Origin of the sequence: Paraburkholderia sp. J63 (assembly GCF_905220245.1) — a bacterium.
GTDB lineage: Bacteria > Pseudomonadota > Gammaproteobacteria > Burkholderiales > Burkholderiaceae > Paraburkholderia.
The window spans coordinates 171392-216323 of the sequence record NZ_CAJMZF010000011.1 but is presented as its reverse complement, the minus strand read 5'-3'; the positions used below and the strand labels follow the sequence as shown (position 1 = coordinate 216323).

Genomic DNA, 44932 nt, shown 5'->3' with positions numbered 1-44932 from the left:
ACCCTGCATGGCCACACTGCGCCCGCTGATCGCGTCGACGACCGTCACGTTGCCCGCCGCGCCAAGTTGCACGTCGCCCGCGCTATCCACCCGCGCGACCTGAAGCGTTTCGTCCGCACCGATATTCACGCCGTTAGTGGCATAGGTCGTGGTGCCCTTCTTCTGCGTGACGTTGGTGCCCGCGAGCTTGACCGAGCCCTTCGACGCCGTCATGTTCGCGTTTTGCGTCAGGTCGCCGGCGCCCGCGCCGTTGGCGTTGACGGACACGTCGCCCGTCGAAGCCGTGATCGCCCCATTGATGCCGACGCCCGTGCCCTGCATCGAGACGCTGCCGCCGGTGATCGCGCCGTTGACCGTCACGGCGCCCGCTCCGCCCGCGCCGAGCTTCACATCGCCGCTGCTGTTGATGCGGCCGTTCGACACGACATCGCCGCCCGCGCTGCCGATCGTGACCGAGCCTTGCGAGGCGTTCAGCGTCGCGCCGTTCTCGACCACCACGTTGTGGCCCGTGCTGCCATATGCGCCGCCCGAGGGCGCCGTTTCGGCGTTGAACGGCGAAAGGGCCGGCGGGTAGCTCACCGGCGTGGACCCGATCGTGATGTCGCGTGCCGCGGTAATGTTGCCGCCCGCGCTCACGCTGCCGTCGAGCTGCGAACCGAGAATCACCGAGCCGCCCTCGCCCGAGCTCGCGCGCGTCGCTTGCAGCGTGCCCGTGTTGCGGACCACCGTGGCAAGCATCGCGCCCGTTGCCGCGGCGTTGAGCTGGACGTCGCCGCCGCTCGCCGTGATCGTGCCGTTATTGGCCGCGAGCGCGTTCTGCGCCTCGCGCCCGAGCAGCACCTTGAAGCCGGAGTTGCTCATCTGCATGGCCGCGCCGTCGGCGGCGCCGAGCGTGACGTTCTTCGCGCGGATCGTGCCCTGGTTGGTTGCCTGCGCACCGAGCAGAACGACGGCTTCGCTCGCCGTCATCTGACCGTCGTTCGACACGACGCCGTTACCGCCACCGGCCGAAAAATTCATGATGCCGGTGACGGGTTCGCCGCCATCCATGAACTTCTGGCTGTCGACGCTGAGCGTCGAGGCCACGAGGCTGCCCACGTTCACCTGCGACGTCTTGCTGAACATCACGCCCGAAGGATTGACCACGAACACGCGGCCGTTCGCCGTCAGCGAGCCGTCGATCTGCGTGGGCGCGGCCGTCGTCACGCGGTTGAGGATCGCCGAGGTGGCGCTGGGCTGCTTGATCGCCACGGCCTGGTTCTTCGCGATATCGAAGTTGTTCCAGTTGACGACCATGCGGTCGGTGGACTGCGTGATCGTCGTGGTGTTGCCCTGGGTCCCGATGGTCCCGCTGCCCGCCGCGACGACCCCGCCTTGCACCGCCCAGGCGCTGTTCATGTAGCCAAAGGCGGCAGTCAGCATGGCCGGCATGACCGCGAGCCGGAAAGCTTGCTGGCGTGTCGATTGGGAGCGTATGTGGCGAGCGGATTGGTTGTGGCTCATTTCCTGACCTTGTAACGAGTTCTTTTCATTACCCGGACGGGGCGCTTTGGTCGTTTCCCACGCCGGGATCTCTTCGGACTACTTGCGCAAGCATTTGCAACAAAATGTAAGTAAACGTAAGTAGTCGAAGGATTTTATGGGGGCAATTGAAACGAAACCGTAAGATCAATCCGAAAACGTGCGCCCCTGTGCCGGGGCAGGTAACGTGGCGACGGCGCTGAGACGAAAAAAAAGGCGGTACGCCGAAAGCGCACCGCCGCTGTCTTTACCGGGAAACGGCCCGGAACACCCACTCAGGGGTTGATGTACTGGAATAGCGAAAGGTTTTGAGTCGCCGCAAAACTCTTCTGCGAAGCCGTCAACGCATTGGAAAGTTGGGTGTACTGCGTAATGGCCGCAGTCATGTCCGTCGACGTGAGGTCGCTGAGATTCGACGTCACCTGCAACGAATTCGTCGACGTCACCGTCTGCAGCGCCTTCACTTCCTGCTCGCGTCCCCCCACCGAAGCCTGGATCGTCACCACGTTCGAGATCGAATTCCCGATCGCCGTGAGCCCGCCCTGAAGCGCGTTCGTGAGATTGGCGGACGCACTCGGGCTGCCGTTCACCGGCGTTTGCAGCGCGGCAATCACGCTGTCGATGGTCGAGAACACGCTGCTGTTTTGCTGCGTCGTGGCCGGCGTGACCGAGAACGTGTCCGTCGACGCCGGCGTGCCCGAGATCGTCACGTTCATGCCGCTGCCGAGGTCGATCGGCGAGCCGGCCGTATAGGGCTGAGGAGTCGTCGTGAGCGCGGTAGCCGGACTGGTCGAGTCGTCCAGCACCGAATAGGTAAGCGCGCCCGAGGTGGGGTCCGCGCCGAACTGGATCGTAAGCGGATGCCCGTTGGTGGCCTGGGTCGGATCGGTCACCGTGACGCCGCTGATCGTGCCGGTGCCGGTGTTGGCCGGGCTGCCCGCGGCCACGGCCTGCGAGCCCACCGACGAAACGCTCAGGAACACCGACGCCCCCGTGTCGCTCACCGCGATCTGGCGCGAGCCGCCCACCTGAATCAGGCGCTGCCCCGCGTCGCCGTTGTACTGCACGCCGCCGCCCGGCGTGTTGGTGAAGACCTGCGAGGTGCTCTGAAAACCCGAGAACAGGTAGTTGCCCTGACCGTCGGTGGTGTTGGCGAGCGTGAACAACTGGCTGCGTTCGCCCTGCAGTTGCTGGGCGAGCGCCTGGCGGTCGGAGTCGTTGAGCGAGCCGTTGATCGCCGACTGGATCTGCTGGCTGATGGCCTGCAGCGTGGTCGTCACGCTCGAGAGCGTCGAGTCTTCGAGCTGCAGCGACGAAAGCGCCGTGTTCTGGTTCGACGCGTACTGCGTGAGCGCCGCGCTCGTGGCCGAGAGCTGCACGGCCTGGGCCGCGCCGAGCGGGTTGTCGGCGGGGTTCGAGAGCGAGATGCCCGTCGAGACCTGCTGCTGCACCTGGAGAAGCTGCGCCTGCTGGTTCTCCATCGTGGAGAGGCTGGACGAATAAATCTGGGAAGTCGCGATACGCATGGGTCAGCGCCTCACTGGAATATGCCGATCAGAGTCTGGAACAGCGACGCCGCCGTCTGGATCACCTTGCTGTTGGCCTGGTAGAGCTGCTGGTACTGGAGCAGGTTGGCCGCTTCTTCGTCGAGGTTCACGCCCTGCACCGACTGCTGCTGCGAGGTGAGCTGCGTGACGAGCGATTGCTGCGAGGTGCTCGACGCCTGCAACTGGTTCGCCGTGTTGCCGATTCCGTTCACGTAGTTCGAGTACGCGTTGGTGAGCGTCTGCGAGTCGGTGAACGCGGTGCCCGAGGTGAGGTTCGCGAGCGCGAGCGCGTTGCGGCCGTCCTGCGCGGCGCCCGTGTTCGGCGCGACGGTGAAGGTGTCGCCGTTCGCGGGCGCGCCCGTCATCGTGAAGCTCACGTTGTTGGCCGTGCCGCTCGCGTCGCTGATGGTGATGGTCGCGCCCGTGGTCGGGTCGTAGGGAACGCCCGTGGTGCTGTCCGTGATGGGGTACGGCGTGGACGTGCTCGAGCCCGGCAGCGTGACGTTGACGGTCGAGCCCGCCGGGAAGCCCGAAAGCGTGCCGGTGCTGCCCGACGCCGTATAGCTCAGTTGCAGGCCGGGCGAGGCCACGGCGTAGCCCGCGCTCACCTGGCCCTGCGTGACGGTGGCCGTGCCCGTGTTCGCCGTGCCCGCCGTAACGAGCACCGGCGAGGCTGCCGCGATCGCCGCGGGGTCGCTCGTCGCCACGGCGAAGCTGTCGAGCGCGCCCGCGGTCGGCTGGATCGCGAACGAGTCGCCGTCGTTCATCGTGCCCGTCGTGGTGATCGAAAGGCCGGAGCCCGTAGGCGCAAACGGCGAGCCGGTGCTCGGCTGCTTGGTGGTCGTGCCTACGACGTTATTGGTCGTCGTGTCGGTCAGCGTCCAGGTGCCGCCCCCGGTGCTCGAATACGAGAGCGTGTAGTTGTCGGTGGGCGGGCTCACGGCGTTGGTGAGCGTGGCCGAGACCGCGCCGGTGCCGGAGTTGTTCAGGTTGGCCGTGACGACCGGCCCGCTCACGGTGAAGAGCGCGCCGCCCGGCTGGCCGCCTTGCGCGAGGCCCAGTGCATTTTGCTGGTTCACCTGCGCGGCGAAGCTCGTGGCGATCGCGCCCAGTTGCGCCTGCGCCGGGTCCAGCGTGTTCTGCACGAACGAGACGAGGCCGCCCACGGTGCCTCCCTGGAGCGCCGCGCCAGAAAGCGGCTGCGGCGTGGCGGTCGAGCCGGGCATGCCCTGCCAGGTTACGGTGAGCTCCGAGGGGTTCGAGCTCGAAGGCTGCGTGCCCAGGTTGTAGTTCTGCCCGCTCACCACGAGCGGCTGGCCGTTGCCGAGGAACACGCTGTAGCCGCTGCTGTTCTGCACGACCTGCACGCCCACGAGCTGCGAGAGGTTCGAGACCGCGAGATCGCGCTGGTCGAGCAACTGGTTCGGCTGCTGGCCCGACGAGCTCGCCATCGAGATCTGCGTATTGAGCTGCGCGATCTGCTGCGTGTAGGTGTTGATCTGCGTGACCGCGTTCGAGAGCTGCGTGTTCACGCTCTGGCGCATCGCGTCGTATTGCTGGCCGGCGGCGTTGACCTGGTCGGCGAGCGATTGCGCGTCGGAGAGCGCGGTCTGACGCGTGGCCGTGCTCGCGGGCGAGTTCGACACGTTCTGCAGGCCCGAGAAGAACGTCGTGATCGACGTGGCGATACCCGAGGTCGGGCTGCCCACGAGGTTCGAGAGCTGCGTGGCGAGCGTGTACGACGCGGTGAGCGCGCTGTTGCTGGATTGCGCATTGTTCAGCGCGGTCGTGAGGTACTGGCTATAGGCGCGCTGCACCGTCGCCGTGGTCACGCCGCCGCCCATGTAGCCCGAGCCCGTGTACTGGCCGCTCGCCTCGTTGAACACGGCGCTTTCCACGTTGTAGCCCGCAGTCGACGAATTGCTGATGTTCTCGCCGGCGGTGGCAATGCCGATCTGGGCCGCCTGCAAGCCGGAGAGCCCGATCGAGAAAATGTTGGACATGCGTAATCCTCATGGACGGCTTTTCCGGCACCCCGGTCGAGGGTCTCGACGGGTCCGACGGGTCGAATGGAACGGATAGGCCGCGTAGGTGAACCCATGCAATAACGGCAGCGGAGCGCGAAAATTGAGCGCTCGCGCCCAGGAAAATGCGCGGGGAAGTCGCGACGAAAACGTTTGGCGCGCGAGGCGTGGCGACACGTGCGGCGCGAGAGACGCGCGTCGCAGCGTGGGAACGTCCAGCGCGCCCCAGCAGGCCTTGCGGCACCGATCCGGCGCAAGGCGTCGGCACGCAGTCCGCCGCGCGCTCTCGCCGCTCGGCGCTCAGGCGCGCTGGAACGCGCGCCGCTTCATTTCGAGCTGCGTGATATAGCGCTGCAGGCTGTTCTCGGCGGCGCCGGGCAGCGCCACGAAACGAAAGCCCAGGTGATAGCGCCGCTCGCCGTTGGGCAGATCGATGAAGCGCAGCACCGCGAGCGCGAGGTCGACGCGCAGCGTGCCGTGCGCGCGCAGGTCGAGCTCGACGTTCGCGAGCTTCAGGCCCATTTCGAACGTCGCCGCGCGATCGTCGGTCGTGCGCAGGCCGATGCCGCCAAGCGAGAGGTCGTGCACCTCGAACTGGAAGCGCTGGCCGTCCGCGGGCATCGCGCCGCGGCACAGGCACGGCTCCAGCACGGGCGTATCGACGCGAAAATACTCGCGGCGCTGCACGTAATAGAGCACGTCGGGAAACGTGGATTCGAACGCGGGACGGCCTTCGAATTCGGTCTCGCGCGGCGCGGCCGTGGCGAACTCCACCCGCACGCCATCGGGCGAGGCATGGAACTGGCACTTCGCGCACGCGAGCACGTCGCGGTTCTGCTCGGGCAATGCGCCCCAGTCGAACACGAAGCTGCGCTCGCGCGTGTTCACTTCGAGAATGCGCGTGACCAGTTGGCCACCGCCGTATTGCAAGGTCAGAAAATCGCCCCGATTGGCCAGATTGCGCAACTGCACCCCGACTTCTAGCGGGTTGCGCCGGCCATAGTCGGGGACGTCGCCCTCGGAGGCTTCCTGTTGATTCGACTGAACGGTATTCATCGGCGTGCCGGAATTTCGTGGACATGCCGGCGCGCCGCGGCTTGAACCGCCGCGCGCCGTCCGGGCGGTGGTCGCCGCCCCTGATTCTTTTGGATCTCGCCTGCATTAGCGGCAAGTGCTGACAGAAATTTAGGGGTTCCGTGCAAATATTCCGTGCTCTCGCGCACGTCCGGGCCGTCAAGCCATCTGCTGCATGATCGACATGAGCTTTTTCGCGTACTGCGGATCGGTTGCGTAGCCGGCGCGCTGCATGCCGTTTGCGAAGCCTTCCGCGCTGCGCGCGTTGTTGATCACCGAGGCGTAGCGCGGGTTGTTCTTGAGGAGGTTCGCGTAGTCGGCCATCGCGTCTTCGTACGAGTCGTAGGCGCGGAACTTCTCGACCACGCGGTGCGGCGCGCCGTTCACGTACTCGGTCGTCATGGTCGAGACGGTCTTGCCGGTCCAGTCCTTCGTGGCCTTGATGCCGAACACGTTGTGGCTCGTCGAGCCGTCCGCCTTCATGATCTCGCGCTTGCCCCAGCCCGACTCCAGCGCCGCCTGGCCGACGATGAAGCGCGCCGGAATGCCCGTGGCCGCGCTCGCCTGCTGCGCGCCGCCGGCGAGCTTGTTGACGAAGGCGTCCACTTTTTCGTCGCCGTTGCCGCGCACGGGCGGCGTGAGCGCGCTGTTCGCGCCCCAGCCTTCGCCCTTGCCGAGCGCGCCGTTCGCGGCGGCGTTGCCGTAGGCGCGGCCGAGCGCGCTCAGCATCGCCATGTTGCCTTCGTTGCCGCCGCCGCCCGAGCCAGCCATGCCGGACATGGCGCCGGCGATGCCGCCCGCGCCGCCCGCCCCCTCGGCGCCGCCTGCGCCATCCGCCGAGCCGCCCATGCTGCGCATGAGCTGCTTGATCATCGCGTTCGCCACGCCGATGCCCTTGTTCGACATCTGCTGCGCGAGCTGCTGATCCATCATCGAGGTGAACTGCGCGCCGTCTTTCGAATCGAGCGGGCCGTCGTCGGGCGTCGCCTCGCGCATGCTCTTGAGCATCATCTGCGTGAACACCGCGTCGAACTGCTTCGCGGCCATCTTCACGCCCTGCTGCGGCGCGGCGTTGGCGGCGGCCCGCATCGAGTCGAAGCCCTGCACGTCCAGCGCGAAGCGGTTCGTGAGGTCGAGGCTGCCGCCGATATTCGCGTTATCCATGTTCGCCTCCTTAGATGATCTGAAGATCGGCGCGCAACGCGCCCGCCGCCTTCATCGCCTGCAGGATCGACATGAGGTCCGCGGGCGTCGCGCCGAGCGCGTTGAGCGCCTTCACGACTTCCGCGAGATTGGCGCCCGCCGTCACGAGCTTGAGCGACCCGTTGTCCTGCTTCAACTGGATCTGCGACTGGCGCGTCGCCACCGTCTGGCCGTTCGAGAACGCGCCGGGCTGGCTCACCGCCGTCTGCGTGTTCACGACCACCGAGAGATTGCCGTGCGCCACCGCGCAGCTATCGAGCGTGACCATCTGGTTCATCACGATCGAGCCGGTGCGCGCGTTGAGGATCACCTTTGCCGCGGGCTGCGCCGGGCGCACGTCGAGATTCTGGATCTGCGCGATGAAGCCCACCTGCTGCGCCGGATCGAGCGGGCCGCGCACCTGGATCGTGCGGCCGTCCACGGCCTGGGCGATGCCCTGGCCGAACAGGTTGTTGATCGCCGCCACGATGCGCTGCGTCGTGTCGTAATCCATGTCGTTGACTTCCATCTGCAGGATGCCGCCCGCCTGCGCGACGGGCGACGGCACCGCGCGCTCGACGGTCGCGCCGGCCGCGATGCGGCCCGCCGCGAGCTGGTTCACCTGCACCTTGCTGCCGTTGGCCGAGGCGCCCGCGCCGCCCACCGCCACGTTGCCCTGCGCGATGGCGTAGACCTGGCCGTCGGCGCCCTTGAGCGGCGTGAGCAGCAGCGTGCCGCCGCGGATGCTCTTGGCGTTGGCGAGCGAGGAAACCGTCACGTCGATCTGCTCGCCGGGCCGCGCGAACGGCGGCAGCGTGGCCGTCACGATCACGGCCGCGACGTTCTTCAACTGCATGTTGTTGAGCGTCTGCGAGGAACCCGTGGCGCTCGACGTGTTGTTGATCGAGATGCCCAGGTTCGCGAGCATGTTCGCGAGCGTCTGCGTCGTGAAAGGCGCCTGGGTGGTCTGGTCGCCGGTGCCGTCGAGGCCCACCACGAGGCCGTAGCCGATCAGCGGGTTGTCGCGCACGCCCGAGATCGAGACGAGGTCCTTCACGCGCTCGGCGTGGGCGGGCGCGGCGTAGGCGAGCAGCGCGCCGCACGCGAACACGAGACCGAACACGAAGCCCAGCGCGGTGAGCAGGTCTTTCACGCGCGAGCGGCGCGTGTAGCGGAAGCGGATCTTTACCATGGCGCGAGATTCAGGAAGAAGCGTTGCAGCCAGCCCATGGTCTCGGCTTCGTCGATCACGCCTTTCGCGGAGTATTCGATTCTCGCGTCGGCCACATCGGTCGAGAGCACGGAGTTGTCGCCGGCCACCGTGGCCGGGTTCACGACGCCGGAAAACCGGACGAATTCGTTGCCCTGATTGATGAGCATCTGCTTCTCGCCCGAGACCATCAGGTTGCCGTTGGGCAGCACGTTCGTCACGGTCACGGTGATCACGCCCGTGAAGGTGTTGGACGCGTTCGCGCCGCCCGTCGCGTCGAACTGGTTCGCGCCCGTCGAGTTCAGGTTCGCGTGGTTGAAGAAGCCCGGCAGGAAGCCCGCGCTACCCGAAAAGTTCGTGGTGCTGCCGCGCTTGGTGTTGGCGCCCGAGGACTTGGTCGCCGACATGTTTTCGGAAATGACGATGGTGAGAATGTCGCCGATATTGCGCGGGCGCTGATCCTCAAACAGCGGCCGCCCCGTGTAGCCGGGGTTGAAGATCGAGCCCGGCGAGGTGTTGGGCGGCGGCGAAGGCGGCACGGCCGACATCGGCTGCGCCGTGATCGGCTGCCGGTTCGGGATGTAGGCGCAGCCCGCCAGCGCGGCGAGCGCGAGCGCCGCCACGGCGGTGCGCAGGCTCGCGCGCGCTTGCACCTCGCGCACTGCGCGCACCGCATGCACTTCGTGCGCCGCGCGCCTGCGAGCGTTGTTTCGAACGGACTGGCTCATGCTCTTCACCACTTCTCTTCCATGCAGCGATTGCTTCAGATTCCCAACGATTCCCGCGCCGATGCTTAAACCTGCATCTGGCTCAAGGTCTGCAGCATCTGGTCGGAGGTCGTGACCGCCTTGCTGTTGATCTCGTAGGCGCGCTGGGTCTCGATCATGTTCACGAGCTCCTGCACCACGTTCACGTTCGAGGCTTCCACGTAGCCCTGGTTGAGCGTGCCCGAGCCGTTCAGGCCCGGCGTCGTCACCGTGGGCGCGCCCGAGGAAGCCGTCTCCGAAAGCAGGTTCTCGCCGTTCGACTGGAGGCCGGCCGGGTTGATGAACATGGCCAGTTGCAGCGAGCCGATGGTGGTGTTGTTCGCCGAACCGGGCGTCGTGACCGTCACCACGCCGTCGGTGCCGATCGTGAGCGAGGTGGCGTTCGCGGGCACCGTGATGGTCGGCAGCACCGGATAGCCGCTCGAGGTCACGAGCTGGCCCTGCGAGTTGGTCTGGAACGAGCCGTCGCGCGTATAGGCCGTGGTGCCGTCGGGCATCTGCACCTGGAAGAAGCCCGCGCCGTTGACGGCCACGTCCTTCGAGTTGCCGGTCTGCTGCAGGTTGCCCTGGGTATAGAGGCGCTCGGTGGCGACCTGCTGCACGCCCGTGCCCACCTGGCTGCCCGAGGGCAACTCGGTGGTCTGCGTGGAGTTCGCGCCCGGCTGGCGCAGCGTCTGGTACATGAGGTCCTCGAACACCGCGCGCGAGCCCTTGAAGCCATTGGTGCTCACGTTCGCGAGGTTGTTGGAGATCACGTCCATTTGCGCCTGCTGGGCTTGCATGCCGGTGGCGGCGATGTAGAGCGATCGGTTCACGGTGTTTTTCTCCCGGCGCGCGGTCTGTTGCAGACGGCGCGGCCCTTAACAATGCTTAGGTGAATTGGAGCAGCTGGTTCGCGCTCTGGTCGTTCTGGTCGGCGGTCTGCAGCAGCTTGCTCTGGATCTGGAACTGGCGCGCGTTGTCGATCATCGAGACCATCGCCGCCACCGGATTCACGTTGCTGCCTTCGAGCGATTCCGTCGCGACCTGCACGGTCTGGTCCGCGTCGGCGGGGTTGCCGTCGGCGGTGCGAAAGAGGCCGTCGTCGCCGCGCGTGAGCGAGCCCGCCGGCGGGTTCACGAACTTGATCTGGTCGATCATCGCGATGGCGTCGGCGGGGCTGCCCGGCGCGATCGCCGAGACGGTGCCGTCCTTGCCGATCGTCACCGCCGAGCCCGGCGGCACCGCGATCGGGCCGCCGCCGCCGATCACCTGGAGGTTGCTCGCCGTCACGAGCTGGCCGTTCTCGTCCACGTGCAGATTGCCCGCGCGCGTGTAGGCCTCGTTGCCGTCGGCGGTCTGCACGGCGATGAAGCCCGAGCCCTGCACCGCGATGTCGAGCGGGTTGCCGGTGTGCGAGATCGCCCCGGGCGTCATGTCGGAGCCCGGCGTCGACGAGAGCACGAAGGTGCGCGTGGTCGTGTCGTTGGCCGTGGAGCCGTCGCCGAACGCCATCGGCACGGCGCGGAAATTCGCGAGCTGCGCGCGAAAGCCCGTGGTCGAGACGTTCGCCAGGTTGTTCGCGACGACGGCCTGCTGGTCGAGCGCCTGGCTCGCGCCCGTCATCGCGGTGTAGATCAGTCGGTCCATGGTGTGCCCGGTGCCTTATGACGTGAACGTGGACGTGCGCGCGCTTACATCTGCAGCAGCGTCTGGTCGACGGTCTGCTGCGTCTTGATGGTCTGCGCGTTGGCCTGATAGTTGCGCTGCGCCGTGATCAGGTCGACGAGCTGGTTCGTGAGGTCGACGTTCGACGACTCCACCGCGCCGCCCGTGAGCGAGCCGTGGTTCGTGCTGCCAGGCGTGGAGACCTGCGGCACGCCCGAGGCCGCGGTTTCCTGGAACTGGTTGCCGCCGAGGTTCATCAGGCCGTTCGGATTGTTGAAGTTCGCGAGCACGACCTGGCCGAGCGTCTTGGTCTGGCCGTTCGAGTAGTTGCCGGTGATGGTGCCGTCCGAGCCGATCGCGAAGTTCGAGAGCGTGCCGCTCGCGTAGCCGTCCTGGCCGAGGTTGTTCACGCCGTTGGCACTGCCGAACTGCGTCGTGCCCGTGAAGTTCATCGTGATCGTCTGGTTCGTCTTCGAGCCGTCGGTCGGGTTGATCGTCACGGGGATCTGGCCGAGCGAGGTCGCCGCGCCCGTTGAGTCGGCCGTGCTCACGAGGTTGCCCGACGCATCGAACTCCATCGTGCCTACCGGGTTGCTTCCGACGTTGCCGGCCGTGCCCGCGTAGACGTTCCACTCCTGGTTGCCCGTGGTGGCGTCGATGCCGCCCTTCACGAAGTACATGTTGACCTGCTGCGCGCCGCCGAGCGAGTCGTATGCCGTGATCGACGTCGAGTAGTTGTAGGTGTTCGAGTTGGTGGCGTCGAACGGCGTCGCGGTGGGCGCCGTGGACTGCGCGTTCAGGTTCAGCTGCGCGGTGATGTTGCTCGTCACGACCGGCGCGATATTGGTGGTCGGCACCTGGAGCGGCACCGTCTGCGCCGTGTTCACGACGCCGTTCGTGCCGGCCGCATAGCCCATCAGGTCGTTGCCCGATGCGTCGGTGATATAGCCGTTCTTGTCGAGCTGGAACACGCCGTTACGCGAATACGTGACGGTGCCGTTGTTCGACATCTGGAAAAAGCCGTTGCCGTTGATGGCGACGTCGAGCGACTGGCCGGTCGTCGTGATCGTGCCCTGCGAGAAGTTCTGCTGCACCTGCGAGAGTGCCGCGCCCAGACCGATCTGCGTGTTGACCGAGCTGGCGACGGTGTTCGCATAGACATCGGCGAACTGCGCCGTGCTTTGCTTGAAGCCCACCGTGTTCGCGTTGGCGATGTTGTTGCCGATGACGTCGAGATCGTTCGACGCTGCGGCGAGGCCGCTCAATCCTTGCTGGTAGCCCATGAGTGTTGACTCCGCGCTGTCGTGTTCAATAGGTGTTAAAGAATGGCGCCCACGCCCGAGAGCGCAACCGTGCCGCCGTTGGAGAGCGAGAGGCTCGCGCTACCGTCCGCTTGCTGGATCACGCCCTGCACCTTGCTCGCCACGAGCGCCGTGGCCGTGCCGGCCTGGCCGTTGACGGTCGCGCTCGCGCTCACGGTGTAGGTGCCGTCGGCCACGGTATTGCCCGCGGCGTCGGTGCCGTTCCAGGTGACGGGCACCGTGCCCGCCGACTGCGCACCCAGGTCGAGCGTGTTGACGACCTGGCCCGCCGAATTGGTGATCGTGAGCTTCACGTCCGAGGCCGCCGCGGGCAGCGTCACGCCCAGTTGCGGCGCGCTGCCGCCCGACACCGCCAGGCTGCTGCCCGGCGCCAGCACGGTCGAGCCGATCAGCAGCGCGGCTTGCGCGTTCTGGCCCGCCGAGAGCTGCGTCGAGAGCGACGAAAGCGACGTGTTGAGCTGCTGGATGCCCGTGACCGTGTTGATCTGCGCGAGCTGCGAGGTCATCTGCGAGCTGTCCATCGGATCGGTGGGATCCTGGTTCTGCAACTGCGTGACGAGCAGTTGCAGGAAGGTCTGCTGGAGGTCGCTGCCGCTCGTCGAGGACGTGCCTGTCGAAGACGTGCCCGAGGCGCTCGACGCCGCCGACGAGGTGCCGTTCATGGTGTCGAGCAGTTGCTGCGACACGGTGGCGGTGCTGCCGCCGATGGTGGTGGTGCTGGAGGTCAACGCGTTCTCCTCAGATACGCTCGATGTTGCGGTGTGGCGTGGGCGGGCTTCGGTGATGCCTGCCCCGGTTGCCAGAATTCAGTTGCCAGATTCAGGTCCCTGTTCGGGGTGCAGCTTCAGGCGCTGCTGCAAGTCCCGCTTCAAGTCCCGATGGTCAGGGTCTTGAGCATCAGCGTCTTGGCGGTGTTCAGGGTCTCGATGTTGGCCTGATACGAGCGCGACGCCGAGATCATGTTCACCATCTCCTGCACCGGGTCCACGTTCGGCATCGTGACGTAGCCGTTGGCGTCGGCGGCGGGGTTGTCGGGGTCGTAGCTCTGCTTCATGGGCGTCGGGTCGTCGATCACGCCGGTCACCTTCACGCCGCCCACTTGCTGGCCCGACGCGGTACGCGCGCCGCCGAGCGGATCGACCGCGAACACGACCTGCTTGGCCTTGTAGGGCTGGCCGTCGGGGCCGGTCGTGCTGTCGGCGTTGGCGAGATTGGACGCCGTCACGTTCAGGCGCTGCGATTCCGCCGACATGGCGGAGCCCGCAACGCTGAAGATGTTCATCAGGGATGGCATGGTTTCGTTGACCTCTCGGATGGCTGGTGCTGCTTCCTGCTGGTTGCCTGCTTGACGTTTGCTTTGCTGCTTGCGCGGGTGCCTGCGTCAATACCCGCGCTTTAGCTCGAACCCGACTGGATCGCCGAGAGCATCGTCTTGATCTGTTGCGAAAGCACGGTCATGCCCGACTCGAAGTGCAGCGCGTTGTCGGCGAACTGCACGCGCTCGGTGTCGAGATCGACCGTGTTGCCGTCGAGCGCGGGCTGCGTCGGGTTGCGGTACATCAGCGCGCTCGTGTAGGCCTGCGTCGGACCGCCGGTCGGGATCAGCTTCACGCTGCCGGCCATGTGGCCCGCCTCGGTCGTGGCCATCGACATGCCGCTCGACACGCCCGCGGGCTGCGCCAGCGCGAGCGGCTGGAAATTGCCGCCTGCCGCGCCTGCCCCGCCGGTTGCGCCGCCAGCACCCGTTGTACTCGCGAGGCTCATCGTTCCCGTTGCGCCTGCCGCGCCACCCATTGCGCCGCCCGGCGTGGCCGCGCCCGCCTGCCTCAGCGCGCCCGCGAGCGAAGCCGAGAAGTCGACGTCGCGCGCCTGGTAGCCCGGCGTGTCGGCGTTCGCGATGTTCGAGGACAGCAACGCCTGGCGCGTCGCGCGCACGTCGAGCGCTTCGCGGCCAAAGGCGAATTCGGCGTCGAGTTTGTCCAGCATCGGGCGTTCTCCGTGACACGAAATGAGGGGCTGCGTGGGCGCATGCATCGCGCATCCGGCAACTGGGCGAGACCTGGACGAAGCGCACAGGCCTTTTCGCATGGAGACGAATGTTAGGCGCGGCTGGCAAGAACCAATCGGACGAATAGCCGGTAAAGCCCCCCTCTATTCGACGTAAGCGCGCGAGGGGCGCCGCCTAGAATGCGAAGCGTGTCAATGCAATGAATGGAGAACGACGATGCCGCAGACTGCCTTCTTTCGCGCGCGCCGCGCGGCGGCGGTGAGGCGCATGCACGGTCGTTCGGCCTTGCGTGGGCTCGCTGTTGCGCTTGCTTGCGCCGCCGCGGCGCTGGGCGTGGGCGGCGCCGCGTACGCACAAAGCGAAGCGCCGGGCCAGCAGATCTATATTGCGGGTCCCGGCGACCGCGCGGGCTCGGACGCCGCCCAGATGAGCGCGATGCTCGCGCAGCCAGGCAAGGCGAACGCGGGCGGCGGCAACGCCAGCCCCTATCCCAACGGCTATGCGCCGAACGCGGCCATGCTCGCGCGCGGTGCGCAAGCCGACGCATCAAGCCAGGGGCAAGACGAGGCGGCAAGCCAGCCCGGCATGATCACGATCCCGGGGCCGGGTGAGCGCGGCCGCGCAAGCGAAGCCGCGACGCCCGAAATCGTCACGATTCCTTCTCCCGGCACGAGCGCGGCAGCTACCGCATCCGCGATCAGGCCCGCCGTCGCGCGCGCCGCGCAGCCGATGCAAGGGCAGCCCATGCGCGTGCCGCCGGTGAATGCATCGGCAAACCCGTCGGCCTATTCACCGGCCAACCGGATGGCGGCGAATGCCGCCGCGGCCGCCGCCATGAACGGCAACGCAGGCGTGGGTCAACTGCAGCGCGTGAACGTCGTCACGCCGTCGAGCGCCGTCGCGCCCGTTGTCGTCGAAACGGCCGCGCCGGCCATCGCCGCCAAGCTCGCCGCCGTGCCGATGCAGCGCATGCCGGCCATGGCCGCGCGTCCGAATTACGCTGTGAATCCCGCTGTGAATCCCGCCGCGAGCGCCAGCGCCGTCGCCTACGGCCAAACCGCGCAAATGCCCACGGGCCAGGAGGACGGCGAGCGCATCCGCGCGACCGCGCTCGCCTTCCTGCAGCAGCAGGCCGCGGGCTTGCCGGGCAAGGTCAGCATCACCGTCGGGCAAGTCTTCCCGCGCGGACTCGCCGCCTGTGCCGCGCTCGAGCCCTTCATGCCGCCCGGCGCGCGCATGTGGGGCCGCACGACGGTGGGCGTGCGCTGCGTCGGCGCGAAGCCGTGGACGCTCTATGTGGTCGGGCGCGTGGCCGTCGACATCACCTATTACGTGGCCGCACGCCAGATCGACGCGGGCCAGACGCTCTCCGCCGCCGACTTCATGCCGCGCGAGGGCGATCTCGCGAGCCTGCCGCAGACCATCATCACCGATCCCACGCAAGCGAACGGCGCCGTCGCGCTCGCGCGCATCACGGCGGGCCTGCCGCTGCGCACCGACATGCTGCGCAGCGCCTCGTCGGTGGTGATCGGCCAGACGGTCAGGGTGATCGCCGTCGGCTCGAACTTCACGATCTCCTCGGAAGGCAGCGTGCTCAACAACGCCGCGCCGGGCCAGATGGTGCGCGTGCGCACGGCGGGCGGCCAGATCATCAGCGGCGTCGTGAAGGACGCCGCAACGGTGCAGGTGCAGATTTAGGGACAGCTCCCCGCGCGGGGAGGAAAACGGTGCGGTGGAAATGTGCGGCAGCATACGTAACAGCATGTAACGGCAGGACTTTCACGCTAAAGTTCGCGCCGGCCCTTGCCGTTATCAAGGCCATACGGATCAGGAAGCCCCATCGTGAAAATCGACACCTCCACCCGCAATGACGCGCGCTCGCTGCAAGACAGCGTCGCGCGAACGCAGCAAGGCGAAACCGCGAGCGCGCTGGGCGCGGGCGGCACGGCCTCGGCCGCCGCATCGAGCGCGGTCGGATCGGGTACCGGCACCCCCGGAGACGCCAACGTGAGCCTTTCGTCGCTGTCCTCCTCGCTGCGCTCGCTCGCGGCGAGCGGCGCCGCCGACATCGACATGGGCCAGGTCCAGTCGATCAAGGACGCCATCAAGAACGGCAGCTTGCAGATCGACGCCGGCAAGATCGCCGACGGCATTATCGAAACGGCGCGCGGCCTGCTCAAGCCGGCCTCGGGCAGCTAAGGCCCAAGGCACGGGCGCGGCGCGCGAATCCCGCACGAACCCGAAAACGCGCGCCGGCCCTCAAAACCGCATTCTCAGGTGGTCCCCGATGAAAGACGCACTGCTCGCCACATTGATCGACGAACACGCCGCCGTGGAGGCATTCGCCTCGCTGCTCGCCTTCGAGGAGAAGGCACTCACGACGGCGGACGGCATCGGCGCGCTGCCGCAGATCGTCGAGGAAAAGACGACGCTCACGCAGCGTCTGGCGGGGCTCGAGAAGGCGCGCGACGCGCAACTGGCCGGACTCGGCCTGCCGGGCGGGCGCAAGGGCATCGAGATGGCCTGCGACGGCGACGCCCGGCTCGCGGGCCAGTGGGCGCTGCTCAAGGGCTCGACCGAGCGCGCGCGGCGCCAGAACCTCACGATCGGCATGATGATCCGCACGCGCATGGAACATAACCGCCGGGCGCTCGCGATCCTGCGCGGCGAAACCGGCAATGGCGCGTCGATGCTGTATGGGCCGGACGGGCGGCTGCCGGCATTCGGGCTGTAGTCCGCTTTTTACGCGCGGCGCACGAGCCGCCAACGAAATTGAAAAGCCGAAGCGCGGGTGCTTCGGCTTTTTTGCTGATTGCGGCCAGCGCCCCTAAAGCGGGCCTGTGCGCGCCAGCAGCATACGCTCGAAGGCTTCGATAATCCGGTCGACATACGGATTCTTGTGGGCAAGCGGACCGGACCGTGCTTCCCGATGGGTGAGCATGGTCGCGTTGGTTTCAAAAACCAGCACCTGCCCGGCAGGCGTCAGCGCGAAATCCATGCCGCCGTAGTCGAGATCGAGCTGCCGCCCGATCGCCGAAATGGCCTCGCTTGCGCGCTGGCCGAGCGTCGCGAACGGGTCGGCGAGAAAGCGGCATTCTTCGTCGAGCTTCCAGGGTTCCCCGCCCATATCCGCGGAAAAATAGTGGACCATCCAGCGACTCGAGATGGCGAGATGGTAGGGATAAGGCTCGCGGTCGACGTAGATGATCCGGTATTTGCGGTAATGGCCGTCGGCACTGCGAAAGTCGTGGAACGCGGTGAGGTAGCACGGTGCGTCGAGATCGGCCATTGCGCGCCACAACGAGGCAAGCGACGCGTGGAGTTCGAGGCTCTCGCCGCCGTGCGTCGCTAGCGGGCGCATCAGGATCGGGAAGGCAACGCCCGATTGCGCAAGCTCGCTCGCGAGCGCATGGGCATTCGCGGGGCGGGCGTCGATGCGCACGCAGCGCGGCACGACGACGTCGTCCACATGGGCAAGCAGGGCCGCCGTTTTGTGGCGGTGCGTGCGCTCGACAGCTTCAGGCCGGTTGAGCATGGGGCGCCGGCACCCGGCGGAAAAGCGGGCCAGCCGTGCAGCAAGCGGCGTGGCGACATCGGGATCGCCGATACCGTTGAACACGAGATCATGAGGCGGCAGGCTCGCGTCTTCGGCTTCGTCGGCGTAATCGATGGCGTAGCGGATGCGCGAGGTTGTTTGCCGGGAAAGCAGCGCGTCGATGGGGACGTTGCCCGCGCCCTTGCCCGTGCCCAGTATCAGAATCCGGCGTTGCTCCTGGCCGAGAGCGCCTTCGATAAAGACGCGCTGAAGCTGATACGCACGCGCGCGATGCAGGCAAGACGCTTCGCGCAGCCCTTCGCGCTCGAGCGCCACGGCCAGGTTCTGATGCGCGATGGCAAGCCCCGGGTCGATCCCGAGCGCGTGCCGGTACCAGCGAATGGCCGCGTCGCGCCGTCCTTTGATCGCATAGACCGTCGCCACGTTGTAGAGAACGAGCGCGAGCTGTTCGCGAGGCGCGGCGCCCAGCATGTCGAAGGCCGCGAGCGCCAGCTCGTGTGCGGCGCTCGCCGCTTCGTCGTTGCTGGCGCGCGCGGCGGCGAGCATCCGCGCGTGCAGGCCGGCATCGAGGGGCGCAACGTCGAGCGAGCGCGCAATGTCTTCGAGGTGTCCGGCCGCGGCAACATCGAGTGGCGATTTCTCCCTGGTCGCCGACTTCGCAAGCGCGCACCGCATACGCGTGCGGGGTTGCGCGACGATTGCGTGATGCGTTTCATCGGGTGCGGCATCCGGCAATACGCCGGAGCCGCCGGAAAAGTTGGGCGCGTCGTGCTTCATAAGCCGTCGGGGGAGGCCGCGCACAGGCACCTAAAAGCCAATCGCGCGACGTGATGGTGGATGCCGACAGATTAACCACCCAACGCGCTTTTCCAGGCCGGGAGGTGACGGTAAAACGGGCACCAGTTCCTCCGACGCGGCTTTCCGGCAGCTTGCATATGTCGGGGCCTCGAGATTTCTGATGTGTCAGGTCCTGAAGCAGGTTGACGCTATGCAGGCACCAGAAGCGCCCGATGCACCGGCAGTCAGTTGCTCTGCATTCCATTCAATCCTGATCGACTTCGGGCCAAAGCCTGGGGGAGAGAAAAGCCGTTGTCGTCACGGCGTGGCGTTCACACCCATGTAGAGTTTAAAGTCGCCACTTTCTTCAAATAACTCGTTGAATTATTGCGACTTATTTCATTTTTCGTAGACCTTCATGTAGGTTTCCATGTCGGCTACCCAGCTCTCTTCCAACCGCTCTCGCACCAACAAAAAAAAAAGCCGGAGCACTCCCGCACCCCGGCTTCCCCCTCCCTGTCGGCACCCCTACCGCGGCGCCGCGCCTGATTAATTCTCCGTGCCCGCCCAGGACATCTCGCGCAGCCGCGCGCGCAAACGCGCGACGGCCTGGCTGTGCAACTGGCACACGCGCGACTCGCTCACCTCCATCACCGCGCCGATCTCGCGCAGGTTCATGCCGCGCTCGTAATAGAGCGACATGAGCAGCTTCTCGCGCTCGGGCAGCCGCTCGATCGCCTCGACGAGCGCGCCGCGCAGGCTGTCGTCGAGCAGCGCCGAGAGCGGGTCCGAGTGATCGACGCAATAGCGGTCGAGGAACGGCTCGTCGTCGGCGGCGCGGTCGAAGTCCTCGTAATAGATGAGCTGGCTGCCGTGCAGGTCCTGCAGCATGCTCTGGTACTCGTCGAGCGGCAGTTGCAGATGCTCGGCGACCTCGGTTTCGCTCGCCGAGCGGCCAAGCCGCTGCTCGACCTGATGCACGGCGCTCTCCACTTCGCGCGACGTGCGCCGCAGGCTGCGCGGCAGCCAGTCGTTGCTGCGCAGCTCGTCGAGCATCGCGCCGCGAATGCGCTGGCTCGCGTAGGTCTCGAACTGCGCGCCCTGATCTTCCTTGTAGCGGTTCGCCGCATCGAGCAGGCCGATCATGCCGGCCTGGATCAAGTCGTCGAGGTCCACGCTCGCGGGCATCTTCGCGACGAGCTGCAGTCCCAGGCGCCGCACGAGCGGCGCGTATTTCGCGAGGACTTCAGCCTGCGAAATTTTTCCTTGAGCGTTATACATCTGGCTCTCCTATGTCCGTCACGCGTGCTGGTGCGCCGTGCGCTGCACGGGCGGTTCCGCCCGCCATCCCGCATGAGCCGGCGCAGGCGCGGATGGAACGCCAGTGACGGTGGAAACGAATGAATCTGCTGAATCTGCTAAACCAGCCGAGTTGGCCGAACTGGCTGGCTCCGCCGGGGCCACGCGCGCGCCGCCCGAGGCCGACAGCGCGGGGCGCATCGGCCAGTGCGGCAACTCGGCCGCCACGCGACGAAAGTCGCGTGCGGCGGCCGTCGACGGGAATGCATCGACGATGCAGCGCGAAAGCTGCAGCGCGCGCGGCATATACGGGTCGGCGGCCACGCTGCCCGCGCTTTCGAGCGACACCGTGAGATAGCGGCTCGCCACGCCCGCGAGGTTCTCGAACACGGCCTGCGCTTCGGGGATGCTCTCCACGTGGTTCGCGAGCACGCGGAACTGGCCGATCGCGTGCGCGAAATGCAGCCGCTTCATGCACGCATAGGCATCGGTGATCGCCTGTGCGGTCACGCGCATCACGATCAGCACGTCGTGCGCATGCATCGCGAGCGGCGAGAGCGCGCCATCGGCGTCGAGCTGCGCGTCGATCAGCACGAAATCGGCGGGACCGGCGAGCAGCTTGCTCAACTGCGTATCGAGCTGCGCGCCCGTGTACTGCGCGCGGTGCTCGCCCGGCGCGGCCAGCACGCCGAAGCCGAGCGCATGCCGGCCCACCGCCGCGTCGAGCGTCATCTCGCCGCGCATCAACGCCGCGAAGTTACCCGCGAGGTTGCCCGCGCGGTTGCCCGACGAGAGACCCAACACATCGCTCGCACCGCGCACGCCGCCGAGCAGCGCGCTCACCGAGCGCGGGCCCAGGCATTCGTCGATGACGAGCACGTCCTTGCCCTGGGCGGTCAGCGCGGCCGCGAGGTTGATCGCAACAGTCGTGCGCCCCGGGGAACCAGGACCGCCCGTCACCGCGATCACGCGCGAGCCTTCGCGCGCGAGCAGCCGCCGCAGGCCTTCTGCCTGATCGATCACGAACTTATCCAAACCGGACCTCGTGAGCTTGCGTGTTCGAACGCGTCGAGAGCGCCGAGAGCAGCGCGGGAATGTCGTCCTCGTGCGGCACGAACGGCGAGCGGTCGCGCGGCACGCAGAACGCGCTGCGAACGAGGAAGCGGCGCGTGGCCACGTAGAGGTTCTCGGGCACCTTCTGGCCCGTCGAGACGTAGTGCACCGGCAGCTTGTAGCGCAGGACCGTGTCGAGCGTGCTGCCGAGGTTGGTCGCCTCGTCGAGTTTGGTGAGAATGCAGCCCGTGAGCGGCGACTCGTCGGGGCCGCTCTGGTAGGCCTGCACGACCTCGTTGAGGGTGTCGCCGTGGCTCGTCGCCGAAAGCAGCAGCAGGCGCTGCACCGGACGGCCCGCGCTGCACAGCATGGCGATCTGGTCGGCCACGGCGCGGTCGCGCTGGCTCATGCCGATCGTGTCGATCAGCACGACGTGCTTGTTCTTGAGCTCGGTGAGCGCGAGCTGCAGATCCGCGCCGTCGCGCACCGCGTGCACCGAGACGCCGAGGATCTTGCCGAAGATGCGCAGTTGCTCGTGGCCGCCGATCCGGTAGCTGTCGGTGGTGAGCAGCGCGACCTTGCTCGCGCCGAAGCGCATCACGCAGCGCGCGGCGAGCTTCGCCGTGGTCGTGGTCTTGCCCACGCCGGTCGGGCCCATCAGCGCGAAAACGCCGCCGTGCTCCATGAGGGTTTCTTCGTCCTCGAGCACGGGCAGATTCGATTCGAGCACCGACTGGACCCATTCCATGCCGGCCTCTTCGGTTTCCACGTCGGGCAGGCGGTCGATCACCATCTTCACGAGCTGCGCCGAGAAACCGGCCGCGAAGAGCTGCTTCGTGAGCGTGCCCTGCACCGGATTGCGGCGCTGGCGCTCGCCCCAGAGGAGACCCGCGAACTGCTCTTCCATCATGCCGCGCATGGAGGCGAGCTCGTGCATCACGGTTTCGTTGACGACCTGCTCGATGCGCGCGCGGATCGCTTCGCTCACCGTTTGCGCGGTGCTGGGCGCGCCGGCTTGCGGCGAGTTTGGTGCGGGCTGTGCGCCATGGGCGGCGGCGCCTGGCGCGGCGCGGGGTGCGACCGGCGCCGGGCCGGCCGCGTCCGGGCTCTGGCCGATGCTGCGGGCGGCGCGGCGCGCCGCGACGTGCGCGGCCTGGCGCGCCCATTCGGGCGTGCTCGCATCGACATCGGCAGCCACGCCGAGGCCCTTGGCCATGGCGGCCGCCGGCGTGATGCCGGTGGGGTCCTGCTGGCCCGCTTGCTGGTTGGCCTGCTGGCTAGCGATGCGGCGCGCGTGGTCAATCAGCCAGGGGTTCGTTTCGGCCATCGTGCGAGGTGCGGCAGATTGTTCTGCGACCGGCAGCATGGCGGCGTGTTCGAGGCGGGCGGCGGCATCGCGGCCTGCGGTGGCGCTCCGCATGGTGCTGAATGGCTGGGCGGACTGCATCGTCGACGGCTGTGCGGTCGGGCCAACGGCGGCACGCGAAGCCACGGCTTCGGGGATTTCGGCGGAGAGCTTCGCCTGCGTGGCTTGCGCGAGCGAGACGGTGGCGTCGTCGCTGCCGTCGGCGGCGTCGTGGGTATCGGCGCTCATCCCGGCGACGTGCTCCGCGCCCACTTCGGGGCTCGCGCCGAACACCGACGAAAACACATCGGGCATCCCGCCGCTTGCGTAGGGGTTACCCACGGGGGTTGCTACGCCAGCCGTCGCTACGCTCGCGGAAGGCTGTGCGCCGAAGGCCGCACGCGGCGACCTGGCCGCGACGCCCGCGCCACCTTGTGCCTGGGCGTTGCCGAACGACCCACCGCCAGAGGGCGCTCCGCCAAAGGGCGCTCCGCCAGAGGGCGCACCGCCAAAGGGCGCATCGCCATCCGCCGGCGTGATCGCCGCGAGGTCGCTGTCCGCGAGCGCAACGATTTCGACACTGCCGTCGTCGAGCGTGCGGCTCGACAGCACGACGGCATCGGCACCCAGCGCTTCGCGCACGAGGCGCAAGGCGTCGCGGCTGGTGCCACCGATGAATTTGCGAATGTTCAAGCTATGCCCCTGATTGAGGTGGACGGCATGCGCCGCCGGTCGTTTCCTGCGGATTGGCGTCTGGATTGCTGCGAGCCTGGCGTTCTCGCGCGGGCCCTTCTCCGATATTGGAATTATTTCGAAGCTGAGCCTTCGACGATCGGTGGATCAGGGCGGGGAAATCTGGGTAATTCGGGGGATGGGGGAGAGGCGGCGTGCTGGCGCGCGGCGAAATGGCGCGAGACCGCCTCTTGACTATATTCACGTATATTTATATGTTTTTGTTAATGAATTCCTTCCAGGATACATAAATGCCGATCCGTGCCCAAGACGTAGTACCGATTAGCGAAGCCCGCTCACGACTCACGGAGCTGGCTGAGGACGTAGTGGCAGGCGCCGAAAAAGTGCTGACGAAAAACGGCTCGGCGTTCGTTGCACTGGTTGACGCCAGGAAGCTCGACTACTACCACGCGCTCGAAGCGGAGCATGGCCGAATGGTCATGCTGGATGATGCCGAGAAAGGGCTCAAGGATGCGCTTGCAGGCAAGGTGCTATCTGAAGAAGAATTTCGCAAATCGCTGCGACGTCGTGGCGGTCGGAAGTGATGCAGGTCGACTTTGCGGAAAGCTTCCAGGAACGGCTTCGCATTCTTGAAGCGTTCATGCTGGCTCAGGACCCGGAGTCCGCGCTTGCCAGAATCGAGGATCTGCACGAAACGATTCTGCGGTTCGTCGAGCTCGTAAAGCTGCACCCGAAGATTGGGCGCCCTGCAAGTATGCTTGCCGCCAGTTCGATTGAAGGCCAAATACGGCTGGAAAAGGTCTTGCGGCTGGCCGTCGATGCCGGGCTGCCAGAACTTCGGGAATATGTCCTGCCTTCCCACCTGGTGCTTTACGCGCAGTCGGATTCGCGCGTGCTGATGCTCTCGGTTCGCCACCAGCGAGAGTTGGGTTACGCGCCCGATGCCGATTAAGGAAAAAATCCCCAGCAGTCGTTTCGATCCTGGTCGGGCGTGAACGCATAAAACCGGGGGCGTGCCGTTCAGCAAGCCAGCTCACACCCTCACCCCGCCCCCACCACATTCACCACCTTCACATTGCGCGTATCCGGCACCTCGGCATACGAGAGCACCTTCAACTGCGGCAAGCTGCGGCGCAGGAAGCGCGAGAGCATCGGCCGCAGCGCATGCTGCACGAGCAGCACGGGCGCAAGTCCGAGCGCCTGCTGACGCCCCATCGCCAGTTCGGTCTGCGTGAGCAGCGTGTGCGCGAGGCCCGGCTCCAGGCCCGGGTTCGGCCCCGAGGTCAGCGTCTGCGAAAGCACGCGTTCGAGATTGGCGTCGAGCCCCATCACCTGCATGTCGCCGTTGCCGGGGAACCACTGCTGCGTGATCGCGCGGCCCAGCGAGATGCGCACCGCCGCCGTGAGATCGTGCGCGTCGGGCATGCGCGGCGCGTGCTCCGCGAGCGATTCCATGATCGTGCGCATGTCGCGGATCGGCACGCCTTCTTCCAGCAGGTTCTGCAGCACTTTCTGCAGCGTCGTGACCGCCAGCACCTTCGGCACGAGATCGTCCACGAGCGAGGGCGTGTCCTTCTGCACGCGCTCGATGAGCGCCTGCACTTCGCGCCGGCCCAGCAGCTCGGCCGCGTGCATCACCACGAGGTGATTGAGGTGCGTCGCCACCACGGTGCTCGAATCGACCACGGTGTAGCCGAACACCTGGGCCTGCTCGCGCATGTTCGAATCGATCCAGATCGCGGGCAGCCCGAACGCGGGATCGGTGGTCGGCGTGCCGGGCACGACCGCGCTCACCTGCCCCGGATTGATCGCGAGCCACTGGCCCGGGAACGCCTCGCCCGCGCCCACTTCCACGCCTTTGAGCGCGATGCGGTACGCGTTCGGGCGCAGTTCCAGGTTGTCGCGAATGTGGATGACGGGCGGCAAGAAGCCGATTTCCTGCGCGAACTTCTTGCGGATGCTCTTGATGCGCTTGAGCAGTTCGCCGTCGGTGTTCTTGTCGACGAGCGGAATGATGCGGTAGCCCACTTCGAGCCCGAGCGTGTCGATGAGCGCGACGTCGTCCCAGCTCGCCTCGGCGTTCTCGACCGGCGCGGCGGCCGCCGGCAGGACATCGGCGAGCACGGCGCTCGCCTTCCTGGCCTCGGCGTTCTTCTTGAGCACGCGGCCGAGCTGGATCGCGCCGCCGCCCAGCAGCAAGAACGCGAAGTGCGGCATGCCCGGAATCAGGCCCATCATGAGGATGATGGTGCCCGTGATCATCATCACGCGCGGGTTCGTGAAGAGCTGCCCCGTGAGCTGGGTGCCGATGTCCTCGTTGGTCGCCACGCGCGAGACGATCACGCCCGCGGCCGTCGAAATCACGAGCGACGGAATCTGCGCGACGAGACCATCGCCGATCGTCAGCAGCGTGTAGGTCTCGCCCGCTGCCGCGAACGGCATGCCGTGCTGCACGACGCCCACGATCAGCCCGCCGATGATGTTGATCGCCATGATGAGCAGGCCCGCGATCGCGTCGCCGCGCACGAACTTGCTCGCGCCGTCCATGGAGCCGTAAAACTCGGCTTCCTGGGCGATCTCGGTGCGGCGCTTGCGCGCGGCTTCCTCGTTGATGAGGCCCGCGTTCAAGTCGGCGTCGATCGCCATCTGCTTGCCGGGCATCGCGTCGAGCGTGAAGCGCGCCGACACTTCCGCGATCCGCCCCGCGCCCTTCGTGATCACCATGAAGTTGATCACCATGAGGATCACGAACACGACGATACCCACGGCGAAATTGCCGCCCACGAGGAAATGGCCGAACGACTCGATCACCTTGCCGGCCGCGTCGGGGCCGGTGTGGCCTTCGAGCAGCACGACGCGCGTGGACGCCACGTTCAGCGAGAGGCGCAAGAGCGTGGAGAACAGCAGCACGCTCGGGAACGCCGCGAAGTCGAGCGGCTTCATGGTGTACATGCTGACGAGCAGCACCATCACCGAAAGCGCGATGTTGAACGTGAACAGCAGATCGAGCAGGAACGGCGGCAACGGCAGGATCATCATGCCGAGGATCATGCAGATCAGGATCGGTCCGGCGAGCGCGCGCAGATTCGTGCCTTGCAGCACGTCCGGGCGCCGCGCGAGGAAACCGGTGCGGGCGTTCATTCTGTGGCTCCTTCATTGCCGCCGCGCGCTTCGTTGCGTGATTCGTTGCGCGTTCCACTACGATTCGCGCTGGAATTCGCGTCGCGGGCGGGGTTCGATGCTGTGCTTGATGCGTTATTCGATGCGGTGTCCCGTGCGTTGCCGCCAGCCGCGCCCGCCTCGGGCGAGAGCGCCTCGTCGGCTTCCTCGGCGGCGTCTTCGTCGCTGACCGCGCCCTTGTCGAGCTCGGGCGGCACGTCGAGGTCGGTGGGCGCCATCGGCACGTCGCCGCCGAGCTCGCGAAAACGCTTGAGCTGATAGACCCACGCGAGCACCTGCGCGACCGCGCCGTAGAGCGGGCCCGGAATCTCGCGGTTGATGTCGACGTTGTAATAGAGCGCGCGCGCGAGCGGCGGCGCTTCGAGCAGCGGCACGTTGTGCTCAGCGGCCAGTTCGCGGATGCGCGCCGCCACGAGGTTCACGCCCTTGGCGACCACCTTGGGCGCGCGCATCTCGCCGTCGGTGTACTGGAGCGCGACGGCGAAGTGCGTCGGATTGGTCACCACGACATCGGCCTTGGGCACCTGCGTCATCATGCGGCGGCGCGCCATCGCGCGCTGCTGCTGGCGAATGCGACCCTTCACGTGCGGATCGCCTTCGTTCTCGCGGTGCTCGCGCTTCACTTCTTCCTTGGTCATGCGCAGCTTGCGGTGATACGACCAGAGCTGGTACGGCACGTCGATGGCGGCCACCACGAACATGCCCGCGACGGTCGTGCCGCAGCACACGGCGATCAGATGGAAGGCGTCGGCGAACGCGCGCGGCGGCGGCTGCATCGCGAGGCCGAGGATCTCGTCGCGCCGCATCCACAGCGCCGAGCCGCCGATCACGCCCACCACGAGCGTCTTCGCGAGCGACATGCCGAGCTGGATCGGCCCGTTCACGGAAAAAATGCGCCCGAGCCCCGACATCGGATTGAGGCGGCTGAACTTCACTTCGAGCGCCTGGGTCGAGAAGAGCCAGCCGCCCAGCGCCATTGGTGCAAGCAGCGCGGCGGCGCCGGTCAGCAGGAGCACGGGCATGAGCGCGAAGAGGCCCTCGCGCGCGGCCACGCCAGCGCCCGTGAGCATGCGCTTCGTCTCGAACGCGCCCGCGTGATTGAACGTGAGCGCGCCGCGCAGCATCGTCTGCAAATGCTCGCCGATGGTGCCCGAGAGCAGCCACGCGCCAAAGCACCCCGCCGAAAGCAGCGCGAACGTGGAAAGCTCCCGCGAACGCGCAACCTGCCCCTCCTCACGCGCCTTTTCGAGGCGCTTGGGAGTGGCTGATTCGGTTTTTTCGAGGTCGCTGTCCTCTGCCACGGATGCTCCGGTCGGCGGCGCGCGCGCACCCGCCACCCCTGCGGTGACGGCGCACACCCTTTTTCAGTGAGAGCGATTATTGCCGCGCGGCGCAAGCGGCGATTGGCGGATCAAGACGGGGAAACGGGGGTAGTTCGCGGGATGGGGAATGCGAGGCATGCGGTCGCGGCGGGCCGTGGCGTGGGCGGCGTCCGCCGCAACTGCGGCGGACGCGCGCCGGCCCGGCGCCTCAGAAAGCAACGTAAGGCGTCTGCGTGCCGCCGTTGATCGCCTGATCCTGCCCGTAATACACGTAGCGCCCGTAGAAGAACGGCAGGCCCAGGTCGAGGCTCGAGCTAGACCCGAACTGCCCCGCGAGGTCGTTCAACGCGAAGTTGCTGCCGCCGTTGAGCAGCGCGGAAGCGCTCACCACGTTGAAGCTCACGTTGCCCGAGTTGCCGTTCACGTCGGTGAGCGTCGCGCCGAGCGCGAGCGGCTTGGCCGGGCAATAGAACGTGCCGAGATTGCCGCCGCACTGCGCGATGCTGCTGTCGTCGAAGAAAATGCCGTTCGAGCCCGAGTCGAGGAACGCATCCAGCGAGCGCCCGTTATACGAGCCGGACAGGTTGCCCCACTGGTTGGTCGCGAAGCGCTGCGACGCATTCATCGCGTTGTTCGACTGCGTGCCGATGCCGAACACCAGCGTGCCCGTGGCGGAGGACTGCCCGTTGTTCGAGATGGGCGGCATCTGCAGGATCACGCCGTTATTGTCGACGGGGAAATGCGCGACGGGATTGGCCACCTGGCTAGCTAGCGCCACGGTCGTGTTGCTGCAGTTGGTGCCGTTCGGGCATGCGTAATAGTTGCTCGCGAGGGCGCTGGTCGTGCAGGCCGCGCCGCAATCCCACGGCGCAACGCCGATGCCGAGAATGCCGTTCGCGCCCAGCGCCTGCGACGAGTTCTGCGCCGGACCGATATTCGAGCAGGCCGTTGGCACCGTGGAAGTCGCGAGGTCGCCGATCACCTGGATCGGAATATTGCTGGCCGTCTCACCGCCGACTTTCACGTCGGCGCTGCGCACGGTGCCCCAGGTGTAGCCGTCGGCGAACGCCGTGCATTCGGCGAGCGTGGCGCCGTTGCTCGTGGTCGTGGGCAGCGTGCCACTGAAGTTGCCGAGCGCCGAGGCGAGCACGCGCAGCCCAAACGAAGCCGTGTCCACCTGGATGTTGTTGACGGTCTGGCAATTGCCGGTGCCGGCCACGCAGATCGTCACGCTCACCGTGGGGATGTTGGGCATGTTGCCGGTGAGGCCGCGGTTCACGGTCACGGCCACGGTGTTCGCGGCCGTGGCGGCGACGGGCTGCTGCTGGGGCCCCGCGGGCAGCGAGGAAGTGTCGCCGCTGCTGCCGCTGTTCGAGCTTCCGCCGGAGCTGTTGTCGCTATTGCCACCGCCGCCGCCGCAGGCGGCAAGGCCCGCCGTGAGCGCGAGCAGCACGGCAAGCAGGAAGGAACGCGGCTCGCGCAGGGCGCGAACGAAGGCGTTGGGGATTCCGTAGATGGACACGCGTCGCCTCCCGTTCGTTATTGGATGTCGGACGCGCCGACGCCGGCCGGCAGCGCCTGCGGCAGCCATGCCTGGCCCGAGAAGGCGCCCATGTGGCCGCCCGAATGCACGACGAGGCCGCTGTTGTCGACCGCGCCGGACCCGCGCACGCCCTTGGCGCGATTGGCCTCCACGCCGGCGACGTACTGCGGGAAATAGCTGCCGAGCAGCGCGGCAAGATCGGGTGGCTGCGGCCCGTTCCAGGCTACGCCGAACACGGTGCCCGCTTGCGAGAGGTACTCGCGCACGACGGTGCCGTTCGCGAGCGTGGTCTGACGGACCGTATAGGCAGCCGCGCTGCCCGAGGCGGACGCACTGGAGGCCGCGCTGGCCTGGGCCGCCTGGCGCATGACCGTGGAGGCGGCGCCCTGGCCCGCCGGGCCTATCGCGGTACTGGCGGTATTCGGCACGGTGAGGCTCGCGCCCGGTGGCGTGGCCATCGGCGCACCGCCCAGCGCGGCGCTGGCCGGCTGCGCGATTCCCCACGTACCTATTGCGCATACGAGCGTGGCGGCAAGACGCCATATCGCGCTACGCAATACCCGCGATGGCGTTGAAAACCGCGTTGAAAGCGAAGCTGAAGAAGCAGAAGACGTACTGCGCGCGCCCGGCGTGCCGGACGCGACAGACGCAACGGTCGATGTGTGCGGATACAAGATAGCCCTCCCCCTCACTCGGTCGCGCGTTCCTCCGCGCGGCGCCCGCGCCATGCGACTGGCGGCTACGGGTGGCGTCGACGGGGAACGGCTGGCAGCGCTGCAATGCAACACCGCGGTGCGCCGCGCGATGGCAGTGAGCGAACGGCCTCTAGTATGCCTGCGCAGGATGACATTCGGCAGCTAGCCGGACGGCCAGGTCTGCCGACCATCAAGCGCGCCGCAAGGCCATGAAATGGGGAGCTGCGCGTAAGGCGGCCGCATCGTGAGAACACGGCCGGAAGGGGTTGCCGGAAGGCAGACCAGAAGCGGTTGCCGGACGACGGCCGCCGGAGCCCGCCGACGCCAGCCCGGCAACCACCACGCTAAAACCCGAGGCTCGCGAGCAGATCGTCCACTTGCGCCTGGTCCTGCATCACATCGGCCTTGCCTTCGGGGTTGATCTGCGGGCCGTTCAGCAGCGCTTCGGGGCTCCCCGTGCCACCGGTCGCTTCCGCGAGCAGCGCGGCCGTCGCCGCGAACTGTTCGCGCCGCTCCGGTGCGATGTTCTCGACCAGCACCGTCAGCAATTGCTGCTCGATCACGTAGACCACGTCCATGATCTTCTTGATCACCTGACCGGTCAGATCCTGGAAATCCTGCGCGAGCATGATTTCGAGCAATTGCTGATTGGTCGCCGCCGTGGACTGCGGCACGCCCTCGAGGAACTGGCGCGTGTCGTCCATCAGCGAGCGCACTTCCTCGCGGCCGATGGGCGCGCCATACCACGTGGCCCAGCGCGCCGAAAGCTCCTTCGCGTCGCTTTCGAGCTGGACCTGCATCGGCTTGGCCACCTCGATCGCGGAGAGCACGCGCTCGGCCGCCTGTTCGGTCATGCTCGCGACATAGCGCAGCCGGTCGCGCGCGTCGGGCACCGCTTCGGCTGCGCGCTCCACGTGCTTGTCGAGGCCGAGCTCGCGCATGGAGTCGCGCAGCGTGCGCGTGAGCTGGCCGATGCGCGCGAGGATGCGGTCCGAGGCATGCTCGCCGGCTTCGGCGCCGTCGAACCCCTCGGCGGCGACATCGGCCGGATGCGCCTCGGGCAGCGCCGCGTCAGCCGCCGCGGCGGCTTCAGACCAGGCGTCGGACCAGCCATCGGAGCCGGTTGCGGCCGGCTGCACGTCGGTGGACTCGTTCACGTCAGCTCCCGGCCTTCGCCATCTTTTCGAGAATCTTGTTGAGCTTCTCGTCGAGCGTCGCCGCCGTGAACGGCTTCACGACGTAGCCGCTCGCGCCCGCCTGCGCCGCGGCAATGATGTTTTCCTTCTTCGACTCCGCCGTCACCATCAGCACCGGCAGGTGCGCAAGCGTCGCATCGGCGCGGATGGCCTTGAGCATCGCGAGGCCGTCGAGGTTCGGCATGTTCCAGTCGGAAATCACGAAGTCGTAGCTGCCGCCGCGCAGGCGCGCGAGGCCCGCGGCGCCGTCTTCGGCTTCGTCGACGTTCGCGTAGCCCAGTTCCTTGAGCAGGTTGCGGACGATCCGTCGCATCGTCGGAAAGTCGTCCACTACCAGAATCTTCATTCCCTTATCCATCTTGGTTCCATTCCTCCAGGCCAAAACCCGGGCAGTGATCCAGACAGGCCCAACGCCCGTCCGGGTCGATTCATCGTCATCGATCGCGCGTGCCTTGCACGGCCGCGCGATCGTCAGATTCGCTACACGCTCGCTACACGTACTACGCGCACTACACGCGCTGTACCCGCTCGCCCATGCTGGCCAGACGCGTCATCACGCGGCGGCTCATGTCGGCGAGCGGCGCGACTTCGTCGGCGGCGCCCATCGCGATCGCCTCGCGCGGCATGCCGAACACGATGCAGCTCGCCTCGTCCTGCGCGAGTGTGAAGGCGCCAGCCTGGCGCATCTCCAGCAGGCCCGCCGCGCCGTCGCGCCCCATGCCCGTCAGGATCACGCCGATCGCGTTCTTGCCCGCGTGCAGCGCCGCCGAGCGGAACAGCACGTCCACCGACGGCCGGTGCCGGTTCACGGGCGGCTCGTCGGACAAATGGGCGATGTAGTTCGCGCCGCTTCTCGCGAGCAGCAAATGCGCGTGGCCCGGCGCGATATAGGCGTGTCCTGGCAGCACGCGCTCGCCGTGCTCGGCTTCCTTCACGGTGATGCGGCACAGGCCGTTCAGGCGCTGCGCGAACGACTTCGTGAAGCCGGGCGGCATGTGCTGCGCGATCAGCACCGCGGGCGCGTCGGGCGGCAGCGGCTGCAGCACTTCGCGGATCGCCTCGGTGCCGCCCGTCGACGCCCCGACGATCACGAGCTTCTCGGTCGAGACGAGTGGATTGTTGAGCATCGGCGCGGCGTGAACCGGCGCGTGCACATGGGCGCCTGGCGCGCCGTGCGCGCCGGCGGAAGGCCCCGCATGAGCGGCCGCACCGACTGCCGCGCCCGCGGCAGCAACCGGCGCATGCGCGCGCGCAGCCGGGCGCACGCGCGCGCGCGCGGCGGCGCGCACCTTGTCGGCGAGCTTTTCGGCGTATTCGAGCATGCCGTCGCGAATGCCCACCTTCGGCTTCGTCACGAAGTCGACCGCGCCCAGTTCCAGCGCGCGCAGCGTGATCTCGTTGCCGCGCTCGGTGAGCGAGGAGACCATCACGACCGGCATCGGCCGCAGGCGCATGAGCTTCTCGAGAAAGTCGAGACCGTCCATGCGCGGCATTTCGACGTCGAGCGTGAGCACGTCGGGGTTGTGCTGCTTGATGAGCTCGCGCGCCACGAGCGGATCGGGCGCGGTGGCGACGACGGTCATGTCCGGCTGCCCGTTGATGATCTCTGTCATCAGGCTGCGGATCAGCGCCGAATCGTCGACGCAGAGAACCTTGATTTTCTGCACAGCGTTCACGCCTCCTCTACTGTCCTGGCGTTGTCTTGACCGGATGGCCGCGCAGCCGCCGCGTTCGAGCCGAACAGCTCGATGCGCGGGCGCGCTGGCTGCGGCGCGGATGATGTAAATGTGGCGGCGCTCGCGGCGGTGCTGCCCGTGCTGCCGGGGTCACCCGGGCCGCTGCGCGCCGCGCTGCCCAAGCCGAACAGCTCCACGCGCGCGCGGGCCCGCGCGAGCCGCTCGGCGCGCGCCTCGGGCGTTTGCCGCGCGAGCTGCTGCTCGCGCTCGGTTACGCTCGCCTCCTGCGAGAGGCGCAGCTTCTTGACCATGACCTGGCCCGTGCGCGGCAGGAACGCTACCTTGCGCGGATGCGAGCCCTGCAGGTCCTCGGCGACTATGCGGATGCTCTCGGTCGCGAGATAGCGGCGCACGAACGCGGCGTTGCGGTCGCCGATGTTCATCGTCGTCATGCCCGCGAGCACGGCCGCGCCGCCGAACACCTTCGCCTCGAAGCGCTCGCGCCGCCCGCCCGCCTTGATCAGCTCGTTGATGAGCACTTCCATCGCGTAGGCGCCGTAGCGCATCGCGTCCGAGGCGGCGGGCAGCATGTTGTTGGCGTCGGCGCCGTCGTCGGGCAGCATGAAGTGATTCATGCCGCCGATGCCGGCCGTACGGTCCTGGATGCAGGCGGCCACGCACGAGCCCAGCACGGTGACGAGCACCATGTCGTCGCTCGTGGTGAAGAATTCGTTGGGCAGCAGCTTCACGCCGGGGCGCTGGAAGTGCGAGTCGAAATAGCGGTTGGTCGCGATAGGCAGGCGCGTGCTCATGCGTTCGCTCCCATCGGCTCGACTTTCGCGCCGTGCTTCGCCGCCGTTGCGCCCGCTCCCGGCGCGCGCTCGTACACGGTCTGCCCGCGCAGGCGGAACGCCTGCGTCACATACGTGAAGTTCTCCGAATGACCCGCGAACAGCAGGCCGTCGGGCTTCATCAGCGGCTCGAAGCGCGCGAGCACCTGCGCCTGGGTCGGCTTGTCGAAATAGATCATCACGTTGCGGCAGAAAATGGCGTCGAACGTCGTGCGCAAGCCGTAGTCCGCGTCGGTGAGATTCAGTTGCTCGAAGCGGATCATCTGGCGCAGCTCCGGGCGCACTTTCACGAGGCCCGCGTGCCCACCCGTGCCCTTGAGGAAGAAGCGCTTGAGGCGCTCCGGCGAGAGATGCTTCACCTGGTCGAAGGCGTACACGCCCGCGTCCGCTTTCGCGAGCACCTGGGTGTCGAGGTCGGTCGCGAGCACACGCGCCTCGCGTGCGGCGCGCTCGCCTAGCGCCTCGATCAGCGTCATCGCGATCGAGTACGGCTCCTCGCCCGTCGACGCCGCCGAGCACCACACCGAAACCTGCGAGCGGCGCTTGACGAAGTCGGCGAGGATCGGGAAGTGATGCGCCTCGCGAAAGAACGCCGTGAGGTTGGTGGTGAGCGCGTTGGTGAACGCCTCCCACTCGCTCGCGTCGTTGCGCTGTTCGAGCTCGTCGAGATACGCGCGGAAGCTCTCGTGCCCGAGCGCGCGCAGGCGCCGCGCGAGGCGGCTGTACGCCATGTCGCGCTTGTGGTCCGAGAGCGAGATGCCGGCGCGGCGATGGATCAGCGCGCGGATGCGCTCGAAGTCCGCCGGCGTGAACTCGAAATCGCGCGCGCTGCCTTCGCCGGGCGCGGTAGACGTCGCGGACGCTAGCGTGCGGGACGCGTCGCCGCGTTCGCCACGCTCGAGCTGGTCCGTGCGCGCGGTGCGGGAAAAACGCAGCGCCTTCATGACGCCGCTCCGCTGCGCTGCGCGCGCCCGCCCGCCTGCAATGCGTGCGGCGCGTGCGCGGCGTGCAGCGCCCGCGTGGCCTCGTGGGCCGCGCTGCGATGCGTATCGTGCCGTCCTTGTGCGCTCATGTGCATTGCCGTGCTCGTTGCTGTGCCTGTTGTCGCGTCTATTTCCGCGTGTGCCGGACGGGTCCTGGTGGGGCCCGCCGCTTCCTGTTGCTCAGTGGCTCAGAACGTTTCCCAGTCGCCATCGTCCTTCGCGGACGACGCCGTGCTGATCACCTGCGGTTCGACGCGCGCCGCGGCGACCGGCCTTTGCTTCGGCTTCGCCGCAGCCGCATCGACAGCTGCCGCAGGCTTCGCACCCGAACCCACCGCGCTGGCCGTCACCGACGGCGCGCGCCTCGCAGCCGTACCCGCAAGCGCCGGCGCCGCCTTGACTTCAGGCTTCACGGCATGCGCGCCAGCCGCCGCGACGGTCGAACCCAGCGAACCCGCCGCACGCCCCGCATTCACCACGCGCGTCTCGGCGCCACGGCCACCGCCATTCGTGCGCCACGTCGCGAGCACGGTTTGCAGATTGCGCGTCTGCTCCTCGAGCGACGCCGCGGCCGCGGCCGCCTCCTCGACGAGCGCCGCGTTCTGCTGCGTGACGGTGTCCATCTGCGTGACGGCGCGATTCACCTGCTCGATGCCGCCCGACTGCTCCACCGAAGCCGCGCTGATCTCGCCCATGATGTCGGTCACGCGGCGCACGGCCTGAAGGATTTCCTCCATCGTCGTGCCGGCGCGGCCCACGAGCTCCGATCCGCTTTGCACCTTCTGCGCCGAATCGTTGATGAGCTCCTTGATTTCCTTGGCCGCGCTCGCGCTGCGCTGCGCGAGGCTGCGCACTTCGCCCGCGACCACGGCGAAACCGCGGCCCTGCTCGCCCGCGCGCGCCGCTTCCACGGCCGCGTTCAGCGCGAGGATATTGGTCTGGAACGCGATGCCTTCGATCACGCTGATGATGTCCACGACCTTCGCCGAGCTCGCGGCGATGTCCTGCATCGTGTCGACGACCTCGCCCACCACCACGCCGCCGCGCGTCGCGATATCCGATGCGTTGACGGCGAGCTGGCTCGCCTGGCGCGCGTTCTCGGCGTTCTGGCGCACGGTGCCCGTAAGCTGCTCCATGCTCGACGCCGTCTCCTGCAGCGACGCGGCCTGCTGCTCGGTGCGTTGTGAGAGATCGGTGTTGCCCATGGCGATCTCGCGCGCACCCACGTCGATCGAGCCCGCGCCCGAGTGCACGGCCGAGACCAGCGTGACGAGGCTTTCCTGCATGCGCTTGATACCGGCAAAGAGACGCCCGATCTCGTTCTTGCTATACACGTCGATGCGCTCGGTGAGGTCGCCGTGCGCGATGCGCTCGAACGACTGCACGGCGTCGGCGAGCGGCTGCACGATCAGGCCGCGCATGGCCACGCTGATCGTCACCACGATCACGAACGCCACCGCGATCGCCACGCCGATCAGCGTGCGCATGAGCGAGATTTCCGCGCGCGCGCTTTCTTCGCGCGCCTGCGCGCCGTCCTGCAAATCCTGCGCGATCGGCGCGGCCGAGTTGTCGTAGTCGACGAACATCGGGCTGATCTTCGTGTCGGCGATCGCGTGGTACGCGGCCTGATCGTTGGCGCGCAGCGCCGCGAATTCGGGCGCTACGCCGTCCTGCATCAGGCTCGCGCGCTTCGCGTTGAGTGCGTCGAGCGCCGCCGCATCGATGCCGTGCTTAGGCGCGGCCTGGAAGGTCTTCCACGCCTCGTTCGACTTGCCGAGCAAAAAGTCGGCGCGGTCGATGACTTTTTTCGCCTCGTCGTTCTGGCCCGCCGCGTACAGCGAATTCACGCGGTCGAGCGAGACGCGCGTGCGCAGCAGATATGACGACGCGTCGCTGAGCGAACGCACGGCGACGAGATCGCCGCGCGCGATCGTGACGAGCGAATCGCTCGCATTGCCGAGCGCGACGAGCCCGAGCGCGCCGACAATCCCCATCAGCGCCAACAGAATGACTCCGACGCCCGTGAGCGTCGTGCGGATCGACCACCTGTGCAACATCTCGTTTGCTCCTGTCCTGTGCAGCGATTGCGGCTCGACGCGTGAAAAGCGCGCAAGGCATGGCGGTGCGCCGCTCTTGTCCGTGCGCCTCACTGCTTGCGCCGGCGGCTTTCCGCTCTTCCTCTATCGCGGACCTCGCGGCCCGTCCCCCGCAGCAACCCTGCTTCCTGCGCTTGATCCTGCCCCTGACCGATCGACTACGATCAACTTCGACCGATCGACCTCAACCGATGAAACCCGCGCTCACGCGCCGAGCGCTTCGATCAGCGCCATCTCGCGGCTCGTCATGAGCTTTTCGATGTCCATCAGGATCAGCATGCGGCCGTCCACGGTGCCGAGCCCGGTGAGGTACTCGGTCGTGAGCGTCGCGCCGAACTCGGGCGCGGGCATGATCTGGTCCGTCTGCAGCGTGAGCACGTCGGAGACGCCGTCCACCACCATGCCCACCACGCGATGCGCGACGTTCAGGATGATCACGACGGTCTGGTGGTCGTACTCGACGCGGCCCAGATGGAACTTGATGCGCATGTCCACGATCGGCACGATGATGCCGCGCAGGTTGATCACGCCCTTGATGAACTCGGGCGCGTTCGCGATGCGCGTCACGCTTTCGTAGCCGCGGATCTCCTGGACCTTGAGAATGTCGATGCCGTACTCTTCCGCGCCGAGCGTGAAGACGAGAAACTCCTGACCGCCTGCATCGACTTGTTGCGCGTCGCGGCGGTGCGCGCCAGCTACGGCGCCCTGCGCGCCGCTGCCATGGATGGATTGGACTTCTGCCACGTTAGCCCCTGAACGGTTGGGAAATGGTTGGTTGATCCGGACTGCTGTTCAATCTTTCAAGCTGCCGCGCGCCGGCGCGCACGGCCTGCTTTTCCTGCGTGCTCATGTGCGTATTCACGTGCGTGCTCAGGCGAATTCGGCGAATGCCCCGGCATTTCTGGCCGCACCGCCCATGCTCACGCCGTGCGAAGCGCGCGTCTCGCGATTGAGCGCGGCCACGTCGACGATCAGCGCGACGCTGCCGTCGCCGAGAATGGTCGCCGCCGAAATGCCGTGCACCTTGCGATAGTTCGTTTCGAGGTTCTTCACCACGACCTGCTGCTGGCCCACGAGCTCGTCGATCAGCATGGCAAAGCGTCGGCCCTCGGTTTCCATGATGGTGACGATGCCCTGCGTCGGGTCCGTGCGCGCGCCGTCCACGTTGAACACCTGGTGCAGCGCCACGAGCGGCAGATATTCGCCGCGCACACGCACCACGCGGTCGCCGTTGGTGACGGTGTAGATGTCTTCGTGGCGCGGCTGCAGCGACTCCATCACGAAGTTCAGCGGCAGGATGAAGATCTCGTTGCCGACCTTCACCGACATGCCGTCGAGAATCGCGAGCGTGAGCGGCAGCACGATGCGCGTGGTGGTGCCCTTGCCCGCGTGCGAGGTGATCTCGACGTGGCCGCCCATCGACTGGATGTTGCGCTTCACGACGTCCATGCCCACGCCGCGGCCCGAGACGTCCGTGACCTGCTCGGCCGTCGAGAAGCCCGGCATGAAGATGAGGTTCCAGACCTCTTCGTCGGTCATCGTTTCGCTGACCTGCATGCCCTGCTTGATCGCCTTCGCGAGGATCTTGTCGCGGCGCAGGCCCGCGCCGTCGTCGCTCACCTCGATCACGATATTGCCGCCGTGGTGCGCGGCGGACAGCACGAGCTGGCCCGTGCCGTCCTTGCCCGCGGCGCGGCGCGCCTGAACGGTTTCGATGCCGTGGTCGAGCGAGTTGCGCACGAGGTGCGTGAGCGGGTCGATGATGCGCTCGATGAGGCTCTTGTCGAGCTCGGTCGCCTGGCCGAACGTGACGAGCTCCACTTCCTTGCCGAGCTTCGCGGCGAGATCGCGCACGAGACGCGGGAAGCGGCTGAACACGTAATCCATCGGCATCATGCGGATCGACATCACCGCTTCCTGCAGGTCGCGCGCGTTGCGCTCGAGCTGCGCCATGCCGTTGAAAAGCCGGTCGTGCAGCGCGGGGTCGAAGCTGCTCGTGGTTTCCGCCAGCATCGCCTGAGTGATGACGAGCTCGCCGACGAGGTTGATGAGCTGGTCGACCTTCTCCACGCCCACGCGAATCGAGCTGCCTTCCGCCGATGCCGCCGCGGCGGCCGGACGTGCCTTGCGCTCGTGCTCGGCGGCGTGCGCTGCTGGTGCGCCTGGGGCCGCTGCTGCGGGCGCGACGGGCGCGTTCGCTTCGGCTTGCGTCTGAGGCGCGAACGTCTGCGCGACGGCGGGCGCTGCCTGCGGCGCGGATTGCACCACGGGCGCAATCGCGGACTCGGGCGCAGCAACGGCGCATGCCTGCGCGGTGGGCGCGGCGCCGGCCTCGCCTTGCGGAGCGGCGCCGCGACCGATCACGATCTGGCTTTCGTCGATCACGAAGCAGCACACGGCGATGATGTCGTCGGCGGGCACGTCGGTTTCGAGCCAGAGCGTGAGGTCCTCGCCGTTCTTCATCTGACCGAGCACGCGGCCCAGATTGCCGAGTTCTTCGGCGAGCAGCTCCTGATCCTTGGCGTCCACGCGGCGCAGCGTGATGCGCAGGTGCGGGCCTTCGGCCCCGCCACCCGCTGCGGCGCCTGCCGGAGCGGCGGCGATCGCCTCGTCCACCACGTGCTCGGGAACGCCGGGCGTCGCTACGTCGGGCGTCGCTACGTCTGCGCGCGCGGCCATCGCGGCGGGCAGGTTCGCTTCGAATGCGGCGTCGAGATCTTCTTCGGAGTCGCCTGCATAGGCAGGAGCAGGTGCGGAAACCGCAGCGGCCGCAGCCACAACCGGCGCCGCGACGACCGCAGCAGCAGCCGGCGCAGCAGCAAGCCCACGGCTTTCCGCATAGAGCTGCTCGAGCCTGGCGCGCACGGCGGCGGCGGCCGACGCGTCGGGCTCGGCGCTCGCGCGGTAGGCCGCGAGCTGGTCGGAGAGCACGTCCTTGGTTTCGAGGAACGTGTCGATCATGTCCTTGCGCAGCACGAGCTCGTTGTTGCGCGCGCGATCGAGCAGCGACTCCAGGATGTGAGTCGTCTCGGTGAGCGCCGTGAAGCCGAAGGTCGCCGCGCCGCCCTTGATCGAGTGGGCCGCGCGAAAGATCGCCGCCAGGTCCTCGGGATCGGGCTGACCGACGTTCAGGTTCAGGAGGAGCTGCTCCATCTGCGCGAGCAGTTCGTCGGCCTCGTCGAAGAACGTCTGATAAAACTGAGTGATGTCGAGAGTCATTGCGCTTTCACCGCGAAAATTGCGTGGCCGGCGCGCCGTGGGGCTTTCGGTTCAGCCCCGCGCAGTCGCATCGGCCCGCGCGCCTCATGTATTCGTTTCGCCGAGCGCGCTCGCCAGATCGACGAGCAGCTCGGGGTCCACCGGTTTTTCGATCCAGCCTGTCGCGCCTGCATCGCGCACCGCCGCCTTGAAGCCTTCGTCCGACTCCGTGGTCAGCACGAGAATCGGCGTCTCCAGGTACGAAGGGTTCGCGCGCAGGCGCTTGATCAGGTCGAGCCCGCTCATGCGCGGCATGTACAGGTCGGTGAGCACGAGATCGAAGCGCTGCGCGAGCGCATGCTCGAGCCCGTCCTCGCCGTCGCCCGCCACGGTCACCTCGTAACCCGCCGATACGAACGCCGCACGCAGGATCTCCCGCATGGACGCCGAATCGTCGATCGCCAGAATATTTCTGATCATCCCTTCCTCGTTCGCGCGCGCCTGGGTTCGCGCTCTGGGTTCGCGCCGCTTCGCCTCTCGCCGCGCCGTTCCTGTCTTTCTGCCTTAACTAATGCTTTGCCGCGCCTCACGGCTCAAGCGGTTTGCCCGGTATGGCGGGCGCCGCAGGCGCCAGGTACGGCGCCACCGACGTTAGCTTCACGCCCGCCGGCGCCGCACCTGGCAACTGCGCTGGCAACTGCCCAGGCACCTGCGCCGGCGCCACCCTTTGCGCCCCGCCCGCCGCCGGTGCGAGCTGCCCAGGCAACAGCGTCTTGCCCGAGCCCGCCGCGTCGTCGGAGAGCGTGGTGGTCGTGGTGTCGTCGTGCGTCAGCGCGTCTTCGGACTTCTTGTTGAGCACGATGATGCTGATGCGGCGGTTCTCCGGATCGAGCGGATCGGCCTTGTTCAGGTTCTGCGTCGAGGCAAGACCGAGCACGCGCAGCACCTTCGATTCGTCCATGCCGCCCGCGATCAGCTCGCGCCGCGAGGCGTTCGCGCGGTCCGCCGAAAGCTCCCAGTTGCTATAGCCCTTCTCGCCGCCCGCATAGGGCACGGCGTCGGTGTGGCCCTGCACGACGATGCGGTTGGGCACGTCGTTGAGCGTCTTGCCGATCTCGCGCAGGATGTCGCGCATATACGGCTCGACCACGTCGCGCGCCGTTGCGAACATCGGCCGCTTCTGCGAGTCGACGATCTCGATGCGCAGCCCCTGCAGCGTCGAGTCGATGCGGATCTGCTGCTTGAACTGGCGCAGCACCGGATTGGCCTCGATCGCGGCCATCAGCTTGACCTGGAGGTCGTGCAGGCGCACCTGCTCCTGGCGTTCGAGCGAGCCTTCCTGCTTGTTCTGCGACTGGTCGTCGGCGTGCGCGACGGTGCGCTCCGACTGCGCCCGCATGCCGTCGCTGCGCCGCGTGACGCCCTGGTCCTGCGAGGAGATGTCACGGCCGCCGCCCTTCACGATGCTCGAATCCTCGGCGCTGCGCTCGCCGCCCCAGAGCGTGATCTTGAGCGGCTGGTTGAAGTAATCGGCGATGCCGCGCAACTGCACCGTCGACGCCGACGAAAGCAGCCACATCAGCAGGAAGAACGCCATCATCGCGGTCATGAAGTCCGCGTAGGCGAGCTTCCATGCGCCGCCGTGATGGCCGCCCTTCTTCGGCGCGGCGCGCTTCACCACGATGGCGCGGTCCTTGTTGCCGCTCATCGGTCACCCCCCGTCTGCATGGCCTGTGCCTCGTGGCTCTCGTGCTTCATGATCGTCGCCGTCCTGGTCGTGTTTCGCGTCGTCGCGCTTACTTCGCCTTCACGCGGCGCACGTGCTCTTCGAGCTCCGTGAACGACGGACGCTCGGTCGAGAACAGCACCTTGCGGCCGAACTCGACGGCAATGGCGGGCGCGTAGCCGTTCAGGCTCGCGAGGATCGTCACCTTGATGCACTGGAACATCTTGGTCGACTCGGTCACGCGCTGCTCCGCGAGGCTCGCGAGCGGGCCGATCAGGCCATACGAAAGCAGAATGCCGAGGAAGGTGCCCACGAGCGCCTGGGCGATCATCTCGCCGAGCACCGCGGGCGGCTTGTCGGCGGACGCCATCGTGTGCACGACGCCCATCACCGCCGCGACGATGCCGAACGCCGGCATCGCGTCGCCCACCTTCGAGAGCGCATGCGCGGGCGCCTCGCCCTCCGAGTGATGCGTCTCGATCTCCTCGTCCATGAGGCTCTCGATCTCGAAGGCGTTCATGTTGCCGCCCACCATGAGCCGCAGGTAGTCGGTGAGGAATTCGACGATGTGGTGGTCGGCCAGGATCTTTGGGTACTGCGTGAAGATCGGGCTCTTCTGCGGATCGTCGATATCGGCTTCGAGCGTGAGCGTGCCTTCCTTGCGCGCCTTCGCGAGCAGGACATAGAGCAGCGCGAGCAGCTCCATGTATACGTCCTTGTTGTACTTCGCGCCTTTGAAGAGCGACGGGAGGACGCGCAGCGTCGCCTTGATCGTCTTCATGCCGTTGCCGAGGATGAACGCGCCGACGCCCGCGCCGCCGATCATCAACAGCTCCATCGGCTGCATGAGCGCAGCCAGATGGCCGCCCTCCAGCGCGTAGCCGCCGAAGACGCAGACGATCGTCACGAGTGTTCCCACGATAATCAGCACTGCCGGGTCCTCACTGAAGATTGCGACGCGTGCCCCCATCGGCCCGCGCCCTTGATTGGGTTTACGGCACCGGCGCGAAAAACTTTGAGACCGGGCGGATGCGTGTTTTCCGCAGGGGCAAACGTTTGAGGGCCGGTTCGGAATGCGAGGCCGGGCGGACTTGGGGATGAGTGGCTGGCGGAGGGGCCCTTTATCTAGATAGATAGAAAGCGCTCGAAGGTGACGATGCGCGGCCGCGAGCACGCGGCGAATCGGAGCGGCACAGATGTTACGGCGGGCTGGGAATCGCGCAGGCCAACTGCGCGCATAACGCACCGCGACCGGAAACGACGCGATTCAGCCGATCTGCTCGACGCCTTGATCGGCCATGAGCATGGCGGCCTGGATCTGCGCGGCTTTGCCCTTCTCGGCGAGCGCGCTCAGGATCGCGTGCTCGTCGAAGCGGAAGCGGCACAGGAGCTGGCTCGATGCGGCAAGGCGCGCGGCCTGCGCGGCGCTGAGCCGGGTCAGCACGTCGGCCAGTTGCTCCGAGATGCCCATGCGGAACATGCCGGCCGGCCGGTCTTCGCGCAGCAGCCGTTGCGCGAGCAACAGATACGACAGATTGACTTCATTGATCTCGCTGAGCATGTCGCTTGGCGTCGTCGCGCTCATGGATTCCCCCGAATTCGAAACGTAGCGGCTCGTCAGGCCTTGTAACGGAAACGTTTGCTCGTTCGACACGAGGCGCGCAAAAAGCGCACGGCAAGGCGAACGGCCCGTCTAGTGGTCGTCCCCGCATTGTGGCGAGGGCGCTCGCAATTGGAAATCGGACGGATGCCGCGACGCGTTGCGAGAAAAATTTTCCTTTTTATGTAGGAATTTTTCTGACAAGCAGGGAAAAGAGAGAAGGAAGGCGCTGAGAACAATGCCTATGGCATATTTTTCTTATCGTCTGTCGATTATAAAAGCCTTTTCATTGATGCGTAACAAATGTGTGCGCAGGGTCAGACCATATTAGAACGTTCAGGCACATGAATTGCTCATCGCTGCGCTCCTGCGCGTCACGCTTTGCAATGCGTGCTTACAGGCGGTGTTTCCCGCTGTAACAACATTAAGTGATTGCAAAACAACTCGTATTGCACATTCAAATGTTCATAATCGAACTCAGGGATAACCCGATACCGAAATGCCTGACCGGGCACATTGCCATGCCAGTCGCACGCCACGCGGCATCTGCCAAGGAGATCTAGCCAAATGCGAATCGCACAAATTGCGCCACTTTACGAAGCCGTTCCGCCGAAACTCTACGGCGGCACCGAGCGCGTCGTGTCCTATCTGACCGAAGCGCTCGTCGACCTCGGCCATGACGTGACGCTGTTCGCCAGCGGCGATTCGGTCACCTCGGCCAAACTCGAAGCGGCGTGGCCACGCGCGCTACGTCTGGACCCGACGATCCGCGACGCGCTCGCCCCGCACATCGTCCTGCTCGAGCGCGTGCGCCGCATGGCGCACGAATTCGACGTGCTGCACTTTCACCTCGACTACCTGCCGTTCCCGCTGTTTTCGACGCTCGACACGCCGTTCGTGACGACGCTGCACGGCCGCCTCGACCTGCCCGAGCTGCAGCCGGTGTTCGACTCGTTCCCGGAGGCGCCCGTCATTTCGATTTCGGACTCGCAGCGCCAGCCGCTGGGTCAGGCCAACTGGCTGAACACGATCTACCACGGCCTGCCGAAGAATCTGCTCACGCCGCAAACGAGCCGCAAGCCCGAATACCTCGCGTTCCTCGGCCGCATCTGCCCGGAAAAGCGCGTGGACACCGCGATCAAGATCGCCGCGCTCTCCGGCCTGCCGCTGAAGATCGCGGCCAAGGTGGACAAGGTCGACCAGGACTACTTCAAGAGCGAGATCGAGCCGCTGCTTTCGCAGGCGCATGTGGAGTTCGTGGGCGAGATCAACGAGGCCCAGAAGCCGGAGTTCCTCTCGGGCGCCAAGGCGCTCCTGTTCCCGATCGACTGGTCCGAGCCGTTCGGCCTCGTCATGATCGAGGCGATGGCCTGCGGCACGCCCGTGGTCGCGTTCAACCGCGGCTCGGTGCCCGAGGTGATCGATCCGGGCGTGACCGGCTATATCTGCGAGGACGTCCAGGGCGCCGTGGCGGCGCTGCAGAATATCGACACGCTTTCGCGCGACGCCATTCGCGCGCAGTTCGAACGCCGCTTCACCTCGCACACGATGGCCAGCAATTACGTCGAAAGCTATTCGGCGCTGATCGAAGCCACGCGGCGTCCGATGCTTCGCCGTGTCGCAGCCGCGGGCTGAATGCGCGGAATGCCTCACTTTGAGATAAAAAATCAGAGAAAAGGCCGCGTGAATCGTTTGCGTACCGCTCAATAGCGCGATTTTCCAAAGCTAAAAAAGAGCCGCATGTTACATGCGGCTCTTTTTATCTGGATAAGAGAATAGGCTGGAGCGGTTCCGCGCAGGTCGCCCGGCATCGCGCGACCTGACATTTTGATAACAACAAT

The 44932-nt window shown here is 66.9% G+C and carries 41 protein-coding genes and 1 pseudogene (1 of these 42 only partly in view); 7 read left to right on the top strand and 35 right to left on the bottom strand.

The genetic code is table 11. The features are described 5' to 3' along the window. The 13 genes from U5775_RS14965 to U5775_RS14905 form a co-directional block, all read right to left on the bottom strand. Window positions 1-1503, bottom strand: a 1503-nt coding sequence (locus U5775_RS14965; RefSeq protein WP_322058892.1) for a filamentous hemagglutinin N-terminal domain-containing protein, incomplete at its 3' end; no start/stop codon positions are given. 293 nt (window positions 1504-1796) lie between these two features. Continuing rightward, window positions 1797-3047, bottom strand: a complete 1251-nt coding sequence (gene flgL / locus U5775_RS14960; RefSeq protein WP_322058891.1) for a flagellar hook-associated protein FlgL — start codon at window positions 3045-3047, stop codon at window positions 1797-1799. An 11-nt stretch (window positions 3048-3058) separates the two neighbouring features. Further along, a complete protein-coding gene (gene flgK, locus U5775_RS14955) occupies window positions 3059-5071 on the bottom strand; it encodes a flagellar hook-associated protein FlgK (RefSeq protein ID WP_322058890.1) in 2013 nt (670 codons plus the stop codon). A gap of 321 nt (window positions 5072-5392) precedes the next feature. After that, a complete protein-coding gene (locus U5775_RS14950) occupies window positions 5393-6148 on the bottom strand; it encodes a flagellar brake protein (RefSeq protein WP_322058889.1) in 756 nt (251 codons plus the stop codon). A 177-nt stretch (window positions 6149-6325) separates the two neighbouring features. Next, on the bottom strand, window positions 6326-7330 hold the full coding sequence (flgJ, locus tag U5775_RS14945) for a flagellar assembly peptidoglycan hydrolase FlgJ (protein WP_322058888.1): 1005 nt from the start codon (window positions 7328-7330) through the stop codon (window positions 6326-6328). A gap of 10 nt (window positions 7331-7340) precedes the next feature. Further along, window positions 7341-8540: a flagellar basal body P-ring protein FlgI gene (locus U5775_RS14940; RefSeq protein WP_322058887.1), complete on the bottom strand. Its 1200-nt coding sequence runs from the start codon at window positions 8538-8540 to the stop codon at window positions 7341-7343. Then, a complete protein-coding gene (locus U5775_RS14935; protein ID WP_322058886.1) occupies window positions 8534-9286 on the bottom strand; it encodes a flagellar basal body L-ring protein FlgH in 753 nt (250 codons plus the stop codon). The genes U5775_RS14940 and U5775_RS14935 overlap by 7 nt, the downstream gene beginning before the upstream one ends. Before the next feature lie 65 nt (window positions 9287-9351). After that, window positions 9352-10140, bottom strand: coding sequence for a flagellar basal-body rod protein FlgG (gene flgG, locus U5775_RS14930; protein WP_322058885.1), 789 nt, complete (start codon window positions 10138-10140; stop codon window positions 9352-9354). Between the two features lie 55 nt (window positions 10141-10195). Then, entirely contained in the window at window positions 10196-10954 is a 759-nt protein-coding gene (gene flgF, locus U5775_RS14925; protein ID WP_322058884.1) for a flagellar basal-body rod protein FlgF, read from the bottom strand. A 44-nt stretch (window positions 10955-10998) separates the two neighbouring features. After that, complete coding sequence (flgE, locus tag U5775_RS14920; protein ID WP_322058883.1) at window positions 10999-12255, bottom strand: flagellar hook protein FlgE; 1257 nt, start codon at window positions 12253-12255, stop codon at window positions 10999-11001. A gap of 35 nt (window positions 12256-12290) precedes the next feature. After that, window positions 12291-12956, bottom strand: coding sequence for a flagellar hook assembly protein FlgD (locus U5775_RS14915; RefSeq protein WP_322058905.1), 666 nt, complete (start codon window positions 12954-12956; stop codon window positions 12291-12293). Window positions 12957-13162: 206 nt separating this feature from the next. Continuing rightward, the gene (flgC, locus tag U5775_RS14910) at window positions 13163-13588 is read right to left on the bottom strand and encodes a flagellar basal body rod protein FlgC (protein ID WP_322058882.1); all 426 of its coding nucleotides are present in this window, start codon (window positions 13586-13588) and stop codon (window positions 13163-13165) included. A gap of 101 nt (window positions 13589-13689) precedes the next feature. Further along, window positions 13690-14280, bottom strand: coding sequence for a flagellar basal body protein (locus tag U5775_RS14905; RefSeq protein ID WP_322058881.1), 591 nt, complete (start codon window positions 14278-14280; stop codon window positions 13690-13692). Between the two features lie 238 nt (window positions 14281-14518). Here U5775_RS14905 and flgA point away from each other — a divergent pair, with 238 nt between their 5' ends. The 3 genes from flgA to U5775_RS14890 all read left to right on the top strand — a co-directional run bounded on the left by flgA (window position 14519) and on the right by U5775_RS14890 (window position 17036). Beyond that, the gene (gene flgA, locus U5775_RS14900; protein WP_322058880.1) at window positions 14519-16000 is read left to right on the top strand and encodes a flagellar basal body P-ring formation chaperone FlgA; all 1482 of its coding nucleotides are present in this window, start codon (window positions 14519-14521) and stop codon (window positions 15998-16000) included. A gap of 144 nt (window positions 16001-16144) precedes the next feature. Beyond that, window positions 16145-16501, top strand: coding sequence for a flagellar biosynthesis anti-sigma factor FlgM (gene flgM, locus U5775_RS14895; protein ID WP_322058879.1), 357 nt, complete (start codon window positions 16145-16147; stop codon window positions 16499-16501). A gap of 88 nt (window positions 16502-16589) precedes the next feature. Further along, window positions 16590-17036 carry a flagellar protein FlgN gene (locus tag U5775_RS14890; RefSeq protein ID WP_322058878.1) on the top strand — a complete coding sequence of 149 codons (447 nt, stop codon included), beginning with the start codon at window positions 16590-16592 and terminating at the stop codon, window positions 17034-17036. A gap of 93 nt (window positions 17037-17129) precedes the next feature. Here U5775_RS14890 and U5775_RS14885 read toward each other — a convergent pair whose 3' ends face one another. The 4 genes from U5775_RS14885 to flhF form a co-directional block, all read right to left on the bottom strand. Further along, entirely contained in the window at window positions 17130-18635 is a 1506-nt protein-coding gene (locus tag U5775_RS14885; RefSeq protein ID WP_322058877.1) for a hypothetical protein, read from the bottom strand. A 549-nt stretch (window positions 18636-19184) separates the two neighbouring features. Beyond that, window positions 19185-19916, bottom strand: coding sequence for an RNA polymerase sigma factor FliA (locus U5775_RS14880; RefSeq protein ID WP_322058876.1), 732 nt, complete (start codon window positions 19914-19916; stop codon window positions 19185-19187). 18 nt (window positions 19917-19934) lie between these two features. Continuing rightward, window positions 19935-20969, bottom strand: coding sequence for a MinD/ParA family protein (locus U5775_RS14875; protein WP_322058875.1), 1035 nt, complete (start codon window positions 20967-20969; stop codon window positions 19935-19937). Further along, window positions 20962-23025, bottom strand: coding sequence for a flagellar biosynthesis protein FlhF (flhF, locus tag U5775_RS14870; protein WP_322058874.1), 2064 nt, complete (start codon window positions 23023-23025; stop codon window positions 20962-20964). The genes U5775_RS14875 and flhF overlap by 8 nt, the downstream gene beginning before the upstream one ends. Window positions 23026-23315: 290 nt before the next feature. Here flhF and U5775_RS14865 point away from each other — a divergent pair, with 290 nt between their 5' ends. Next, window positions 23316-23609, top strand: a complete 294-nt coding sequence (locus U5775_RS14865; protein WP_322058873.1) for a type II toxin-antitoxin system Phd/YefM family antitoxin — start codon at window positions 23316-23318, stop codon at window positions 23607-23609. Further along, window positions 23609-23977 (top strand): type II toxin-antitoxin system RelE/ParE family toxin, encoded by a 369-nt coding sequence (locus U5775_RS14860; protein ID WP_415913580.1) that lies wholly within the window; start codon window positions 23609-23611, stop codon window positions 23975-23977. Before U5775_RS14865 ends, U5775_RS14860 begins: the two co-directional genes overlap by 1 nt. Window positions 23978-24066: 89 nt before the next feature. On the opposite strand, the gene flhA is transcribed toward U5775_RS14860, so the two are convergent. From flhA to U5775_RS14840, 4 genes and pseudogenes are all read right to left on the bottom strand, one after another. Continuing rightward, on the bottom strand, window positions 24067-26166 hold the full coding sequence (gene flhA, locus U5775_RS14855; RefSeq protein ID WP_322058871.1) for a flagellar biosynthesis protein FlhA: 2100 nt from the start codon (window positions 26164-26166) through the stop codon (window positions 24067-24069). Between the two features lie 146 nt (window positions 26167-26312). Further along, a pseudogene (gene flhB / locus U5775_RS14850) lies at window positions 26313-27506 on the bottom strand (flagellar biosynthesis protein FlhB); the annotation flags it as partial. A 229-nt stretch (window positions 27507-27735) separates the two neighbouring features. Next, entirely contained in the window at window positions 27736-29043 is a 1308-nt protein-coding gene (locus U5775_RS14845; protein ID WP_322058904.1) for a DUF3443 domain-containing protein, read from the bottom strand. Between the two features lie 23 nt (window positions 29044-29066). Then, the gene (locus U5775_RS14840) at window positions 29067-29627 is read right to left on the bottom strand and encodes a DUF2844 domain-containing protein (protein WP_415913575.1); all 561 of its coding nucleotides are present in this window, start codon (window positions 29625-29627) and stop codon (window positions 29067-29069) included. Between U5775_RS14840 and U5775_RS14835 the strand changes: the two genes are divergently transcribed. After that, on the top strand, window positions 29521-29931 hold the full coding sequence (locus U5775_RS14835) for a hypothetical protein (protein WP_322058906.1): 411 nt from the start codon (window positions 29521-29523) through the stop codon (window positions 29929-29931). The two genes, U5775_RS14840 and U5775_RS14835, sit on opposite strands and share 107 nt — an antisense overlap. Window positions 29932-30109: 178 nt before the next feature. Here U5775_RS14835 and cheZ read toward each other — a convergent pair whose 3' ends face one another. The 13 genes from cheZ to flhD all read right to left on the bottom strand — a co-directional run bounded on the left by cheZ (window position 30110) and on the right by flhD (window position 43076). After that, complete coding sequence (cheZ, locus tag U5775_RS14830; protein WP_322058902.1) at window positions 30110-30829, bottom strand: protein phosphatase CheZ; 720 nt, start codon at window positions 30827-30829, stop codon at window positions 30110-30112. A gap of 94 nt (window positions 30830-30923) precedes the next feature. Next, a complete protein-coding gene (gene cheY / locus U5775_RS14825) occupies window positions 30924-31319 on the bottom strand; it encodes a chemotaxis response regulator CheY (RefSeq protein ID WP_322058870.1) in 396 nt (131 codons plus the stop codon). Between the two features lie 151 nt (window positions 31320-31470). Next, window positions 31471-32574, bottom strand: a complete 1104-nt coding sequence (locus U5775_RS14820; protein ID WP_415913579.1) for a protein-glutamate methylesterase/protein-glutamine glutaminase — start codon at window positions 32572-32574, stop codon at window positions 31471-31473. A gap of 59 nt (window positions 32575-32633) precedes the next feature. Next, on the bottom strand, window positions 32634-33449 hold the full coding sequence (cheD, locus tag U5775_RS14815; protein WP_322058868.1) for a chemoreceptor glutamine deamidase CheD: 816 nt from the start codon (window positions 33447-33449) through the stop codon (window positions 32634-32636). Continuing rightward, window positions 33446-34432 (bottom strand): CheR family methyltransferase, encoded by a 987-nt coding sequence (locus tag U5775_RS14810; RefSeq protein WP_322058867.1) that lies wholly within the window; start codon window positions 34430-34432, stop codon window positions 33446-33448. The genes cheD and U5775_RS14810 overlap by 4 nt, the downstream gene beginning before the upstream one ends. After that, window positions 34429-34560 (bottom strand): hypothetical protein, encoded by a 132-nt coding sequence (locus U5775_RS14805; protein WP_322058866.1) that lies wholly within the window; start codon window positions 34558-34560, stop codon window positions 34429-34431. The genes U5775_RS14810 and U5775_RS14805 overlap by 4 nt, the downstream gene beginning before the upstream one ends. Before the next feature lie 99 nt (window positions 34561-34659). Further along, entirely contained in the window at window positions 34660-36528 is a 1869-nt protein-coding gene (locus tag U5775_RS14800; protein WP_322058865.1) for a methyl-accepting chemotaxis protein, read from the bottom strand. 243 nt (window positions 36529-36771) lie between these two features. Further along, the gene (locus tag U5775_RS14795; RefSeq protein ID WP_322058864.1) at window positions 36772-37311 is read right to left on the bottom strand and encodes a chemotaxis protein CheW; all 540 of its coding nucleotides are present in this window, start codon (window positions 37309-37311) and stop codon (window positions 36772-36774) included. A 126-nt stretch (window positions 37312-37437) separates the two neighbouring features. After that, window positions 37438-39786, bottom strand: coding sequence for a chemotaxis protein CheA (cheA, locus tag U5775_RS14790; RefSeq protein WP_322058863.1), 2349 nt, complete (start codon window positions 39784-39786; stop codon window positions 37438-37440). Between the two features lie 84 nt (window positions 39787-39870). Next, on the bottom strand, window positions 39871-40245 hold the full coding sequence (locus U5775_RS14785) for a response regulator (protein WP_322058862.1): 375 nt from the start codon (window positions 40243-40245) through the stop codon (window positions 39871-39873). Window positions 40246-40351: 106 nt separating this feature from the next. Further along, on the bottom strand, window positions 40352-41473 hold the full coding sequence (motB, locus tag U5775_RS14780; RefSeq protein ID WP_322058861.1) for a flagellar motor protein MotB: 1122 nt from the start codon (window positions 41471-41473) through the stop codon (window positions 40352-40354). A gap of 88 nt (window positions 41474-41561) precedes the next feature. Beyond that, window positions 41562-42422: a flagellar motor stator protein MotA gene (gene motA, locus U5775_RS14775; protein ID WP_322058860.1), complete on the bottom strand. Its 861-nt coding sequence runs from the start codon at window positions 42420-42422 to the stop codon at window positions 41562-41564. Between the two features lie 336 nt (window positions 42423-42758). Further along, window positions 42759-43076 (bottom strand): flagellar transcriptional regulator FlhD, encoded by a 318-nt coding sequence (flhD, locus tag U5775_RS14770; protein ID WP_322058859.1) that lies wholly within the window; start codon window positions 43074-43076, stop codon window positions 42759-42761. A 582-nt stretch (window positions 43077-43658) separates the two neighbouring features. Here flhD and U5775_RS14765 point away from each other — a divergent pair. After that, on the top strand, window positions 43659-44726 hold the full coding sequence (locus U5775_RS14765; RefSeq protein ID WP_322058858.1) for a glycosyltransferase family 4 protein: 1068 nt from the start codon (window positions 43659-43661) through the stop codon (window positions 44724-44726). Window positions 44727-44931: 205 nt separating this feature from the next. On the opposite strand, the gene U5775_RS14760 is transcribed toward U5775_RS14765, so the two are convergent. After that, window position 44932: a 1-nt sliver of an H-NS histone family protein gene (locus U5775_RS14760; protein WP_322058857.1), read on the bottom strand. The gene runs 296 nt beyond the window's last position; just 1 of its 297 coding nucleotides falls inside the window; the start codon falls outside the window, past its right edge; its stop codon straddles the right edge of the window (only 1 of its three bases is visible, at window position 44932).

Bases quoted from the DNA above. Each gene is read 5' to 3' on its own strand.
- flgF (WP_322058884.1), bottom strand. From the start codon at position 10,954: ATGGACCGACTGATCTACACCGCGATGACGGGCGCGAGCCAGGCGCTC.
- cheA (WP_322058863.1), bottom strand. From the start codon at position 39,786: ATGACTCTCGACATCACTCAGTTTTATCAGACGTTCTTCGACGAGGCC.
- U5775_RS14805 (WP_322058866.1), bottom strand. From the start codon at position 34,560: ATGAGCGCACAAGGACGGCACGATACGCATCGCAGCGCGGCCCACGAG.
- U5775_RS14885 (WP_322058877.1), bottom strand. From the start codon at position 18,635: ATGAAGCACGACGCGCCCAACTTTTCCGGCGGCTCCGGCGTATTGCCG.
- U5775_RS14935 (WP_322058886.1), bottom strand. From the start codon at position 9,286: ATGAGCCAGTCCGTTCGAAACAACGCTCGCAGGCGCGCGGCGCACGAA.
- flgJ (WP_322058888.1), bottom strand. From the start codon at position 7,330: ATGGATAACGCGAATATCGGCGGCAGCCTCGACCTCACGAACCGCTTC.
- flgL (WP_322058891.1), bottom strand. From the start codon at position 3,047: ATGCGTATCGCGACTTCCCAGATTTATTCGTCCAGCCTCTCCACGATG.
- U5775_RS14940 (WP_322058887.1), bottom strand. From the start codon at position 8,540: ATGGTAAAGATCCGCTTCCGCTACACGCGCCGCTCGCGCGTGAAAGAC.
- flgK (WP_322058890.1), bottom strand. From the start codon at position 5,071: ATGTCCAACATTTTCTCGATCGGGCTCTCCGGCTTGCAGGCGGCCCAG.
- flgA (WP_322058880.1), top strand. From the start codon at position 14,519: ATGCCGCAGACTGCCTTCTTTCGCGCGCGCCGCGCGGCGGCGGTGAGG.
- flgE (WP_322058883.1), bottom strand. From the start codon at position 12,255: ATGGGCTACCAGCAAGGATTGAGCGGCCTCGCCGCAGCGTCGAACGAT.
- U5775_RS14785 (WP_322058862.1), bottom strand. From the start codon at position 40,245: ATGATCAGAAATATTCTGGCGATCGACGATTCGGCGTCCATGCGGGAG.
- flhD (WP_322058859.1), bottom strand. From the start codon at position 43,076: ATGAGCGCGACGACGCCAAGCGACATGCTCAGCGAGATCAATGAAGTC.
- U5775_RS14915 (WP_322058905.1), bottom strand. From the start codon at position 12,956: ATGAACGGCACCTCGTCGGCGGCGTCGAGCGCCTCGGGCACGTCTTCG.
- U5775_RS14820 (WP_415913579.1), bottom strand. From the start codon at position 32,574: ATGACAGAGATCATCAACGGGCAGCCGGACATGACCGTCGTCGCCACC.
- U5775_RS14890 (WP_322058878.1), top strand. From the start codon at position 16,590: ATGAAAGACGCACTGCTCGCCACATTGATCGACGAACACGCCGCCGTG.
- cheD (WP_322058868.1), bottom strand. From the start codon at position 33,449: ATGAGCACGCGCCTGCCTATCGCGACCAACCGCTATTTCGACTCGCAC.
- U5775_RS14950 (WP_322058889.1), bottom strand. From the start codon at position 6,148: ATGAATACCGTTCAGTCGAATCAACAGGAAGCCTCCGAGGGCGACGTC.
- U5775_RS14880 (WP_322058876.1), bottom strand. From the start codon at position 19,916: ATGTATAACGCTCAAGGAAAAATTTCGCAGGCTGAAGTCCTCGCGAAA.
- U5775_RS14765 (WP_322058858.1), top strand. From the start codon at position 43,659: ATGCGAATCGCACAAATTGCGCCACTTTACGAAGCCGTTCCGCCGAAA.
- motB (WP_322058861.1), bottom strand. From the start codon at position 41,473: ATGAGCGGCAACAAGGACCGCGCCATCGTGGTGAAGCGCGCCGCGCCG.
- flhA (WP_322058871.1), bottom strand. From the start codon at position 26,166: ATGAACGCCCGCACCGGTTTCCTCGCGCGGCGCCCGGACGTGCTGCAA.
- U5775_RS14860 (WP_415913580.1), top strand. From the start codon at position 23,609: ATGCAGGTCGACTTTGCGGAAAGCTTCCAGGAACGGCTTCGCATTCTT.
- U5775_RS14865 (WP_322058873.1), top strand. From the start codon at position 23,316: ATGCCGATCCGTGCCCAAGACGTAGTACCGATTAGCGAAGCCCGCTCA.
- cheY (WP_322058870.1), bottom strand. From the start codon at position 31,319: ATGGATAAGGGAATGAAGATTCTGGTAGTGGACGACTTTCCGACGATG.
- flgC (WP_322058882.1), bottom strand. From the start codon at position 13,588: ATGCCATCCCTGATGAACATCTTCAGCGTTGCGGGCTCCGCCATGTCG.
- U5775_RS14905 (WP_322058881.1), bottom strand. From the start codon at position 14,280: ATGCTGGACAAACTCGACGCCGAATTCGCCTTTGGCCGCGAAGCGCTC.
- U5775_RS14800 (WP_322058865.1), bottom strand. From the start codon at position 36,528: ATGTTGCACAGGTGGTCGATCCGCACGACGCTCACGGGCGTCGGAGTC.
- U5775_RS14810 (WP_322058867.1), bottom strand. From the start codon at position 34,432: ATGAAGGCGCTGCGTTTTTCCCGCACCGCGCGCACGGACCAGCTCGAG.